General features: G+C 41.9%; 52 protein-coding genes and 3 riboswitches (2 of these 55 cut by a window edge). Of the genes, 36 read left to right on the top strand and 16 right to left on the bottom strand.

Annotation, left to right across the window (positions count from 1 at the left end):
- Both ACZ5AE_RS28415 and ACZ5AE_RS28410 read right to left on the bottom strand, forming a co-directional pair.
- Positions 1–140, bottom strand: the beginning of a protein-coding gene (locus tag ACZ5AE_RS28415; protein WP_464568313.1) for a hypothetical protein. The gene continues 2,986 nt to the left of window position 1, outside the view; the window shows 140 of its 3,126 coding nt (coding positions 1–140); it begins with the start codon at positions 138–140; its stop codon lies beyond the left edge, outside the window.
- A 534-nt stretch (positions 141–674) separates the two neighbouring features.
- A complete protein-coding gene (locus tag ACZ5AE_RS28410) occupies positions 675–848 on the bottom strand; it encodes an RNA polymerase sigma factor (RefSeq protein WP_464568311.1) in 174 nt (57 codons plus the stop codon).
- 280 nt (positions 849–1,128) lie between these two features.
- Between ACZ5AE_RS28410 and ACZ5AE_RS28405 the strand changes: the two genes are divergently transcribed.
- A complete protein-coding gene (locus ACZ5AE_RS28405) occupies positions 1,129–1,878 on the top strand; it encodes a class I SAM-dependent methyltransferase (protein WP_464568309.1) in 750 nt (249 codons plus the stop codon).
- Positions 1,879–2,195: 317 nt separating this feature from the next.
- Here the strand turns inward: ACZ5AE_RS28405 and ACZ5AE_RS28400 are convergent, their stop codons facing one another.
- Positions 2,196–2,672, bottom strand: coding sequence for a PAS domain-containing protein (locus ACZ5AE_RS28400; protein WP_464568307.1), 477 nt, complete (start codon positions 2,670–2,672; stop codon positions 2,196–2,198).
- A gap of 446 nt (positions 2,673–3,118) precedes the next feature.
- Between ACZ5AE_RS28400 and ACZ5AE_RS28395 the strand changes: the two genes are divergently transcribed.
- The 6 genes from ACZ5AE_RS28395 to ACZ5AE_RS28370 all read left to right on the top strand — a co-directional run bounded on the left by ACZ5AE_RS28395 (position 3,119) and on the right by ACZ5AE_RS28370 (position 8,285).
- Positions 3,119–4,150: an ATP-binding cassette domain-containing protein gene (locus ACZ5AE_RS28395; RefSeq protein ID WP_464568305.1), complete on the top strand. Its 1,032-nt coding sequence runs from the start codon at positions 3,119–3,121 to the stop codon at positions 4,148–4,150.
- On the top strand, positions 4,147–4,962 hold the full coding sequence (locus tag ACZ5AE_RS28390; protein WP_464568303.1) for an ABC transporter permease: 816 nt from the start codon (positions 4,147–4,149) through the stop codon (positions 4,960–4,962). The genes ACZ5AE_RS28395 and ACZ5AE_RS28390 overlap by 4 nt, the downstream gene beginning before the upstream one ends.
- A 99-nt stretch (positions 4,963–5,061) precedes the next feature.
- Positions 5,062–5,742 (top strand): response regulator transcription factor, encoded by a 681-nt coding sequence (locus ACZ5AE_RS28385; RefSeq protein ID WP_464568301.1) that lies wholly within the window; start codon positions 5,062–5,064, stop codon positions 5,740–5,742.
- Positions 5,739–6,818: a sensor histidine kinase gene (locus tag ACZ5AE_RS28380; RefSeq protein ID WP_464568299.1), complete on the top strand. Its 1,080-nt coding sequence runs from the start codon at positions 5,739–5,741 to the stop codon at positions 6,816–6,818. Before ACZ5AE_RS28385 ends, ACZ5AE_RS28380 begins: the two co-directional genes overlap by 4 nt.
- Positions 6,819–6,841: 23 nt before the next feature.
- Positions 6,842–7,612 (top strand): class I SAM-dependent methyltransferase, encoded by a 771-nt coding sequence (locus ACZ5AE_RS28375; protein ID WP_464568297.1) that lies wholly within the window; start codon positions 6,842–6,844, stop codon positions 7,610–7,612.
- Between the two features lie 193 nt (positions 7,613–7,805).
- On the top strand, positions 7,806–8,285 hold the full coding sequence (locus tag ACZ5AE_RS28370) for a DinB family protein (protein ID WP_464568295.1): 480 nt from the start codon (positions 7,806–7,808) through the stop codon (positions 8,283–8,285).
- Between the two features lie 195 nt (positions 8,286–8,480).
- Here the strand turns inward: ACZ5AE_RS28370 and ACZ5AE_RS28365 are convergent, their stop codons facing one another.
- Positions 8,481–9,014, bottom strand: coding sequence for a GbsR/MarR family transcriptional regulator (locus ACZ5AE_RS28365; protein WP_464568293.1), 534 nt, complete (start codon positions 9,012–9,014; stop codon positions 8,481–8,483).
- A 249-nt stretch (positions 9,015–9,263) separates the two neighbouring features.
- On the opposite strand from ACZ5AE_RS28365, the gene ACZ5AE_RS28360 reads away from it, so the two are divergent.
- The 3 genes from ACZ5AE_RS28360 to ACZ5AE_RS28350 are packed head-to-tail and all read left to right on the top strand — an operon-like array spanning position 9,264 to position 12,261.
- Positions 9,264–10,553 carry a quaternary amine ABC transporter ATP-binding protein gene (locus tag ACZ5AE_RS28360; RefSeq protein ID WP_464568291.1) on the top strand — a complete coding sequence of 430 codons (1,290 nt, stop codon included), beginning with the start codon at positions 9,264–9,266 and terminating at the stop codon, positions 10,551–10,553.
- On the top strand, positions 10,523–11,374 hold the full coding sequence (locus ACZ5AE_RS28355; protein WP_464568289.1) for an ABC transporter permease: 852 nt from the start codon (positions 10,523–10,525) through the stop codon (positions 11,372–11,374). The genes ACZ5AE_RS28360 and ACZ5AE_RS28355 overlap by 31 nt, the downstream gene beginning before the upstream one ends.
- Entirely contained in the window at positions 11,374–12,261 is an 888-nt protein-coding gene (locus tag ACZ5AE_RS28350; RefSeq protein ID WP_464568287.1) for a glycine betaine ABC transporter substrate-binding protein, read from the top strand. The genes ACZ5AE_RS28355 and ACZ5AE_RS28350 overlap by 1 nt, the downstream gene beginning before the upstream one ends.
- Before the next feature lie 229 nt (positions 12,262–12,490).
- Here ACZ5AE_RS28350 and ACZ5AE_RS28345 read toward each other — a convergent pair whose 3' ends face one another.
- Positions 12,491–13,708, bottom strand: coding sequence for a helix-turn-helix transcriptional regulator (locus tag ACZ5AE_RS28345; protein WP_464568285.1), 1,218 nt, complete (start codon positions 13,706–13,708; stop codon positions 12,491–12,493).
- Positions 13,709–13,936: 228 nt separating this feature from the next.
- Here ACZ5AE_RS28345 and uidA point away from each other — a divergent pair, with 228 nt between their 5' ends.
- The gene (uidA, locus tag ACZ5AE_RS28340) at positions 13,937–15,748 is read left to right on the top strand and encodes a beta-glucuronidase (protein WP_464568283.1); all 1,812 of its coding nucleotides are present in this window, start codon (positions 13,937–13,939) and stop codon (positions 15,746–15,748) included.
- 69 nt (positions 15,749–15,817) lie between these two features.
- On the opposite strand, the gene ACZ5AE_RS28335 is transcribed toward uidA, so the two are convergent.
- The 3 genes from ACZ5AE_RS28335 to pruA all read right to left on the bottom strand — a co-directional run bounded on the left by ACZ5AE_RS28335 (position 15,818) and on the right by pruA (position 20,067).
- Positions 15,818–17,341, bottom strand: a complete 1,524-nt coding sequence (locus tag ACZ5AE_RS28335; protein WP_464568281.1) for a glycine betaine uptake BCCT transporter — start codon at positions 17,339–17,341, stop codon at positions 15,818–15,820.
- Positions 17,342–17,393: 52 nt separating this feature from the next.
- Positions 17,394–18,059 carry a hypothetical protein gene (locus ACZ5AE_RS28330; RefSeq protein WP_464568279.1) on the bottom strand — a complete coding sequence of 222 codons (666 nt, stop codon included), beginning with the start codon at positions 18,057–18,059 and terminating at the stop codon, positions 17,394–17,396.
- A 376-nt stretch (positions 18,060–18,435) separates the two neighbouring features.
- Entirely contained in the window at positions 18,436–20,067 is a 1,632-nt protein-coding gene (gene pruA / locus ACZ5AE_RS28325) for an L-glutamate gamma-semialdehyde dehydrogenase (RefSeq protein ID WP_464568277.1), read from the bottom strand.
- A 217-nt stretch (positions 20,068–20,284) separates the two neighbouring features.
- Positions 20,285–20,365, top strand: a riboswitch (glycine riboswitch).
- Positions 20,366–20,492: 127 nt separating this feature from the next.
- Between pruA and ACZ5AE_RS28320 the strand changes: the two genes are divergently transcribed.
- A complete protein-coding gene (locus ACZ5AE_RS28320; RefSeq protein ID WP_464568275.1) occupies positions 20,493–21,842 on the top strand; it encodes an amino acid permease in 1,350 nt (449 codons plus the stop codon).
- A gap of 591 nt (positions 21,843–22,433) precedes the next feature.
- On the opposite strand, the gene ACZ5AE_RS28315 is transcribed toward ACZ5AE_RS28320, so the two are convergent.
- Positions 22,434–23,633 carry a phosphoglycerate dehydrogenase gene (locus ACZ5AE_RS28315; protein WP_464568273.1) on the bottom strand — a complete coding sequence of 400 codons (1,200 nt, stop codon included), beginning with the start codon at positions 23,631–23,633 and terminating at the stop codon, positions 22,434–22,436.
- A gap of 49 nt (positions 23,634–23,682) precedes the next feature.
- A riboswitch (ZMP/ZTP riboswitch) is annotated at positions 23,683–23,761 on the bottom strand.
- 262 nt (positions 23,762–24,023) lie between these two features.
- Here ACZ5AE_RS28315 and ACZ5AE_RS28310 point away from each other — a divergent pair.
- The 5 genes from ACZ5AE_RS28310 (at position 24,024) to ACZ5AE_RS28290 (ending at position 28,648) form a co-directional block, all read left to right on the top strand.
- Positions 24,024–25,184 carry an ABC transporter substrate-binding protein gene (locus tag ACZ5AE_RS28310; RefSeq protein WP_464568271.1) on the top strand — a complete coding sequence of 387 codons (1,161 nt, stop codon included), beginning with the start codon at positions 24,024–24,026 and terminating at the stop codon, positions 25,182–25,184.
- Positions 25,185–25,345: 161 nt separating this feature from the next.
- Positions 25,346–26,230 (top strand): branched-chain amino acid ABC transporter permease, encoded by an 885-nt coding sequence (locus tag ACZ5AE_RS28305; protein WP_464568269.1) that lies wholly within the window; start codon positions 25,346–25,348, stop codon positions 26,228–26,230.
- A gap of 4 nt (positions 26,231–26,234) precedes the next feature.
- The gene (locus ACZ5AE_RS28300; protein WP_464568267.1) at positions 26,235–27,194 is read left to right on the top strand and encodes a branched-chain amino acid ABC transporter permease; all 960 of its coding nucleotides are present in this window, start codon (positions 26,235–26,237) and stop codon (positions 27,192–27,194) included.
- Complete coding sequence (locus ACZ5AE_RS28295; RefSeq protein WP_464568265.1) at positions 27,178–27,948, top strand: ABC transporter ATP-binding protein; 771 nt, start codon at positions 27,178–27,180, stop codon at positions 27,946–27,948. The genes ACZ5AE_RS28300 and ACZ5AE_RS28295 overlap by 17 nt, the downstream gene beginning before the upstream one ends.
- Positions 27,941–28,648, top strand: a complete 708-nt coding sequence (locus ACZ5AE_RS28290) for an ABC transporter ATP-binding protein (protein WP_464568263.1) — start codon at positions 27,941–27,943, stop codon at positions 28,646–28,648. Before ACZ5AE_RS28295 ends, ACZ5AE_RS28290 begins: the two co-directional genes overlap by 8 nt.
- Positions 28,649–28,696: 48 nt before the next feature.
- On the opposite strand, the gene ACZ5AE_RS28285 is transcribed toward ACZ5AE_RS28290, so the two are convergent.
- Entirely contained in the window at positions 28,697–29,293 is a 597-nt protein-coding gene (locus ACZ5AE_RS28285; protein ID WP_464568261.1) for an NADPH-dependent FMN reductase, read from the bottom strand.
- A gap of 468 nt (positions 29,294–29,761) precedes the next feature.
- On the opposite strand from ACZ5AE_RS28285, the gene ACZ5AE_RS28280 reads away from it, so the two are divergent.
- From ACZ5AE_RS28280 to ACZ5AE_RS28260, 5 genes are all read left to right on the top strand, one after another.
- A complete protein-coding gene (locus ACZ5AE_RS28280) occupies positions 29,762–30,853 on the top strand; it encodes an LLM class flavin-dependent oxidoreductase (protein ID WP_464568259.1) in 1,092 nt (363 codons plus the stop codon).
- A 283-nt stretch (positions 30,854–31,136) separates the two neighbouring features.
- Positions 31,137–32,696, top strand: a complete 1,560-nt coding sequence (locus ACZ5AE_RS28275) for a flavin monoamine oxidase family protein (protein WP_464568257.1) — start codon at positions 31,137–31,139, stop codon at positions 32,694–32,696.
- A 150-nt stretch (positions 32,697–32,846) separates the two neighbouring features.
- A riboswitch (PreQ1 riboswitch) is annotated at positions 32,847–32,893 on the top strand.
- Between the two features lie 121 nt (positions 32,894–33,014).
- Complete coding sequence (gene queF / locus ACZ5AE_RS28270; RefSeq protein WP_464568255.1) at positions 33,015–33,515, top strand: preQ(1) synthase; 501 nt, start codon at positions 33,015–33,017, stop codon at positions 33,513–33,515.
- 205 nt (positions 33,516–33,720) lie between these two features.
- On the top strand, positions 33,721–35,148 hold the full coding sequence (locus ACZ5AE_RS28265) for a L,D-transpeptidase family protein (RefSeq protein WP_464568253.1): 1,428 nt from the start codon (positions 33,721–33,723) through the stop codon (positions 35,146–35,148).
- 115 nt (positions 35,149–35,263) lie between these two features.
- The gene (locus ACZ5AE_RS28260; protein WP_464568251.1) at positions 35,264–35,710 is read left to right on the top strand and encodes a DUF3052 domain-containing protein; all 447 of its coding nucleotides are present in this window, start codon (positions 35,264–35,266) and stop codon (positions 35,708–35,710) included.
- Between the two features lie 544 nt (positions 35,711–36,254).
- Here the strand turns inward: ACZ5AE_RS28260 and ACZ5AE_RS28255 are convergent.
- A complete protein-coding gene (locus tag ACZ5AE_RS28255) occupies positions 36,255–36,449 on the bottom strand; it encodes a hypothetical protein (protein WP_464568250.1) in 195 nt (64 codons plus the stop codon).
- 1,237 nt (positions 36,450–37,686) lie between these two features.
- Here ACZ5AE_RS28255 and ACZ5AE_RS28250 point away from each other — a divergent pair.
- Both ACZ5AE_RS28250 and ACZ5AE_RS28245 read left to right on the top strand, forming a co-directional pair.
- Positions 37,687–38,856 carry an Alp7A family actin-like protein gene (locus tag ACZ5AE_RS28250; protein ID WP_464568248.1) on the top strand — a complete coding sequence of 390 codons (1,170 nt, stop codon included), beginning with the start codon at positions 37,687–37,689 and terminating at the stop codon, positions 38,854–38,856.
- A gap of 14 nt (positions 38,857–38,870) precedes the next feature.
- Complete coding sequence (locus ACZ5AE_RS28245; protein ID WP_464568246.1) at positions 38,871–39,464, top strand: hypothetical protein; 594 nt, start codon at positions 38,871–38,873, stop codon at positions 39,462–39,464.
- Positions 39,465–39,839: 375 nt separating this feature from the next.
- On the opposite strand, the gene ACZ5AE_RS28240 is transcribed toward ACZ5AE_RS28245, so the two are convergent.
- Positions 39,840–39,977 (bottom strand): DUF4023 domain-containing protein, encoded by a 138-nt coding sequence (locus ACZ5AE_RS28240; protein ID WP_464568244.1) that lies wholly within the window; start codon positions 39,975–39,977, stop codon positions 39,840–39,842.
- A 107-nt stretch (positions 39,978–40,084) separates the two neighbouring features.
- Positions 40,085–41,467, bottom strand: a complete 1,383-nt coding sequence (gene gdhA, locus ACZ5AE_RS28235; RefSeq protein WP_464568242.1) for an NADP-specific glutamate dehydrogenase — start codon at positions 41,465–41,467, stop codon at positions 40,085–40,087.
- Between the two features lie 159 nt (positions 41,468–41,626).
- Between gdhA and ACZ5AE_RS28230 the strand changes: the two genes are divergently transcribed.
- The 3 genes from ACZ5AE_RS28230 to ACZ5AE_RS28220 all read left to right on the top strand — a co-directional run bounded on the left by ACZ5AE_RS28230 (position 41,627) and on the right by ACZ5AE_RS28220 (position 45,256).
- Positions 41,627–42,532 carry a LysR family transcriptional regulator gene (locus ACZ5AE_RS28230; protein ID WP_464573755.1) on the top strand — a complete coding sequence of 302 codons (906 nt, stop codon included), beginning with the start codon at positions 41,627–41,629 and terminating at the stop codon, positions 42,530–42,532.
- 125 nt (positions 42,533–42,657) lie between these two features.
- Complete coding sequence (locus ACZ5AE_RS28225; RefSeq protein WP_464568240.1) at positions 42,658–44,247, top strand: glutamate synthase-related protein; 1,590 nt, start codon at positions 42,658–42,660, stop codon at positions 44,245–44,247.
- Positions 44,248–44,311: 64 nt separating this feature from the next.
- A complete protein-coding gene (locus ACZ5AE_RS28220; RefSeq protein ID WP_464568238.1) occupies positions 44,312–45,256 on the top strand; it encodes a phosphotransferase family protein in 945 nt (314 codons plus the stop codon).
- A 37-nt stretch (positions 45,257–45,293) separates the two neighbouring features.
- Here the strand turns inward: ACZ5AE_RS28220 and pepT are convergent, their stop codons facing one another.
- The gene (gene pepT / locus ACZ5AE_RS28215) at positions 45,294–46,526 is read right to left on the bottom strand and encodes a peptidase T (RefSeq protein WP_464568236.1); all 1,233 of its coding nucleotides are present in this window, start codon (positions 46,524–46,526) and stop codon (positions 45,294–45,296) included.
- A gap of 465 nt (positions 46,527–46,991) precedes the next feature.
- Positions 46,992–47,981 carry a nuclease-related domain-containing protein gene (locus tag ACZ5AE_RS28210; RefSeq protein WP_464568234.1) on the bottom strand — a complete coding sequence of 330 codons (990 nt, stop codon included), beginning with the start codon at positions 47,979–47,981 and terminating at the stop codon, positions 46,992–46,994.
- Positions 47,982–48,185: 204 nt separating this feature from the next.
- Here ACZ5AE_RS28210 and ACZ5AE_RS28205 point away from each other — a divergent pair, with 204 nt between their 5' ends.
- From ACZ5AE_RS28205 to ACZ5AE_RS28190, 4 genes are all read left to right on the top strand, one after another.
- Positions 48,186–48,809, top strand: a complete 624-nt coding sequence (locus ACZ5AE_RS28205; protein WP_464568232.1) for a TetR/AcrR family transcriptional regulator — start codon at positions 48,186–48,188, stop codon at positions 48,807–48,809.
- Positions 48,810–48,893: 84 nt separating this feature from the next.
- Positions 48,894–49,778, top strand: coding sequence for an ABC transporter ATP-binding protein (locus ACZ5AE_RS28200; protein WP_464568230.1), 885 nt, complete (start codon positions 48,894–48,896; stop codon positions 49,776–49,778).
- Between the two features lie 6 nt (positions 49,779–49,784).
- On the top strand, positions 49,785–50,582 hold the full coding sequence (locus ACZ5AE_RS28195) for an ABC transporter permease subunit (protein WP_464568228.1): 798 nt from the start codon (positions 49,785–49,787) through the stop codon (positions 50,580–50,582).
- A 16-nt stretch (positions 50,583–50,598) separates the two neighbouring features.
- Complete coding sequence (locus tag ACZ5AE_RS28190) at positions 50,599–51,396, top strand: ABC transporter permease subunit (RefSeq protein WP_464568226.1); 798 nt, start codon at positions 50,599–50,601, stop codon at positions 51,394–51,396.
- Positions 51,397–51,434: 38 nt separating this feature from the next.
- Here ACZ5AE_RS28190 and ACZ5AE_RS28185 read toward each other — a convergent pair whose 3' ends face one another.
- Entirely contained in the window at positions 51,435–52,121 is a 687-nt protein-coding gene (locus tag ACZ5AE_RS28185) for a hypothetical protein (protein ID WP_464568224.1), read from the bottom strand.
- A gap of 353 nt (positions 52,122–52,474) precedes the next feature.
- Here ACZ5AE_RS28185 and ACZ5AE_RS28180 point away from each other — a divergent pair, with 353 nt between their 5' ends.
- The 5 genes from ACZ5AE_RS28180 to ACZ5AE_RS28160 all read left to right on the top strand — a co-directional run.
- A complete protein-coding gene (locus ACZ5AE_RS28180; RefSeq protein ID WP_464568222.1) occupies positions 52,475–53,218 on the top strand; it encodes a gluconate 2-dehydrogenase subunit 3 family protein in 744 nt (247 codons plus the stop codon).
- A 68-nt stretch (positions 53,219–53,286) separates the two neighbouring features.
- Positions 53,287–55,008, top strand: a complete 1,722-nt coding sequence (locus tag ACZ5AE_RS28175) for a GMC family oxidoreductase (protein ID WP_464568220.1) — start codon at positions 53,287–53,289, stop codon at positions 55,006–55,008.
- Positions 55,009–55,171: 163 nt separating this feature from the next.
- Positions 55,172–55,462 carry an ASCH domain-containing protein gene (locus ACZ5AE_RS28170; protein WP_464573754.1) on the top strand — a complete coding sequence of 97 codons (291 nt, stop codon included), beginning with the start codon at positions 55,172–55,174 and terminating at the stop codon, positions 55,460–55,462.
- A 148-nt stretch (positions 55,463–55,610) separates the two neighbouring features.
- Positions 55,611–57,353 carry an ABC transporter ATP-binding protein gene (locus ACZ5AE_RS28165; RefSeq protein WP_464568218.1) on the top strand — a complete coding sequence of 581 codons (1,743 nt, stop codon included), beginning with the start codon at positions 55,611–55,613 and terminating at the stop codon, positions 57,351–57,353.
- A protein-coding gene (locus tag ACZ5AE_RS28160) for an ABC transporter ATP-binding protein (protein ID WP_464568216.1) crosses the window boundary here: on the top strand, positions 57,343–57,671 show its start. 1,537 nt of this gene lie beyond the right edge of the window; the window shows 329 of its 1,866 coding nt (coding positions 1–329); it begins with the start codon at positions 57,343–57,345; the stop codon falls past the right edge of the window. The genes ACZ5AE_RS28165 and ACZ5AE_RS28160 overlap by 11 nt, the downstream gene beginning before the upstream one ends.

Below are 57,671 nucleotides of genomic sequence, written 5' to 3'. Positions count from 1 at the left end.
TGCCAATATCTTTTTGCCACTTCGTTGCCATCCGTTATTTCGTGAATTAGGGCAAACTCATGTGCTTTGGTTGCCAGTTGTTCGTTGTTTAAAATTTCAAGCTCCCCCTTGCAAGATGTTTTAAGTGAAAATATTACCATTATCTACATTTTTATTCATAAAGATAAAACCAACCAAATAGGGATGCTCCCTATATAACTTGAAGTGCGTAATGATTCATTACTCCTTTTCCCGAGTGGAATCTTTAGGAAAACCAATGGTTAGTATTTACCATAGGAGTAAGCATTATTTAATAAAGTAAATATAGATTTTATATTTTCATATGCAGTATTTGAAGGGGAAAGAAACGTAGGTGTATGCTTATTGCCTTATCACTGTTTGTAAAAGAGGCGAACAGTGACAAAACTGTTCACCTCTGTGAATCTTTTAACAAAACTGCCGGTCAATTAGGTGAGAGGAACCGTACCATAAATAGAGGCAATAACTCTAGAAGGTGATTGCGCTGCCTGCTCAATGTAAATTCTTTCAGTCACAAATATAATAAGCTGGCAAAGACATCAATTGTTAGAAGATATCTTGCCAGCTTATCTTTTTGTCAGGAAGGCTAAATGTATTCTATATAATATATTTGATGATTACCAGCATTAATAGCAATGAGGAAGTCTAACATTTCCCTATAACAATCGTTTTAAGGAACTTCCTCCACGTAAATTTGCCATTGCCTTCACATAGGTATCCTGTGTGATATCCTCCGCTTCCTCGCGGTTTTGAACTTTAAAATATATGAATTTGTAGACCGACTCCCATGTTTCATCACATATTTCTTCTATGGATTTCGGTGCACCCATATTTTGTTTAGTCTCTTTCTCGTGCTTTGCACCTTCCTTCCCCGGCCGGTTGTTTTTTACAATAATAAAAACGTCTTAATGTGCCAGATTGTTGCAAGCAGGCATCCTATTTGTGAATTAATTTGTCCAATCTTCATGAAGTTTGTTATCTAGCAAGCAAGCGCGATTGTATTTAACTTCTTTTCTAAGTTGCACATATGCAAACTATTAATTAAGATTTATTATGGAAAAATAAAAGCATTAAGGTACAACTTTAATGACAATAAGGAGACTAAAAAGTTTGGATAGAAACAGATTTTCATTAATTGCACATCGCAACCACGCATTTAGTAATCCAATCAATGAATCAAAGATTATGAAAATGATACAAATGATTCCATTGAAGCCAAATGATAAGGTAATTGACATTGGTGCAGGAAAATGTGAGCTGCTAATACGCCTTGTGGAAAACTATAGGATATTAGGAACTGCCATTGAACTATATGACGGAGCTATTGATGAGGCGAAAAAAAAGGCTAAAGACAGAATCCATGATGGCAGCATTACATTTATTGCTGAAGATGCCAAGACAGCTTTAGAAAAAAATGAACAAGGGAAATATGATTTAGGAGTTTGTATTGGTTCAACTCATGCCTTAGGTGGATTGGAATCTGCATTACAATCCATGAAACGGATTGTAAACAAAAATGGTTATATTCTTATTGGGGAGGGGTACTGGAAAAAGTCCCCTAGTATCGAATATTTGCAGGCGCTTGGTGGAGCGGCAGAGTCCGATTTGGAAAGTCATGCCGGAAACATTAAAATGGCTGAGGAATTAGGTTTAGTTCCGCTTTGGTCCTATGTGGCGAACGAAGATGATTGGGATGAATATGAATGGATGTACTCCTCATCAATTGAAAATTATTGCCATGAAAATCCTGATGATCCTGATTGCCAGGCCATGCTCGAACGAATCAGGACTTGGAGGGGAACTTACTTGCAATGGGGAAGAGATACATTGGGATTTGGATTGTACTTATTTAGAAATTAGTCCTCCAAATTTCTAAATTGTATGACAAAACTTCCTATTATCCTAGTGGGGTGAGCCAAACCATAAATAAAGGAAAAAGTAGGAGATTCTCCTCAAATGTCTTCCTGCATGGCGTTGGCTTAGCTTTGTTCTAATATTCTCTAACGATCCATCAATTGGATTTATTAGTTCTGTAGGACCACAATGTCTTTAGGAACTAGTAATATTTCATTTATTGTTTTACCTAAGTAACCACCAGAACTTCTATCATAAAGAAAAACACATTGAATAGGAAGGATTCAGTGTGTTTTTCAGCAGATCTCATATGGAAATTTTTTTTACACAGGCTTAGCACCTATAAATTCATCAATAGTTTCAGGGGTATGTTTGCCTTCTTTTCCTTGGAAAAGGTCAATATTAACGGTCACATCCATGCATCCAAGATATTTTCCTTCTTTATCACGGACTGCCATGAATTTTTGATAAATTTGACCCGTTTCACCAGTGCGTTTTGGGAACCAAAATTCCCATTCGTCGCGCGTTCCTGAATGAAAGTCGTTCAGCAGTTTTTCAACGTGGTGAGCCACTTTTGGGTGAAGCTCAAGTACATGGCGGCCAATCGCTTCTTTACGGCGGCCATGCACGCGGTTAGGATTATTTGAATACCAGCGGAAAATATCGTTGGCATCGCAAAAACCCATTTCAAATGGTAAAAGGTTGATAATTGAATCCAAAGTGCTGGCTTTAATTGCACCAGTTTCAAAATTAATGACAGCTTCAGGACTAATTAATTCAGACAATTTTCCTTCAGACATTTAAAAACCTCCTATATTTAATCTTCGTTTATGGGAAGAATAAAATAGTATAAATATTGGTGAGAAAAAAATCAGCCGCTTCTGGATGATTATTATCTAACCTCACCTCATTAATAATGATATCATTATTAATGATAGCCAAATGTGATTTATCTCACAAAAGTTCGGTGAGCCGTATATAAATAGCGACAGTTTTTAATTAAGAGTAATCTAGCTTTGTTTTCCTTTTGAAGACAGAGCTTTTTTAATGTCCTTTTATTCTTCTTTGGTTTGATTTTACCCCATATACAATCCTGCGGATTTTTACAAAAATTAATTTTCCCAAGGCCATATGTAGTTCATATTCAGTTCATAGTGTTGATTTATAATCCATATGTAATCTGATGAATAAACAAATGAACGCTTTATTGTCGTACGTAGTTTTTTTATGAGGAGGAAAAACGACTATGAACATTCAACATACAAAGATAATCGCACCAAATAATAGTGATTGGGCTGTTGAAGCAAGCGGACTTGTCAAAACGTTTGGCGATAATCGGGCGGTAGACGGTGTAAATCTGAACGTGAAAGCCGGTACAATTTACGGTGTACTTGGCCCCAACGGAGCCGGAAAAACGACAACGATCAGAATGCTTGCTACATTATTACGCCCAGACGTTGGTACAGCACGTGTTTTCGGTTTCGACGTGGTGAAGGAGCCGCAGATAGTCCGTCAATTAATTGGGGTGACTGGTCAGTATGCTTCGGTCGATGAGTCACTTAGTGCTACGGAGAATCTGATTATTTTTTCACGACTCCTAGGCCTTGGGCGAACAGAGGCAAAGAATAAGGCGGCGGAACTGCTGGAGGAATTTGGATTAACAGAAGCTGCGAAGCGTCCATTGAAAAATTTCTCAGGTGGGATGCGCCGCCGGTTAGATTTGGCTGCTAGCCTTATTTCCCAGCCGCCGCTTATCTTCTTGGATGAACCTACCACCGGTCTCGACCCGCGAACCCGAAATCAAATGTGGGATACAATCCGACGCTTGGTAAAGTCCGGGTCAACAGTACTATTAACTACCCAGTACCTTCAAGAGGCAGATGAACTAGCCGACCGTATCGCGGTGATCGATCATGGCCGAGTGGTCGCAGAGGGGACATCCGATGAACTGAAAGAATCAGTTGGTACCTCATCATTACATTTGAGCATCAAACATCCACAAAACATGGGAGACGCCCGGAGGATCGTTGAACGAATCCTTCAGGTTCAGTCAGCTGTTTCAGCGGAAGGGGGGAAGATTTTAGCGCCGATGAAAGACCCCGATCGGGTAGCTGACCTCTTGATTGCTTTGAGAGAGACAGGAATCCAACTGACTGAGCTTAGTGTTCAGAAGCCGACTCTAGATGAGGTATTTCTAACGATTACCGGCCACGGTGTGAAGGATGACGTATCAACAGAATCCGATAAATTGGATCAGGGAGTGAATTTACGAGTATGAAAAATAATGCTATGATGCCAACTGCCAAAAGCCAGATACGGAATAAATCGAGTTTTAGCCAAGTGGTCCAAAACTCATTAACGATGGCCTATCGAGGGTTGCTAAAGATACGTCGAACACCGGAGCAATTGTTCGACGTCACGCTCCAGCCAATTATCTTTACATTGATGTTCACCTATATCTTTGGCGGGGCCATCGCTGGAAATGTGCAAAACTATTTGCCCATAATCATACCTGGCATCCTCGTTCAGACGGTTATTTCGACTTCGATCGTCACAGGAGTCCAGCTGCGGGAGGACATGGATAAGGGAGTATTCGACCGATTTAAGTCCCTGCCGATTGCACGGATTGCTCCCCTGGCAGGTGCGTTGCTCGCTGATACGATCCGTTATACTATTGCGACAGTGCTTACCTTTGCTATGGGGTATGTCATGGGATATCGGCCCGAAGGAGGTCTAGGTTATGTTTTCATTGCAGCGCTTCTGGTCATTGTGTGTTCCTGGTGTGTAAGCTGGATCTTTGCTTTCTTTGGTGTGATTGCACGTACAGCGTCAAGTGTACAGGGAATTTCAATGCTTGTGCTATTCCCGCTTACGTTTCTCTCTAATGCGTTTGTACCAGCCAATACCATGCCAAACTGGCTTCAATGGTTTGTGGAAATAAATCCCATTTCACATCTTGTCACGGCTGTCAGGGAACTGACCAACTCCGGAATCATGGGTTGGGACCTTACCATCTCTCTTATCGGCGCCGCTGTTATTGTCGTTATCTTCGCACCAATTACAGTACGTGCTTATATGAGGCGGACATAGTTATGAAAAGCTTTGAATGGTGTAAAATAAAGTGTAATGTTTATAGGAATCGCATGAAGAGTGGCGGTTCCCTTTATTCTTTTAAAAGGAATGAATACTATGGCAAAAGTGTTAATTGTAGATGATGATCCTCACATCCGGGAATTAATTCATGTCATTCTTTCGAAAGAAGGCGTATTGATTGTGGAAGCACAAGACGGGAAGGCTGCCCTATCGATACTTGAAAATCAAAAAATTGATTTAATTATTCTTGATATTATGATGCCGAATATGGACGGCTGGACATTTTGTCAGGAAGTCCGAACCTATTATTCTGATACACTTCCAATCTTAATGCTGACGGCTAAAGGGGAGACAGCTCAAAAAGTAAAAGGTTTTGATCTTGGAGCAGATGATTATATGGTTAAACCATTTGCAGCAGCGGAGCTTGCCGCGCGGGTTAAAGCATTGCTCAAACGATATCAAATATCTGTCTCTAATCGAATTGAAATCGGAAATGTGATGATTGATCGCGCTTCTTATAAAGTATTTGTCGGTGATCAGGACATTACCTTGCCGCTTAAAGAATTCGAACTGTTGTTTAAGCTTGCTACACATCAGCAAAAAACCTTTTCAAGAGAACAATTAATTGAAGATATTTGGGGATTTAATTATGAAGGTGATGAACGAACCGTTGATGTCCACATTAAACGGCTGCGGCAGCGATTCTCTCAGGCAGATTGTCCATTTGTCATTACCACAATCCGAGGACTTGGCTATCGTTTGGAGGTGCTAAATTGAACTTGCCTGAAATCATGAAACGCATTTTAGGTTTTACTGCTGTCATTATCTCACTTCTATTTTGCTGGTCAGGCGCCTATTGGGCCACAGCAAGGTTCTATGAGTCCATTCATTATTTCCCTCATGAATTTACCAGACAGTTAATCAACTCACTCCTTGGTTTTTTTCTTTTTGGTTGCTGCATGTTTTTTATTTCAAGAATTAAATGGGTAAAGTTAAAGCAAGATAAATTCTTGCACCCGATGCTTCACGCAATGAAGATGATGGCTGAAGGAAACTTTAATATAGATCTTTCTTATTACAAAAATCAATTTCGCGGTCAAAATGATCATCCATACCAGAGGCTAATTGAAAGCATTAGGCATATGGCCGATAAACTGGGGAAAATGGAGGAAATGCGGCAGGAATTCATCTCGAATGTCTCCCATGAAATCCAGTCTCCACTGACATCAATCGGCGGATTTGCGTATGCGTTGAAAAACGACGAGCTGAGTCCTGGGGAACGCAAACATTACCTGGAAATTATCGAAATGGAAAGTACCAGGCTATCAAAATTGAGTGAAAATCTATTAAAACTTACCTCACTAGAGTCTGATCATCATCCGTTTGAACTAAAAAACTATCGGCTGGATCATCAGCTGCGCCGAATCGTCCTCGCCTGTGAACCGCAGTGGGCAGAGAAACAAATAATCTTGGATATATCCCTCGAACAATTAACGATCATGGCTGATGAGGAATTGATGGATCAAGTATGGATAAATTTAATTCATAATAGTATTAAATTTACGCCAAAAGAAGGTACTATATCTATTGAGGCATATAAAACCACTGACAATCAATTGGTGGTAATAATAAAAGACACGGGAATAGGGATAAACAAGGATGTGCAGATGCGTATCTTTGAGCGATTTTATAAAGCGGACAAATCTAGAAATCGTAAATATGGAGGCAATGGGCTTGGTTTATCCATTGTAAAAAAAATCATTGATTTGCATAAAGGGGAGATTTATGTCCAAAGTGAACCGGGAAAAGGAACGGAAATAATGGTGAGGCTTTCGGTAATGAACAAAAAATAATTATTCCAGGATGGAGTGATAACTTGAAAGCAAAAGCTAAATATCAAACTTGGATTCGAATTTACAAACTGCTTACTTTTATAGTTATTTCACTCGTTCTTCTTTTTATAACATTATTACCTGTTAATTTATATCTGAAAGTTCTATCAGGAACTTTGGCGTTGCCTTTTATTTATATTGCATTTATTCTTTGTTATTCTGTTTATCAATTTGCAGCAACTGGCGGGAATTATCAATCAAAAATACATGATTTAATCGTTGCCATGGTGAATTGGGATGGTAAAGGGAGAATATTGGATATAGGGACTGGCTGTGGTTCGCTGATTATTAAATTGGCAAAGACTTTTCCTGAGGCTTTTTTAACTGGAATTGATTATTGGGGCGGTAATTGGGAATATTCAAAAGCGCAATGCCAGCAGAACGCAGAAATCGAAGGAGTTTCTGATAGGATTGATTTTCTGAAAGCAAGTGCTGCCGAACTCCCTTTTAATGATGGCGAGTTCGAAATCATCGTAAGTTGTCTAACATTTCATGAAGTGAAGGATAGCAAAGATAAAACGGAAGTGATGAAAGAGGCATTAAGAGTGTTAAAACCTGGTGGTGTATTTGTCTTTTTAGATTTGTTTAAGGATGAAAAAATATTTGGGGATGAAAAAGAGCTCTTAATAGCCTTAAAGAAGCATGGTGTATCAGAATTGACTAGCTGTAAACTTGCTGATGTAATCAAGCTGCCAAAGTTTTTATTGAACAAAAAAATATTAGGAAATGCAATCATCTTGAGCGGAAGAATATAACCGAATACTGGTTTGCCTGTAAACAATGTAAAAAATAGAACAAAATAAATTTATGAAACGTATATTATTAATGCACTCAAATTAAAATACAACGAAGACAATGTCTTTTTTTTTATTAACAGTTAGCATTTAGGCAACCATTATAGGTAACAATCACCATGTTGCAGACAACTTTCATAGGAGGTGAGGTAGTATGAATAACGATATGGTGCTGAGACAAGTGGAAGTGGTTCGAGCCATTACTCTCCAAAAGTTGGAATCTATTACAGAAGATGTGGCTGATATTATGCCTAAGGGGTTTAACAATACGATTCGTTGGAACGTTGGTCATATTTTAATTGTTCAGGATCAGCTTGCTTCGAATTTTGCGGGATTACCGTCACAGCTATCTCCAGAATTTATCACCTTATTTGGCAATCGGACGAGACCAAGTGAATGGCAAGTGGAACCTCCAACATTGCAAGTCTTATCACATGAATTAAAAAGGCAAACTGCTTACATCAGGGAATCCCTAGGCAGCCGCCTGCAGGAAAAGGCAATAAAGCCCTTTGTACGGCTTGGCTTTAAGATGGAAACAATTGGGGAAATCCTAACATTTAGTATACACCATGAAGGAATGCATACAGGAGTTATTTATGCGATTCAACGAGCAATTGAAGGTTCCAACAATTGAAGAAGCGGAGCTGGGGATGGCTTGTGTGTTTTAAGCTCTAGTACATAGAGAAAGTTATGAAATGTATATTATTAACGCGCTCAAATTGGAGTACAACGTAGACAAGGCTTTTTTTTGATTCATGGTAATATACCAGTTAGCATTTAGGCACCCTTTATGGGTGCCTATTCCTATTTCCTCGCTAATGCCCGCAGCTCACATCTTCTTAGGAACATAGTTGAAAATTTCTTTAGATTCAAAGCTGTCCAAGAGACGGTTCAACCAGTCATAGTATTCAAGGGCATGAGTTAGTTTTTCGATATCCATTTTCGCTTCTGCTTTTATCTCGTTATCCACTTCTGGATCAGTCAAGAGTATTTGTAACTCTTTGAGCGATTTCTCCATCGCGGAAACATTGATTGAGATTCCTGCCCGCCATTTAATCGAAAAAAAGTCGATGAAGGTTTGATACCAATCTGACTCGGCTTGGTATAAATCTTTCCTTACTCCTCGTTTCCACACTTTTTCTACCATTTTCAACTCTAACAAACTTCGAATCGATGTACTCATACTTGTCTTGCTCATTCCGAGTTCATCCTTCATTTCATCTAATGTCAATGGACCATCCTTAAAATACAAAGCCCCATATAATCTTCCTATAGATTCAGCAACACCGTATAAATTCATATTTTGGGAAATCGCCTCAATCACCCGTTCTCGTGCCCGGTCCAGCTTTTCTACGTCATTCATCTTGAATCACATCCATTTGTAACATGTATCTAATAAGATACCATGTTTATATTAAATGTAAAGAATTGGATAATAAAGGAATCGGGAGCGATTTTAAGCAATTTTGAGAATATTGTGCATTAAGTACGTACAGTTTTTTCTGTACGTAAATTATGACCAAATATAACCAACTACCAACTTTGAAAAAATATAAAGTTGTAACTATAATAGAAAAGTCTGGTACTTCGCACCAAAAAATGAGGTGAATACATGAATTCTAATTATAAAAAGATCAGCGTTCGGAATGCAACGAAGGTCTTTGGAAAATCCAAAAGAGCTCTTCAATTATTAAAGGATGGCGAATCGAAACAAAGTATTTTAAAGAAAACAGGGGCTGCAATTGGTGTAAATCAAGCTTCTTTTGATGTTGAAGCAGGTGAAATCTTTGTCATCATGGGCTTATCAGGAAGCGGAAAGTCTACTTTAGTCCGGATGCTTAACCGGCTGATTGAACCTACGGCTGGGGAAGTATTCATTGACGGCTTAGATATCGTAAAGATGAACCAAGAGCAGCTAAGAAAAGTCCGCCGCCAAAAAATTAGTATGGTATTCCAGAAATTTGCCCTTCTCCCCCATCGAAGTGTTCTCGAGAATACAGAGTATGGCCTGGAGGTCCAAGGAGTAACCAAGGAAATCCGAACAGAAAAGGCCATGGCTGCATTAAAGCTTGTAGGGCTGGAGGGATATGAAGAACAGTATCCTAAACAATTAAGCGGCGGGATGCAGCAAAGAGTCGGATTGGCGAGAGCATTAGCCAACGATTCGGATATTTTGCTTATGGATGAGGCCTTTAGTGCCCTAGATCCTCTTATTCGTAAAGACATGCAAGACGAGCTTTTAGAGCTTCAAGCAACAATGAAAAAAACAATTGTGTTTATTACCCATGATCTAGATGAAGCTCTCAGAATAGGTGATCGGATTGCTCTTATGAAAGATGGCTCAATCGTGCAAATCGGCACTCCGGAAGAAATCCTTATGAACCCATCAAACGAATATGTTGAGAGATTCGTAGAGGATGTGGATTTATCCAAAGTATTAACCGCAGGGCATGTCATGAAACGGGCAGAAGCGGTGTTTGTCGAAAAGGGTCCGCGGGTTGCCTTACAAATGATGAAGGATTTAGGGATTTCAAGTATCTATGTTGTTGATCGAAAGAAGCAATTACTTGGCGCTATAACAGCTTCAGATGCAAAAAAGGCGATTGACCAGAACGAAGGAATCCAGAGTATTTTACAGCCAAATGTTTCGGCTGTTTCACCGGATACATTGCTCACTGATTTATTCGAGTTAGTTTCCGCAGCAACAACCATTCCAGTAGCAGTTGTCGACCACAAGAGGCGGCTAAATGGCATTCTTGTACGAGGTGCAGTCATTGGTGCCCTTGCTGGCAATAATCTTTCAATTAACAATGTTGAACAGGCATTAGCTGAAACAGCAGCTTATCATGAAGACAGGGAGGTGAAAACTACATGGAACAATGGCTCCCAAAAGTCCCTATAGCGGATTGGATAGACACAATCGTTAACTGGCTGACGGATCATATGGCGGTGGCCTTCGAAGCTATAACCAATGTTCTCCAATCCATAGTGGATGGAATGGTAATCGGCTTTGGTTATATTCCTTCCTACATTTTTATGATTCTATTAACCATAATCGCCTGGAAAGTTTCAAATAAGGGAATGGCTCTCTTTACTTTTGTCGGTTTATTTTTAATCGCCAATCTTGGTTACTGGGAACCAATGCTTGAGACATTGGCACTGGTACTGACAGCTGTCATCATTTCAATTGTCATAGGAATACCAACTGGAATCTGGGCGTCGCAAAAGCAAACCGTTAAGCAAGTGGTGACACCAGTTCTCGACTTTATGCAAACCATGCCTGCATTCGTTTACCTTATTCCTGCAATTTTCTTTTTTAATATTGGAGTAGTCCCAGGTGTGGTTGCATCTGTAATTTTTGCGGTCCCGCCGACGATTCGACTGACGATTCTCGGTATTCAACAAGTGCCGGCCGATATTATTGAAGCCACAGAAGCCTTTGGGTCCACAACAAGTCAACGCTTGCTCAAAGTCCAGCTTCCGCTGGCGATGCCCACCATTATGGCCGGAATTAACCAAAGCATTATGCTTGCCCTTTCTATGGTGGTAATATCATCAATGGTTGGAGCTCCCGGACTTGGTGCCGATGTATATCGTGCTGTAACACAAATTCAAATTGGCAAAGGTTTTGAAGCAGGTCTATCCATCGTGGTCATTGCAATTATCCTAGACCGGGTGACCCAAAATATAGGAAAAAGAAAAAAACAAGGGGGAACAGCTTAATGTTTAAAAAACTAGTAGGAATTACATCAGCACTTGCCCTAACTATTGGTTTAACAGCCTGCGGAGGAGAGAAAACGGGAAGTTCCTCAGGTTCAATAGGTGAACAGGTTGATCACAAAATTATCGGAATTGATCCGGGTGCAGGAGAAATGAAATTAACAATTAATGACGTTTTACCGAAATACGGGCTAGATGACTGGGAGGTAGTAGAGGGTTCGGGTGCCGCCATGACAGCAGCTCTGAAAAAAGCATATGACAAAAAAGAGCCAATCATTGTAACAGGTTGGAGCCCACACTGGATGTTTTCAAAATTTGATTTAAAATACTTAAAAGATCCAAAAGGTATCTATGGTGGAGCTGAAGATGTTAACACGATTGTTCGCCTTGGATTAAAAGAAGAGCAGCCTGATGCTTATAAGCTTCTCAATCAATTTAACTGGGAGCCAAAAGATTTGGAAGCGGTTATGAATGTAATTGAAGATGGAAAGGATCCGGCTGATGCAGCAGCAGATTGGGTAAAGGAAAATAAACAGTTAGTTAGTAAATGGACGGAAGGGGTCAACAAGGCTAACGGTGAAAAGCTTAAGATTCTTTATGTAGCATGGGATGATGTAATTGCCAGTTCAAATGTTGTAGCAAATGTACTTGAGAGTATGGGATATGAGGTAGATTTAGTTCAAGTTGATGCAGGTCCAATGTGGGCAGGTATAGCAAAGGGAAGCGGTGACGCGATGGTAGGTGCGTGGCTGCCAACTACTCACGCTAGCTATTACGAAGAATATAAAGGAAAGTTTGAAGACCTTGGTCCGAACCTTACCGGAACTAAGCTGGGTTTAGTTGTACCAGCATACATGGATATTGACTCAATTGAAGATCTAAAAGAATAAAAATTTAACTACCGAAAAGATAGCTATAACCATAACAGCTATCTTTTCTTCTAAGTTTTTAACCTCAGGTTATTGTTCTTCTTTAGTACAATCTTTAATCAGAGAACTTAAAGAATCATCGGTATATCTCCTCTATTTTTCTAATCACTAAAATTGTAATTATCTTTATGAATACTTCACTTATTTTTTACTATAATTTTTATCCCTCAAGTCAGGAGTTGTTTTTACTTTACATTGATTTTCTTTTTGCGTATTGGGAGGGAGTCAACGAAGTGAACTTTTTAAATACTTTACTAAAGTAATTTAAATCATTAAATCCAACCATAAAGGCAATATCAGTAATGGAACTAATGCCCCGTTGTAAATATAACTTGGCTTCATCAACACGTTTACGATTAATAAATTCGGTCATGTTCATTCCAGTCTCACTTTTAAATTTCCGTGACAAGTGGGAAGGATTGACATGGAGTTGGTCCGCAATATGTTGAAGGGTCAACGGACTGCCTAGATTCAGCAAAATATAATCCACTGCGTTTTTCACCATCGGGCTGTAATGGCCGGTAGCAAACGCGGAGACAAGCTCGCAATATTCATTCGGCATTGCCGCAAATAACTTTGTCAACTGGGAAAGCGTCGTCGTCCTTTCAATCAAAAGGGCAAATCGTTCTGAAATGTTATCCAGATATACGGGATGGACGCCGCTTCTTTCAGCTGCCACTCTACACAGTGTATTGAAAACAAATCCGATATTTTTGGAGGACCGAATCGGACTTCCGGGTACTCTGTTAGAAAACGCCACTAAATCTGTCATCGGATTGATTAAGTGGGTAACTTCGTCTTTATTTCCTTTTGCAATGGCATTCATCAGCTTATTCTGATGCTGATATCTATGTTCGATTATTTGCCTGCTTTCCTCGATGTTTGTTTTTTGGATATCTGGTTTCAGGGCAGGCATAAGTGTATCTGAAGGAATCTGCTGCGAATGGGTAAAGTCAAGGACATTAAGATGAACCAACAGTTCCCCGACATCTTTATATTCTGTATCATTTAAAATCGGCAAGGATTGATGGAATTGTTCCAATTGCCTGCGTTCGCTAATCGGGAGATTGTTTTTTGAAATAATATCTTTGATCAGATCGATAACCGTTATGCTCGAAATAAACGGACCGATTAGAATACTCCCATAAAAAGCTTGGTTTCTCCATATTCCGGCAGCAATATACTCAAGACCAAACGGGCTAATATAGTGATAGTAGCGATTGGATTCGTTCCTATGCAGGGTATCATGGATATGATCAATCTCATGGTCTGGATGAACCAAAACGGATGGAATAGAATGGTTGATTAGCTGGAAAATTGACTTTTCATCTGGGTCATATAAACGGAGATCTATTTTGGTAATCGAATGAAGTATGTGGCTAATTTTTATGAAATTTTGATAGTTCATAGTTCCCACAAAAAATCCCCTCCAAATTTAATGTACATTGAAATATGAAAAATAGCAAAATAATTACTAATCTAGTAAAAATATTACGGTTTTTAATTGAAATGATTTATTATAATCAAATTAAAGCCCTTACACATAGGGGTTTATATAAAGTGAATTTTTAAATTTATATAAGTAAATAATTTGGTTTGAGAAAAGTTTTCTGTACATGAATGGAGGAGAACGAATATGTTATATCCAATTTCAACGGATAGCCGTGTGGTCATGGATTTAAGTGGTGTTTGGAAGTTTATGATTGATGATGAAGTAAAAGAAGTAGATGTAAACCAGCCGCTCCCAACAGGTGAGTCCATGGCAGTTCCGGCTTCTTTTAACGATCAAGCAGTATCGCCTGAAATTCGCCAGCATAGCGGGTTTGTTTGGTATGAAAGAGAATTTACCGTTGCCAAAGCATTGCGTGATGAACGATTAGTATTGCGATTTGGCTCTGCTACCCATGAAGCATGGGTATATGTGAATGGCAAACTTGTTGCCCAGCATAAAGGCGGCTTTACTCCATTTGAGGCTGAGATTAATGAAGTCTTAGTTCCTGGGGCGAACCGATTAACTGTTCGTGTTAGCAATCTGTTGGATTATACGGCTTTGCCAGTAGGAAATTATAGTGAGAAGACAGATGAAAATGGAAGGCTTATCCGTAAAGTTGATGAAAATTTTGACTTCTTTAACTATGCAGGGCTGCATCGTCCTGTCAAAATTTATTCAACCCCGGTGAATTATATTGATGATATTGTGATTGTACCGAATGTGGATTTAGCTGCAAAGAATGCAGATATACAAATTTCAGTTAAAACTGGCGGAAATTTCGATGAAGTGCGGGTTACCATTCTTGATGAACAAGGCATTACTGTCGCCCAAGCTTCTGGAACTGATATAAATGCAGTAATTGAGAACGTTCATTTATGGCAGCCGCTCAATGCTTATCTTTATACAGCTAAAGTTGAAGGGCTAAACAATGGAGAAGTGGAAGATGTCTATGAAGAACAGTTTGGTGTCCGTAAGATAGAAGTAAAGAGCGGCAAGTTCTTAATCAACGGCGAACCATTCTACTTCAAAGGCTTTGGCAAGCATGAAGATACGCATGTTCGCGGCCGTGGACTTGATGAAGTCTATAATGTGCACGATATTAATTTGATGAAAGCCATGGGTGCAAACTCATTCCGGACATCGCATTATCCATATTCCGAAGAAATGATGCGTCTTTGCGACCGTGAAGGAATTGTCGTGATTGACGAAACACCGGCAGTTGGATTAATGTTATCATTCACTTTTGATGTATCGATTTTAGAAAAAGGCGAGTTTGAAGACGATACTTGGGAAAAGTTGAGGACTGCTGAGGCTCATCAACAAGTCATCCGCGAGCTTATCGACCGCGATAAAAATCATGCTTGTGTCGTCATGTGGTCGATTGCCAACGAGGCAGCCACTTATTCAAAAGGTTCTTTCGAGTATTTTGAACCGTTATTTAATCTGGCTCGTGAATTAGATCCACAAAAGCGTCCGTGTACGTATGTCGGCATCATGATGGCAACGCCAAAATCTGACAAATGTACAGACTTGGTTGATGTGATTGCCTTAAACCGCTACTATGGCTGGTATGTACAACATGGCGACTTGAAGACAGCTGAAGAAAAAACTCGTAAAGAGCTGCTGGAATGGCAAGAAAAATACCCAGATAAGCCAATTATGTACACCGAGTATGGTGCGGATACGGTAGCCGGGTTCCATAGCGCACTTGGCGAGCCATTTAGTGAGGAATACCAAGAAGATTATTACCGCATGAACAGCAAGGTATTTGATGAAATCCCTAACTTTGTCGGGGAACAATTATGGAACTTCGCGGATTTCCAAACAAAGTTTGGAATCATGCGTGTCCAAGGTAATAAAAAGGGTATCTTTACCCGTGCCAGAGAACCAAAAATGGTCGTACGCTATTTAAGCCAGCGTTGGAATGGCATCCCGAACCTAGGATACAAAAAATAGAGGTTAGATCTCTGTTTTATGAATAAAACCCTGTCCAAATATGATTTGGATAGGGTTTTTTATTTAATATCAGTAGTGTTGTGCGTTTCTTTTATTGCCTTTTTGAATTTCAGCTTCGTTTTTTAAGCCAGTCAGCAATGAGTAGCACATGGCGAGCATGATAATGGCAAATGGGAGTGCGGCTGCGATAGAAGCAGTTTGCAGAACCTCCAAACCGCCTGCGAGCAGCAGAACAGCAGCTAAAGCAGATTGGATGACGCCCCATGTCATTTTTATTTTGTTAGAAGGATTAAACGTGCCGCCTTCGCTTAGCATTCCCAATACAAAGGTCGCAGTATCAGCAACAGTAATATAATAAATAGCTACCACGGCGAAGCCTAAAATGCTTAATAGGGTGCTTAATGGAAGGTGGTCGAAGAATATAAATATAGACAAGTCTATATTTTCAGCGATATGTTTTGCCAAACCGTGATTTTGGGGATTTTGAACAAGGTCAAGCGCTGCTCCGCCAAACACGGACATCCAAAGACAGGTTCCAAGTGTTGGAAAAATTAATACCCCAACCACAAACTCCTTTATCGTCCTCCCTCTCGAAACCCGAGCAATGAACATGCCGACAAATGGCGCCCAGGCAATCCACCATGCCCAGTAAAATAAGGTCCATGAAGCAATCCATTTTTCCCCTTTGCCAAAGGGGCTTAACCGTAAACTCATATGGACAAAGTCACTTAAATAAAGTCCCATTGTGTTAAAAAACACTTTAATAACGGTCATGGCTGGACCTACAAGCATAATTAGTATAAGGATTGCCACTGAGAAGATGATGGCTGCGTTTGATAAATATTTGATTCCTCTTTCCAAGCCTGTATTAATGGAAATAATAAAAAGTACTGTTGCGACTACAATGACAACGAGCTGAATAAATAATGTATTAGGAATGCCAAATATGTCATGCATACCCGCAGTAACCTGCATCGCACCAAGCCCCAAAGAGGTTGCAATCCCAAAAACTGTTGCAAAGATGGACAGGATATCAATCGTTTTGCCAATCGGACCGTAAATCCTGTCGCCCAAAATGGGATGGAACGCTGAACTGATCGCCGCGGGAAGCCTTTTATTATATTGAAAAAAGGCAAGGGCTAACCCAATAACGGTGTAAATTGCCCATGGGTGCAGGCCCCAATGGAAAAATGTATATTTCATTGCGGTGTTGGCTGCGTCAATCGTATAACCTTTCCCGTACGGAGGAGCTGTGTAGTGGGTTACTGGTTCAGCAACGCTCCAGTACACAATCCCGACACCCATACCTGCACCGAACAGCATTGCCAGCCAGGAAGCGGTAGAGAAATCAGGCTTATCCGTTCTCCTTCCGAGTTTGATATTTCCATACTTTGAGAGCAACAAGTAGATAGAAAAAAAGACAAAGAATAGAGTGGCGCCGAGATAAACCCATCCAAGGTAATCAATGGAGCCATTATAAACAGAGTTGGTGACTTTGGTAAGATTATCTGTAAAAAAAACTCCCCAAATAATAAAAATGATGGTCAGCAATAGAGAGATAATAAATACACTATTTTCTTTAATCTTTTCCATGAAATCCTCCTGGCATTTGATGAATGCTTATATATATATAGATTTAGCTCTGTCAATTATTAAAAGGATTGTATTGAAACTCCCACATATCCTTATTCATCAACTCTTCATGCGGCACCTCTAACCCGCCGCCAAGATAAATGGTTTGCCCTTTAATCGCAACCACCATCGCTTCAATTAACACATCACGGTCCTTCTTTTTATACACGTCTCCCAACTGTATTGATAGGTCGCCGTATGGATGAACAATTTGCGGGCTAGCATCATCAAGGTTATCCTCCACATTTATCATGTCTTTATAATCGATAGGATGACTGTCAGGAGCACGTCCAGGTACCATCAATAAATATTCGGTATGCTTGATACCATCCAAATCGCTAGTAATGACCCCTTTGTTATCAACAGTTTCGACCACTTCAAATTCATTTAAAGAATAATGATCCAGGGTATCGGGATCTGGATTGTTAATTAAAATATAATCTCCAGCTTGAGGCCTTTGATTTTTCCGAAGTGTGTATACTTTATGGTCAAAAATAAAACTGTCATTTTCTTTTGGTATATATCTCTCCACACTCACTGCATTGGTTATATGCTGTGATAAATCTCTTAGCTTTATAAGATGAACGGAGAATTTATACATTGGTTTAACACCATATACCTTGTGTAACTCATTGTTATAGTATACAAATTGCCCTTTTCTTACTTGATACAGTTTCACTCCTAAATCTCCTTTCAATCATAGGTAGAATAGAATTCATAAAACATGGAGTTTGGATTCATGGAATTCTTCTTTAGGATGGCTTTTTTTAGAAAAAACTATTATCTATGTAAAATAGAAAAGGCTGAAATATACAGATATAAAATGTATATTTCAGCCTTTACTCGAATTTTTATTTAATATGTTCTTTGGAAGTGAACGTGGTGCTCAGCTTTCAGATCTGTTCAACATTTTGACGATCTGTTTGTTTATTTGGCGGGGAAAAAGTATTCTATTATCAAATGGTTAATGATGGAGAGTACGAAGAAATTGGTGCTGTTTAGCAAAATAAAAAGAGGTTGAAACCAAAACATTTCAACCTCTTTTTCATTATTTATTATTCAGCATCCATAAATGGATAAGCAACCTCTGCAGTTGGTGCGAAGTTTTCTTTGATGACACGTGGACTTGTCCAGCGAATCATGTTAAATATAGATCCTGCTTTATCGTTTGTACCAGAACCACGTGAACCGCCAAATGGCTGCTGATTAATCATCGCGCCGGTTGGTTTATCATTGATATAGAAGTTTCCAGCTGCGCCGGATAAGCGATTTTCTAAGTGAAGAATGGCCCCGCGATCTTGTGCAAAGATCGAACCTGTTAATGCATACATAGAAGCAGTATCTACTGCATGCAATGTTTCTTCTAATTTATCATTTTCGTATACATAGATTGTTAAAACTGGTCCAAAAATTTCCTCTACCATTGTCTTAAAGTTTGGATTGGTAGTCACAATAATGGTCGGTTGAACGAAATATCCAACGGAATCATCATACGTACCGCCAGCAATTATTTCTGCTTCTTCAGAAGCTGCAGCATAGTCGATATAGCTAGTAATCGAATCAAAAGCCGCTTTATCAATAACGGCACCCATGAAGTTTCTAAAGTCACGGACATCCCCAACTTTAAGCTTTGCTGTTTTTTCCACTAAACCAGCTTTTACTTCTTCCCACATGCTAGCAGGAATATAAGCACGAGAAGCTGCGGAACATTTTTGACCTTGGTATTCAAATGCACCACGAACAAGGTTCGCTACTACTTTATCTGCTTGAGCCGTTTCGTGAGCAAATACGAAGTCTTTACCGCCTGTTTCCCCAATTAATCGAGGATATGATTTATAGTTTGCAATGTTTTCTCCTACTGTTTTCCAAATGGTCTGGAACGTACTTGTTGATCCAGTAAAATGGAATCCAGACATCCGAGGGTCTGTTAATACTACTTCTGATACTTGTGAACCACGAGAAGGTACGAAGTTGATGACGCCTTTTGGTAATCCTGCTTCTTCTAAAATTCGCATAAAGTAGTAGTTTGCCAGAATAGAAGTTGTGGCTGGTTTCCACACGACGACGTTCCCCATCATGGCAGGAGCTGCTGGCAAGTTTCCGCCAATAGCTGTGAAGTTAAATGGAGAGATCGCCAATACAAAACCATCTAGTGGGCGGTAATCTGTGCGATTCCAAACATTTTTCATACTACTTGGTTGAATTTGATAGACTTGATTCGCATAATCAACGCCAAAACGTAAGAAGTCTACTAATTCTTGTGCAGAATCAATTTCAGCTTGAATGACTGTCTTGGACTGACCTAACATCGTCGCAGCATTCATTACGTCACGGTATGGGCCAGAGATTAAATCAGCAGCTTTTAAGAAAATAGCAGCGCGGTGTTCCCAAGCCATATTTGCCCATGCTTCTTTGGCAGCCATCGCTGCTTCAACCGCATCACGCAGCTCCTTTTCCCCGGCTTGCGAATAGTTCGCTAACACATGTTGATGATCATGGGGCATAACCACTTGCTTCACTGTATCTGTCTTTATATTTTCGCCATTAATAATCACAGGAATATCGATTACGATACTGGATTGGCGTTGTAATTCAGCTTTTAATGTTTCCCGCTCTTTTGTACCAGGAGCATAAGTATTGCCAGGTTCATTTGCAGGTGTTGGGATTTTGAAAATTCCGTTACTCATTCTCTCACGTTCCTTCCCGTTTATATATTCTGTTTCATGTATAGACAAATCTACGTAATTCGACAATTATTATAACATACTTTTTCTATTCTTGGGCTCTTCGAGTCATTTATTGTTGACAAAGTAACTATGGACTACTAAAATTTAAAATTATTCGACAATATTTATAAAACTTAATAATTAGCAGGCTATGATTGCTATGGATCAAACTATAGCAGGAGCAGCTTCTGGAGAGACCGCGAGGATTTCGCGGCGCCGAAGGGTTCACAATCTCAGGCAAAAGGACAGAAGAGTACTAAATATTTATTTGTCATGCAGGTTGTTAGCGTAACAAGTTATATTTGCTATTCTTATGACCTAAGAGATTGGAGGACATCCAATCTCTTTTTTTATTGGGTTTTAATAATTTTTAGGGGGAGTCAAGGTTGGCACAGCAAGAATTAAAGCGGAATTTAGCAAATCGGCACGTTCAACTAATTGCAATTGGCGGTACCATTGGTACAGGATTATTCCTAGGATCGGGTAAAGCGATCCAATTGGCAGGCCCATCTATCATTCTAGCTTATTTGGCCGTAGGAATTGCCTGTTTCTTTGTGATGAGGGCACTCGGAGAACTCCTGCTGTCTAAAGCAGGTTATCAATCTTTTACTGACATTGCCGAGGATTATCTTGGACCACGGGTTGCGTTTGTTACGGGATGGACCTATTGGTTTTGCTGGATAATGACTGCAATGGCTGACGTGATTGCCGTTGGTGTATATGTACGATATTGGTTCGATATCCCGCAGTGGATACCTGCAATTGTCTGTTTGGTCATCTTATTGGGTCTTAATCTGCTAACGGTAAAGCTTTTTGGAGAATTGGAGTTCTGGTTTGCTTTAATAAAGGTAATTACCATTCTCGCCTTAATCGGCATTGGGGTTATTTTGCTAGTGATGGGATTCAAGACGGATGCAGGGACGGTCTCTATTAAAAATCTTTGGGAACATGGCGGCTTTTTTCCAAATGGAGTCACAGGCTTCTTGCTTTCATTCCAAATGGTCGTTTTTGCATTCGTTGGTGTGGAATTAGTGGGTGTATCGGCAGCAGAAACAGCCAATCCGGAAAAAAGCATTCCATCGGCCATTAATAAAATTCCTTTACGGATTTTATTTTTCTACGTGGGCGCATTGATCGTCCTTCTATGTATTAACCCATGGACGGATTTGAATGCCGCTGAAAGTCCGTTTGTCAAAACGTTTAGCTTAGTCGGGATCCCGATTGCCGCGGGAATTATTAATTTTGTTGTCTTAACTTCAGCCGCTTCTGCTTGTAACAGTGGGATGTTTTCAACAAGCAGGATTTTATTTAATTTAAGCAATAATAGCCAGGGACCAGCCAATTTTGCAAGACTGAATAAAAATCATGTGCCAAGTAACGCTTTATTGGTTTCGGGTCTTATTCTGACAGGGGGAGCGCTCCTTAGCAAACTTATTCCGGAGCAGGCTTTCGGAATCGTAACCACGATAAGTGCCATTTGTTTTATTTGGGTATGGGGCGTCATTCTGATTTGTCATGTAAGGTATAAGACAACTCGTCCGGATTTACAGGCAAAATCAAAATTTAAAGCGCCTTTTACACCATTTGTTAATTACGCGGTCCTAACCATGTTTGCGGCGATTCTCATCATCATGCTGTTCGCCGATGCTACCCGTCCGGCCCTATTGTTGACACCACTATGGTTTATTCTATTATTTGCTCTGTATTTCTATATAGGGAACAAAGAGAAAAAATGATAATGATCAGCATAGATTCAAATTGAGTAAAAGAAATGAGGCTGACTCAAAAGGTCGTTGAATGACGACCCTTTTGAGTCAGTTTTTTATTTATTTTTGGTCAGTGTTGCGGAATTTTTGTGTTCGAAACGAGGGTAACCCCCTGGATGAAAGGAGCTAAGGATAGTTGGATTCATCTTTTCAACAGCCAAATCTACAATTGGCCATAGATGATGTTCGGGGATTCGGACCTCAATATCCATTGGTAGAACCAATTGGCCTGTCGTGGTATAATTTATGTACATAAGAAAGTCATTCCTTTCCGGTATTGTGTTTGTGTGGTAACTTCATTATACCAAATGGAATGATTTTCTTATTTTTTCACACTGTTGATTGGAGCGGAAGGCGGCGAAGACTCCTGCGGGAGTAGTGGGACAGGTGAGACCCCGCAGGCGTTTACGCCGAGGAGGCTCACCGCCCACCCCGCGGAAAGCGAAGCCGCCTGGAGCGGAAATCAACAGACCATTTTCAAAGACATAATAGAAAAAGAGGGTGTCCCTAAAAGTTATACTTTTGGGACACCCTCTTTTTCATATTAACTTAATTTCCTAATTAAATAATCCGAGCTGTCACCATTCCAGAGATTTGTTTTACTTTTTCCTCTAAACCTGGAATAACATCGCCGTTTACTCTATTATCAATGTCAATAATTGTATACGCATAACCCCCGCGGCTTCTGTTGACCATATCAGCAATGTTTAAATCATAGCTGGATATTGCAGATGTAATCTGTCCAACCATATTTGGAACATTCTGATGGAATGCTGCCACGCGCAGTTTACCAGTATAAGGGAGGCAGGTATTTGGGAAATTCACTGAGTTTTTGATGTTTCCTGTTTCTAAAAATTCCTTCACTTGACGAGCTGCCATGATCGCGCAATTTTCCTCTGATTCTTTTGTGGAGGCGCCTAAGTGCGGAATCGGTACTGTATTTTTCATTTTGAGCACATTTTCATTTGGGAAATCAGTAATATACTTCCCAACTTTTCCGCCTTCAAGAGCGGCAGCCATGTCTGTTTCATTGACAAGCTCACCACGGGAGAAATTTAGAATATGAACACCAGGCTTCATGATGCTGAAGGTTGCTTGGTTAAACATTCCTCTTGTGTCATCGGTTAACGGTACGTGTACAGTTATATAATCAGATTCCGCAAATAACTGTTCAATCGTCATTGCCCTCTGCACATTGCGAGATAGCTTCCATGCAGTATCGACAGAGATAAATGGATCAAATCCGATAACATCCATATCTAAATCAAGCGCATCATTTGCCACTAGTGCACCTATCGCTCCTAATCCAATGACACCCAATGTTTTCCCTTTAATTTCTTTTCCAACAAATTGCTTTTTGCCTGCTTCCACAAGCTTTGGAATTTGTTCACCTTCACCATCTAGCGACTTAGTCCAAGCTACACCAGCAAAAAGGTTTCGGGATGAAGCTATTAATGAGGTTAGGACCATTTCTTTTACAGCGTTGGCATTTGCCCCAGGGGTATTGAATACAACAATACCTTGCTCTGTACATTTATCGACCGGAATATTGTTGACACCTGCTCCTGCCCTTGCGATAGCCTTTAAATTTTCTCCGAATTCTACCGCGTGCATATTAAAGCTGCGAACAAGGATGGCATCAGGATTTTCACTGCCGTTGTCAACCAGAAAGCCGTTCTTATTGAATACGTTTAGCCCTCTTTCCGCGATATTATTCAGGGTTTTGATGGTGTTCACTTTTTCTAAAGCGATCGTGCTCATTTTTCTTCCTCCTTTTATAAGCAGAAAGAGGCAAGGGAAATATTTCCCTTACCTCTGCCCAGGCGAACGGCTTCGACACCGTGTGCTCCCTCGCGGTTATCCGCGTCTCGCCAGTTACACACGGCCTTTTAAACTGATTTCATCATATCACAAATTTTCATAATTTTCTACCCTAAACAAACTCTATAAATATGAATAATTGTATTAATAATATTCAAATTATTTTAAAAAAAAGTAAATTACTAGAGTTAAAGGGATGTAAGCGTTTTATTATTTTTTAAATAAAAATAAGATTCTAAAAATTCACTATAAATTCTTTACATTGAAATAATATTAGTATTTAATAGATATATATAACTAATTTTGTCGAAAATAGGGGGAAAGAAGGACATGAGAAAAATCCTTAATAAGTCGTTTTTGCTATTTACTGTTCTTTTACTTGTTGTTTTAACAGCATGTGGTAAAAATTCAGAAACTTCTGGAAAAGAGGGCGACTCTAAAGAAAGCGGCAAGGCAGTGGAAGCAAAAATCGGTGTTGTTTCCTATCTAACTGGACCTGGAGCAGCATACGGCGAAGCTATTACAAATGGTTTTAATTTAGCGAAGAAAGAAATTAATGCAAAAGGTGATGTCAAAATCGACCTTGTTGTTGAAGACTCAGCAGGTAAGCAGGAACAGGCTTTATCTGCAGCTCAAAAGTTAATGAGTGACGATAATATTGTAGCACTATTGGGACCTACTTTAAGTACCGAAATGAATGTTGTCGGCCCTGAAGCAGATTTAAACGGTATTCCTATTATGGGTACATCTACAACTGCTGATGGAATCCCGCAAATTGGCGACTATGTATTCAGAAACTCGCTGCCTGAAGCACTAGCTATTCCTGCCTCTGTGAAAAAAGCAGTCGATAAATATAAAGTGAAGAAAGTTGCAATTCTTTACGGTAATGACGACGTATTCACAAAATCCGGTTATGACACGATGAAAAAGACTGCGGAGAAGATGAAGCTTGATGTCGTAACAACTGAGACTTTCCAAAAGGGCCAAGCTGACTATAATGCGCAATTAACAAAAATCAAAGGGCTTCAGCCAGACCTAATCCTATGTTCAGCCCTTTACAATGAAGGTGCTGTAATCATGGACCAGGCTCGTAAAATGGGCATTGATGTACCATTTGTCGGCGGAAACGGATTTAACTCTCCACAGGTTATTCAAATCGCTGGCCAAGCTGCCGATGGACTGATTGTGGCAACTCCTTGGTTTGCTGAAAAAGATGATCCAAAGGTTCAAGATTTCGTGAAAAAATATGAAACTGAATATGGAAAGACACCAGACCAGTTTGCTGCGCAGGCTTACGATGCACTATACATCATGGCTGAGGCTCTGAAAAATGCGGGTGAAGCAGACCGTGATGCATTGCGTGATGCTCTTGCAGAAATTAAGGACTTCCCAGGAATTCTTGGTAAATTCTCCTTTGATAAGGATGGAGACGTAGTGATGGATCCAACTGTTCTTATCATCAAAGATGGCAAATTCCAAATCTTTGAATAAGCGATTCCTTCTTTAATTTTGAAGGGGCCCAGGAAGAACAATCAGGGTTTTTAATTGAACACTTCGAACAACTGCTCTCCGCTCCGGGCTTTTTAGCCTTCCGGCGGGGAGCTTTCATTACTATTGGTTTTTAAAAATTTGGAGTTAGAGGGTGAGATGTTTTGCTATTAGAACAGCTAATTAACGGAATCACACTAGGAAGCATCTATGCCATCGTTGCCCTTGGATTTACACTTGTTTTTGGGGTTCTAGGCATCATTAATATGGCGCACGGTGAAATCTTTATGTTTGGCGCTTTTATTGGAGTAATTGTAACGGATACTCTGGGCTGGCCGATTTGGCTGGCGTTTATTGCAGCTATCATTGTTACAGCCATTTTAGGCTTCTTGATGGAAAACCTTGCACTGCGCCCGCTGCGCGGGAAACAAGGCGTTTCCCATCTTGCTCCATTAATAAGCACGATTGGCGTATCAATATTATTAGAAAATTTATCGCATCATTTATTTGGAGCAGGAAATCATCCTTTTAAAAATGCTTTTGCAGAAATTCATTTCCAAATTGGCTCCATTACGATTTATGTCGTACAAATTGTTATTTTTGTCATCTCCGTCGTTTTAATGCTAGGCCTTTCCTATTGGCTATCAAAAACAAAAGCGGGAAAAGCTCTTCGTTCAACGGCTGAGAATTTAGAAACAGCAAGCATTCTAGGGGTAAATACGAAGCGAATTATCACTTTGACGGTTGTAATTGCTTCTGCAATGGGAGGGATCGCCGGAATTCTGGTCGGAATGGCGTTCAACTCAGTCAACCCGCAAATGGGATTATCAATGGGGTTAAAGGGACTTGCTATTATCATCCTTGGCGGGATGGGTAATGTGAAGGGCGCTATGGCCGGGGGGTTGATTCTTGGTTTAGCCGAAACGCTCATTGTCGCTTATGGAGATTCAGGATATCGGGATGCTATTGCCTTCATCGCAATCATCGTGATTCTTTTAATCAGGCCGCAGGGACTTTTCGGCCAAAAGACATCAGAGGGAAGGCCGTGATGATATGCTTGGAGACTTTTTAAATCCGTATTACCTTCAAGTTGCTTCGTTTATTATGATTAATATTATTCTGGGCTTGAGCATTTATGTGACCCTTTCCTCCGGACAACTCTCTCTAGGGAACGCCGGGTTTATGGGGATTGGAGCCTATACGTCTGCGTTATTGACAATTAATTACGATGTGCCGATTGTCGTTGGTGTCATTGCCGGTGCCGTCGTTGCAGGAATCATCGGCATTCTAATTGGTATTCCATCACTCCGGTTAACGGGGGTTTATCTGGCCATTGCTACGCTTGGCTTCGGTGAAGTTATTCGCGTGTTCCTTATCAATTGGGAATCCCTTACTAAAGGTGCTGTCGGTCTATCTGGTATTCCGCAAATCGGCAGGGAACTGCTTAAATTTTCAAGAGATGCCGGTTTTAATCCGATGGACATTGGTTTGAAAAATAATCAATACGTTTATTTATTGGTGCTAATCATTTTAGTCATCATTAATATTTTTGTTATCTGGTTTATTATTAGACAAAATAAGTCTCGTGTCGGCCGGGCTTTTGCAGCCATTAAAATGGATGAAAAAGCGGCAGAGGCAATGGGGATTAATATCACCTATTACAAAGTTTTATCTTTTGTTCAAGGGGCACTTTTTTCAGGCTTTGCAGGCGCTTTATTTGCACATGTCATGGGCTATATCAGCCCGGCAGACTTCTCTTACCACCGTGCCGTTGAAATCTTGATTTTCGCGGTATTCGGGGGAAGCGAAGTGATTTGGGGCTCAATTTTCGGTGCCACCTTCATGACCCTGATGCCAGAGGTATTACGATTTATCAGCGAATACCGCTATATGATTTACGGTGCCATTTTGATTTTAATGATGGCGTTCCGTCCACAGGGAATTATTGATGTTCCCCTTTTACAGAAGCTTCAGCTGTCAAAGAGGAGGGGTAAACATGGTTCTAAAAATTAACAACATCACGAAAAATTTTGGCGGTATTGCCGCGTTAACCGATGTTTCTTTTTCCATTAAAGGGGGAGAAATCTATGGACTCATTGGCCCTAACGGAGCAGGAAAAACAACCATGTTTAATATGATTACGAATATGTTCCCACCAACTTCGGGTGAGATTACATTTCTGGATGAAACAATTACCGGCATTAAACCGCATAAGATCACCAATAAGGGAATTTGCCGGACCTTCCAAAACATTCGTCTTTTCTCGCAAATGACGGTTTTGGAAAATGTCTTGGTGGGCGGACATTCCCGCAGCAGGTCCGGCGTCTTTAGCGGTGTGCTAAGGACAAAGTCTCAGCGGACAGAAGAAAACAGGCTGCGTGAAACCGCGCTTAGGCTGCTGGAATTAGTTGGCCTATCTGAATATGCTGACGCGGTCGCGGAGAACCTGGCATACGGGCAGCAAAGAAGACTTGAAATCGCCAGGGCATTGGCCAGCGATCCGAAGCTTTTATTATTGGATGAGCCTGCAGCAGGCATGAACGAAACGGAAACCGAAGAGCTGTATGATTTAATTAAAAAAGTTCAAGCACAAGGCATAACCGTCCTATTGATTGAACATGATATGCCGCTTGTGATGAAGCTCTGTGACAGAATCGTCGTTTTAAATTTCGGGAAAAAGCTTGCTGAAGGCACACCAGAGGAAATTCAAAACAATCAAGCTGTTATTGAAGCCTACCTCGGTAAGGAGGAAGATGAAAGTGCTTAAAGTAACAGGAATTGAAACATTTTACGGGAAAATTCAGGCCCTCAAGGGAGTCAGCCTTGAAGTTGAGCAGGGGAAAATTGTAACCATCCTTGGGGCGAACGGAGCCGGCAAAACAACGACAATGAAAACAATTGCCGGGTTAATTAAGCCAAAGACCGGGAGCATTGAGTTTTTGGGAGAAAATGTAACAGGACTAAGACCTGATCAGCTTGTTAAAAAGGGAATTTCATTAGTTCCAGAAGGCAGGGCCATTCTATCGGGCATGACCGTCATGGAAAACCTTGAAATGGGAGCTTATCAGCGAAACGATAAAGAGATTGGCAAAGATATTGAAAACGTAATGAACCGTTTCCCTATCTTAGGTGAAAGAAGGACCCAGCTTGGCGGTACGCTTTCGGGGGGCCAGCAGCAAATGCTTGCCATCGCCCGAGCCTTGCTGGCACGACCTAAATTATTATTGCTGGATGAGCCTTCAATGGGACTTGCCCCGCTGATTGTGGCGGAAATCTTTAAAATTATCAAGGAAATCAAAGATGCCGGCACAACGGTGCTAGTGGTTGAACAAAACGCCAAGCAGGCCTTGAAAATTGCTGATTACGGATATGTCTTGGAAACCGGGAAAGTCATTATTCACGGAAAGGCAAAGGAATTGTTAGAGGATCCGCGAATTGTTGAGGCGTATCTGGGGAAAAGAACCTGATGATGTATAAAAAAGGGAGATCGCCGTTATTAGGCAATCTCCTTTTTCTTATCGGATAGTTTTTAAAGCACCGCTCCAAGAGTTTACTTGATCAAGCATAGCATTTACGTTATCAAGGTGTAATGCTTGTGGTTTGAAAACAGATCCATTTTCAAAATCAGTGAACAAGGATAATGTTGGATGAACGCGAACGTCAGCGATCATTAACTCGCCCATAATGCCGCGTAAATGCTCGGCCGCACGAGCGCCGCCTGTAGAACCATAGCTTACGATACCTGCTGCTTTGTTGTTCCATGCTTCACGAGCAAAATCGAGTGCATTTTTTAAAGCGCCAGTAATGCTGTGGTTGTATTCTTGAACGATGAATACGAAGCCATCCAAGTTAGCAAGCTTTTCATTCCATTTTGCGATTCCTGGTTCTGTTCCATCAGTTGTTCCTAAGAATGGTAAGTTGAAATCAGCGATATCGACGATTTCATAATTGGCATCGCCGCGTTTGTCTGCAATACCTTTTACCCATTCGCCAACTTGCGGGCTTACACGTCCTTCACGAGTGCTTCCTAAGATAATACCGATATTTAGTTTTTCAGTAGTCATTGTGTTTTCCTCCTTAGAATTGCCAAATAATTTGTCTATAAAACCCATTTGCTGTGCACCTTCTTGTTGTAATTTCTTGATGTTTGGTTTGTGACCTTATTTTTTTTTATTGCAAGGCTCTTTTCTCAGAGATTGTTGCTTTTAACTATATTGAAAAGACCGAGTGGATTGGAGCGAAAGGCGCTTGACTCCTGCGGGAAATAGAGGAAAGGTCGAGACCCCGCAGACGGAACGTCGAGGAGGCTCGACTTCCTCCCCGCGGAAAGCAAGCGCCTGTAGCGGAAAGGAACGGACAGTGTTATTCCCAAAAACAACGAACTTTACGAAAAGAGCCTATTGCAAAAAATAAGACCTATATAAACAATGAAAAATGAAATGATAGCAGGCGCCTTTACAGATCACTTGCCTTGAATTAAAATATCTTTAACTCGAGATTTATGATAAAATAATGAATGGATATTGTCAAGCAATGAATACTATTAATAAGTTTGTTGCTTCTTTGGGAGGATACCGCAAATGAAGACAGATAAAATTAATGAAAATAACGGCATGGAAATTGGTATATATACATTAGGAGACTTGGTACCAGATCCGCATACGGGTAAAACCATCAGTGCCAGACAAAGGATGGCAGAAATTGTGGAAGCTGCAAAATTTGCCGATGAGGCAGGTCTCGATGTCTTTGGCGTCGGCGAACATCATCGTCTGGACTATGCAGCGTCTTCACCGGCTGTGATTCTTTCTGCTATTTCTCAAGTGACAAATCGTGTGAAACTTGCAAGCACAACGACTGTTCTAGGAACTGTCGATCCGGTACGGTTATTTGAGGATTTCTCGACGCTGGACATTCTGTCGAATGGACGTGCTGAAGTGATTGCAGGACGCGGGGCCTTTGTGGAATCCTTCTCGCTGTTTGGGTATGATTTGGACGATTATGATGGGCTGTTTGAGGAAAACATCGATTTATTTTTAAAGTTAAATGCAAGTGAAAGAGTGAATTGGACTGGGCAATTCCGGCCCCCCTTAAGAGATGCGCAAATAGCCCCGAGACCAGTGCAAAACGGGATTCCGTTTTGGGTAGGAGTAGGCGGTTCGCCGGAAAGTGCGATCCGTGCCGGTAAATATGGGGCAGGACTAACAATGGCGATTCTTGGCGGTGATCCGATGAGATTTAAGCCGATTGTGGATGTATATCGCAAGACAGCAACAGAAGCCGGGTTTGCGCTTGATGATTTAAAAGTGGCTGTTACGGGACATGCGTTTATTTCAGAGACGAGCCAACAGGCGAAAGACAATTATTTCCCTTACTATGCAAATTATCGTGGGTTTTTCAATCAGGAACACGGGGTAAATGCCATGGCGCGTGAGGAGTTTGATACGCTTACTGGACCGGAAACCGCCCTATTTGTCGGCAGTCCGCAGGAGATTACTGAAAAAATACTTCGCCAATATGAGGTTTTCGGGCATCAACGATTCATGGCGCAAATGGATATCGGCGGCATGCCATTTAAAAAGGTAGCAGAATCCATTGAACTATTGGCATCCAAGGTGGCGCCAGTTGTTAGACGCGAAACAAACAAAGCAGTTAAACAGCCTGTTTCATTGTAAGTATTAATAGTCGGAGTCCAAAAAAATGGACTCTTTATTTGTGTTTATAAACCCAAAAACAGTCATTTTTACTCCATGCTAAAGCCGAATAAATGGGAGTGTTGACCTTGCTGCCAGCCATTGTTGTCCTCAGTATCTAAACACCAGTCCGTTGATAAAAAATAAATCAGATGACCTGCTGCTCGCCTAATGCCAAAAGAAGAAGCCATGCATAATCTAAGGTATAAATTCACTTTTGTAGGATAGTGAATCGATCATTTTTTGTGTATAAGGGGGCAGATTTTTGGCACGTACACCATTAGCAGGTATTTTGCAGAAGTCTTTTGCAGTGGCCAGCGCTGCAGTGGAAAAGGAAAAAAGTAATGGACAAGCTAATTTAAAGGAAGGTAGCACATTAAAAAATGTTGATGACATTCCAGATAATCAAGAGAAGCAGTTCATTACAAGGAGTGACGGTTTTCATAAAGCACCGAGGGTAGTCATTGTAGGTGCAGGATTAGCGGGACTTACGAGCGCTTTTCGACTTAAACAAAATGGGATTATCTCAACGATTTATGAAGCGGCCAATCGGGTTGGGGGGCGTTGTTGGACAAGTAGAGGGCATTTTAAAGACGGCCAAGTTGTTGAACGCGGCGGGGAATTAATAGATACAGGTCATAAAGAGATTCAGTACTTAGGGAAAGAGCTTGGCTTGGAATTTGATAATGTAGTAATGGCAGAACCCAAAGGGACAAGGCCATTTTATTCTTTTGATTGCTGCTCTTATACCTTTGAGGAGGTCACAGATGATTTTAGGCGTATTTTGCCTAAACTCAAAAAGGATTTAATAGAGGTTGGTGAGACTACACTTTACTATCAATATACTGAACGCGGGTATGAACTGGATCATATGTCAGTGGTGGATTATATTAATGAAATTGTACCGGGAGGAATTCAATCAAAATTCGGCAAATTATTGGAAGTTGCCTATACCGTCGAAAATGGGGCAGATGCCGGTCTTCAAAGTGCATTAAATCTCCTCTATATGTTGGGCTTTGCCAGTAAGGATCATTTTCACATATATGGAGACTCAGATGAGTGCTTTCATATTAGAGGTGGAAATGATCAGCTCCCCACTTTATTAGCTGACAAGCTTACAGGACAAATCGAGTTAAATTCCCCCCTCGTAAAAATTGAACAAACCAGCCAAAATGAAATAAGACTTACCTTTCGAAATCGTATAAAGGAATGGGAGGTTTTGGCGGATAAAGTTATTCTAGCTATACCTTTTAAGATTTTAGTAACGATAGATTTTGAGAATGCCAGTTTTCGAGAATTAAAGAAAATAGCAATTGAAGAATTGGGAATGGGGGTAAATACAAAGCTCCATGCACAGTTTGCCCAGCGATTCTGGAATGACCTTGGGAATAATGGCGAAACCTTTACGGATACTGGCTATCAGCAGACCTTCGAGTCATCACGTACCCAACAAGGCACTTCAGGAATTTTGGTCAATTATACAGGAGGCGAAACAGCGGCCAAACTGTCTGCGTTAACAGTAAAAGAAAAGAAGGAGGCTGCTACAAATTTTTTGGACAAGTTAGAACTCGTGCTGCCGGGAAGTACAAGCAATTGGAATGGGTTAGCCACGGTTGATCACTGGCTTAGCAATCACTGGTCAAAAGGAGCATATTCATACTGGAAAGTAGGCCAATACACGAAATTTGCCGGAATAGTTGGGGCGAGGGAAGGCAATATCTTCTTCGCAGGTGAGCACACCTCCATTAAGTATCCAGGTTATTTAAATGGAGCAGTGGAATCCGGGGAAAGGGCGGCCAAAGAAATAATCAATGATTTGCTATAAAAAGGCATGATATATTCTATGCCGTTAGCGTTCTATAAATTATTTGACAGATACAAACAAAATGCTTGTCCCCTTGCTAAAGATTTTTCCATTTGACGAATAGTGCACTGTCCAATATAGTATAAATATAAAATAGAATACCCGTATCGAACGGGAGAGGTTCATAGCTGATACCCTCTATAAAAAACTATGGATTCATGACAATAAAGCCATGTCCATAAGGATGTGGCTTTTTCAATTAATCCCCTTAGTTTGAATTAGAATGGTAAAGGACCTCTCTTGTGAAAGTGCTGGGGCACATTTACAGGAGGTTTTTTTATGTCTGGACGTACACATGAACAAGGTTTAAAAGATTTAACACTGCTCGGAAACCAGGGAACCAAATACTTATTTGAATATGCACCGGAGGTCTTGGAGGCTGTCGACAACCTGCATCCAAACCGCGACTTTTTTGTAAAATTTAACTGCCCTGAGTTTACGAGTCTTTGCCCGCTGACGGGACAGCCTGATTTTGCAACAATGTATATTTCCTACATCCCAGATCAGAAAATTGTCGAAAGCAAGTCACTGAAATTATATCTTTTCAGCTTCCGTAACCACGGTGACTTCCATGAGGATTGTGTCAACATTATCATGAATGACTTAATTAAGCTCCTTGATCCGCGCTATATTGAGGTATGGGGGAAGTTTACGCCGCGCGGCGGAATTTCCATTGACCCATGGTGTAACTATGGTAAACCGGGCACAAAATATGAGGAAATGGCCCAGTTCCGGTTGATGAATCACGACCTTTATCCTGAAAAAGTGGATAATCGATAGGATCCTAGCTAACAAGAATATATACTCAGAAATTTTTCCCTCCCTTGGTCCTAAGGCCATGGGAGGTTTTTTTATTAAAAAATCTTTACAATATTTCAATAATGTTAAAAAATTAGAAATTCTACAATTTTCTCACTCTAATTTGACAAAATATTCCTCCGATTCATGGTACTTTATTATCATCAACAGAATTGGGGAGAGAAATATGAAGAAATTATCGTCTGCTGTTTTAATTTTTTTATTAACTTTCATTTTCTTTTCGAGCCAATCAGAGGCTGCCACATCTCAGTTAATTATTATCAATAAGAAGACAAATACCCTTGCATATTACGATGGAGGCACATTAGTAAAAACTTTTAGTGTGGCGACAGGAAGGTCAAGGGACTTAACTCCAGAAGGGAAATTTAGGATCGTTAATAAAATTGTAAATCGTCCTTATTATACAGGGCATATTGCCGGTGGCGACCCCCGCAACCCATTAGGCGACCGCTGGATGGGCCTTGAGGCACGCGGAACATATGGAACCACCTATGGCATTCATGGCAATAACAATGAGAGTTCCATCGGCAAGTACGTCAGCTCAGGCTGTGTGCGTATGCATAATGCGGAAATTCGCTGGCTCTTTGACCGAATTCAAAATTATACTACAGTAGTTATTACCCATTCCGGTGAAAGTTTTGATACCATCGCCATGGCTAATGGTTACGGGGTGACCGTTCCAGTTAATGGGGATAATCAAGGAACGACAGCACCACAAATTCAAAATGGCTGGGTGCAAACAGGCGGCAATAAGTATTATTATGAAAATGGAGCAGTAAAAACAGGCTGGCAGACGATAAACGGAAAAAAATACTTCTTTGATAAAAAGGGAATAATGAAGACTGGCTGGCTGACGGATGCCGGCATGAAATATTATTTGGATAGCAGCGGAGTGATGAAAACAGGCTGGCAAGAAATTAAAGGAAAGAAATATTATTTTGCAAATGATGGTGTGATGAAGACTGGCTGGCTGGAAGATGGCGGTCAAAAATTCTATCTTGATAAAGACGGTGCAGCGAAAACGGGATGGCTGGAAGACGGCGGTAATAAGTATTATTTTGATGCTGCCGGGGCTATGAAAACCGGCTGGATCGAGGATGGCGGAAAGAAATATTTCCTTGACTCAACAGGCGTGATGAAAACGGGATGGCTGGAGGACAGCGGGAATAGATATTATTTAGATAATACCGGAGCCATGAAGATTGGCTGGCTTGAAACGGGCGACAAGAAATATTATTTTGCCGGCGATGGTGCAATGCAAACCGGCTGGGTGAAAGATGGAGAAAAGTGGTACTATCTTGACCAAATGGAAGGTATGAAGACAGGCTGGATTAACTATAAAGGCAAATGGTATTACATCAACTCCAACGGCGTGATGGAAAACTCCGTCATCAGCAAGCTTGAGGACTTTGACCCTGCTGTCACGGAAAATACCGGCTGGACGGATATAGCCGGGAATAAATACTTTTTAATGAAGAACCCTACTCTTGTCACTGCCTGGTTGAACTTTGAAAATAACTGGTACTACCTCTATGTTAATGCCGATATGGCGAAAAACTTCCTCAATGATAGTAATAAGCTTTTACAAAATTAAGAATCGCAAGGAGAAGGCACTTCATGAAGTGTCTTCTTTTTTATATGAAAAGGTATGGTAAGTTAAAGGAAAAGTTTAAAATGTTTGTAGGTGTATAGGAAAGGAAGGAACTCCAATGTCAGTGCTAAAGAAGTTGCAGTTTAAGGATCAGGGACAGCCAGTGTTGATTGTCAATGAACCACAGTCCTATGACGAGGTTATTCGAACGTTTGAAGGTGAGGTCCACCGCGAGGCAGTAATTCAAAGCTATGATTTTGTGCAGGTATTTGGAACCAGTATTAAAGAATTGGGAGCATTGGCAAAGAGTGCTGAGAAGTTCGTAAAAGAAGACGGGCTTTTCTGGCTATGCTATCCCAAAAGGTCCTCCAAGACCTATAAAGGTTCTGATTGCAGTCGCGACACGGTGATGTGTTTGCTGGCTGATGAAGGCTATGAACCTGTCCGGCAGATTGCCATCGACGAAGATTGGTCTGCTTTAAGGTTTCGAAAGGCAGAGAATATTAAATCTATGAAGCGAAGCTTTGCTTTAACGGAAAAAGGAAAAGAGCGAACACAAAATTAGGTTAACATCCCCTTTCATCCCTATATTAAATGAAAAGGCAATAAACGAATTTTAGAGGTGCTCATGTGGGTACCTTCTATTTAATTTCACTGAAATATTTGAAATAATATACCGATGTATACATTACGTAAACATGTTTACTTTTCGTATACGTTTTGTGTACGAATCTGTATACATGTATACAAAGTTGTACACAGCCCAGTAAATAGGCATGTATACAACTTTGTTACTTTTGTAAACAATAGCGTTTACAAATTCATCTATATATACATTTTGTTTGAATATTTACAGATATATTTCTTTTCAAACCTGACATATTGAAATGAATTAAGTTCAGGTTAGTTCAAAAGAAATTGCGGCATAAGGACCAAGCCACCAGGTGTAAATTATCAACACATCGCTGTCCTTGGGGTTATACAAACATTTGGAAGTGTGGCATACAATAAAGCTGGAAATGGATCGTTATTTTTTGTGAAACATTTAGACAAGTAATGAAGAATTAGGACTTCTCCAAGATTTCCGACCTGCTTTTCTAGCTTTGTTATTAGAATAATATATCCATAACCTCAAAACTCTGGATTGCTGCATGGAACCAGTCACGCATTTTACTGGCTGATGAAGGCTGCCAGGCTTTCTGGCGGATTGCCTTCGAAAACGTTTGATTTGCATTAAAGCTTCTTAACGCTATGGTACCTTTCCGTACTGTCACAGCAGCATGAAGAAAGAGAATAATAACCATGTAGAGAAGCTTTGCCTATAAGGAAAAAGGAAAGGCGCGAATGGGGAATTAGGCAAGAAGGCGAAGTCCCTTTAATCCCCCTGATTTATAAAAAAGCTAAGAAGTGGATTTGAAGGTGCTTATGTTGAGTGCCTCCCTTTAAGTTTCACTAAAATATATTGATAATCTACTGATGTTTACAATACGTAAATTTGTTTACTTTTTCGTACACATCTTGCACGCAAAACCGTCTACATGTATACAAAACAGATTATATGTAGACATTTTTGCATACATGTAGACAACTTTGTAATTTTTGCAAACATCTATGTATACATTTTACTTCTACTTCCCTCTAGCACATGTCATTTTGAAAGGAAGGAAGTTCAAAATAGTTCTTAAAAGATTTTCAGTTTAAGGGCCAGGGGTATGCCATTGTCAATTATAAACGCACAGATATGTTATCATGGTTATTATTCGAACATTTGAAGACGGGGTCTCACAAGGGATGGAAATGGACCGCTATGAATTTGTGAAGGTATTTAAAGAGGCAAAGAAGAATTAGGGCCTTGCCAAGAGTGCCGACGAGCATGTTAATGATGAAGGGCTATTCTAGTTTTGTTATTCGGAAAAATCCACCAGAATCTATAAGCTGGACTGCAGCCTGGAAACAGTCGTGTGTTTAACGGTACGAATTCTACGATGCCTCTGGCGGATTTGCATTGGCCATAATCAATCTACTTTAATGTTCCGCAACTGCATGTAGCCCTACTCGTCCTATCGCGTGTTACCATGAAATTATGGAGCGAAGCTTTGTTGTTACGGTAAAAGGAAAAGGGCGGATGGAAGATTATGCAAAGGAGGCGAGCGTCCCTTCATCCCCTGATTTAAATTTTGAAGGTAAGAAGTGAATTTGATGGTGCTTATGCTGGGTGCCTTCTTTTTAGTCTTGTTGAAATATTTGTAATAATTTACTTATGTATACAATTTGCATACAAGTTTACTTTCTGTATACTTTTTGTTTACGTATCTGTATACGTGTAAACAAATTAGTAAACAAGTTGATATTTAGCCATGTATACAACTTTGTAATTTTTGTAAACATTAATGTTTACATTTTTATCCTTGATTACATCTAGTTTACATTTTTACACTTATGTTTCTTTTCTGCCTCTGTCATTGAAGAAACTACTAATCTTTTATACGCTTAATAGAAGTACTAGATTGCAAATCTATTAAATGAAAAGGAATGATCGATATGACTAAATCCAGAATTGCAGCTGTGGACGTTGGCAATGACTCCATTAAGGCTATTTTTGGTGAACTAGATTATGAATTAAATATTCCTAACATAGTAGCTAGAGACACCGAGGATCGTCCGGTGATTGGTATTGAAGAACTGGATAGTAAAGACCCGTTAGATGGCATTCATGTGAAAGTCCACTCCCCTGCCCTTAAGGAGAATAATATTATCTATCGCGTCGGGAATTTGGCCACCAAAAGCGCGAATGCAACTGAACTTGACCCAGGCAGCAGCAAATCTGAGGAAGACCAAACATTAATTATGCTGTTTACGACATTGGCATTGGATGCAGTGAAGACAGATTTCCCGCGTACAAAGAATGTCATTGATGCTAACTATACATTGGGAACAGGCCTGCCGTTGCGCGAAGTGAAGGAAGGCAAGGATGCCGGCTACCGTTCAAAGCTGCTTGGAAATGTCCATCAGGTTGAATTTCTTGTAACCCCAAAATACCAAGGCATTAAAGTGAATATTAAGTTCAATGAGGTAAAGGTTTACCCTGAAGGCTTTGCGGCTTACATCAATCTTGTGATGGATCATAATTTAAAAATCATCAATAAGGATTTAATCGATAAACGCATTTTAATTCAAGATATTGGCGGACTTTCCACCGACATCGCCGTCATAAAAAATCGCAATGTCGATGATGATAAGGCACAAGGGTTTAATCTAGGTGTTTCCGAATCGTTGGAGATGATTCGTGAGGAAATTCGCAAAAAACACGGTGTCGAGCTCGACAGCCGCCGCGATGTGGTTGAAATCATTACGAAGAAAAACGACCGCAATCATATCATGGTAAAAGGGAGCCGGACAAGCGTCCATGACATCACCGACCGGATTCTCCTTGACCTTGCGAAAAAGCAATACCGCTTGCTGCGTAATGTATGGTCTAAGAATTCACAGACAGAAATCTGCTATTTTGTTGGCGGGGGTTCCATCATTTTAAAGGAATATTTAAAAGCCTTAAATAACGGATTAGATGGTTTTAACATAGATTTCTTTGAGGACGAGAAGGAAAGCATTTGGATGATGTCGAATGCTTATTATAAGTTAATTACGGATTTTGTTCGTAAAACTGAGAGGCAAAAGGCCCCCCAAGATAATAAAGCACCAGTAAAAAGCTGATGTAAGGTGATTCTATGAAAAAGGCATCCGATAACGAAATCAAGAGGGGCCAGGCCATATCCTTCCGCATCCCTTCTGATACTCCGGATCACATATTAAAACAGCTTCAAAAAATTAAGGAAACAGAACGCCGGAATTTTTCCAGCAAGATTGCTTCGTTTGTGATGGAAGGTGTCAGCCAATCCTTTTCCCGGGAAAAGGAAACGGTCACCATCCCCCTCCCCAAGGGGCTGACAAAAGCACAGCGTGATTGGCTGAAGCACGAGCATTCTGAAGCGCTGCTGGGAAGCATTCTTTATCAGTTGATTTCCGACCCGGTAAGGTCGACCGCACTGCTGGCCTCGCTGAATAGTAAGGCTGTAGATATTGATGAGGCGTTGTATCTGCAGGAGAATACGGCTTTTACGGCCCCTCAGCCGCTTTCTTTTTCGGAGAGTCCTTTTGAAGAAGAAATAGCTGCGGGAATCGAGTTGGCAGATGACGATTTGGACGAGTTTGCTCTCGAGACCATTGACCGGGAGATGTCCCCTATTGAGGAGAAAGACGGCGAGAAGGATCTTGATGCCGATGACTTGCTGGGCGGATTTTTGGCAAGTATGAATAAATAGAGATTAGGACGAAGGCACCTTGTGATAAGGTGCCTTTTTGTCATGGATTACTATTCATTATTTCCCACATTTTGCGATTTTAGTAGAAATGCAGCTTAATAGAGTAGAAATAAAGTAGATTAAGAGAGGGAAAGATTCATATGAAGGTGTTGATTCAGGTGATTTTGGGGGCAGCTGCTGCGGTTACGATGAAGGGCTGTTTGGGATTGTTTAAGTGCGCTGAATACAGGAAATATTGGACTTGAAGTTGTGTGAAAGAATGATCCTTGTTGAAGGAATGGAACATGAGGTAGAAATAGGTTTGAATTGTTTTAATTAATAAAGGAATCGATATATATGATCGATTCCTCGCACAATTGTGTTTATTCTTTTAAATCAATGCGTCTTATTCGGCAATTTCTTACTAGGCGTATCACTGCCCTGATTCTGTCTGTTTTTTAAATCCTTTGCCTGATTTTCATGTAGCTTTTCAACAAACTCATGAGTGCTGCCTTCAAGGTTTTTATCCATCATTCGAACCTCCTAAATAAACTGAACAATGGTTAATGTAACCAACCACACCCAAAATCATACAGACACAAAAAAATCCCCTCACAATTAAGGGGATTTTTTGAAGTATCTTAGATAACGCCCTGCGCAATCATCGCGTCAGCGACTTTAGTGAATCCGGCAATATTGGCGCCAACCACCAAGTTGCCAGGGAAGCCGTACTCTTCAGATGCCTTCACAGCGTTTTGGTAAATGCTAATCATGATTTGATGCAGCTTTGCATCGACTTCTTCAAATGTCCAAGACAAGCGTTGGCTGTTTTGTGCCATTTCAAGAGCCGAAACTGCGACACCGCCGGCATTGGCTGCTTTACCAGGGCCAAACAGCACATCGTTGTTTAAAAATACATCGACTGCTTCAAGCGTGGATGGCATGTTAGCACCCTCAGCGACAGCTTTTACGCCATTTGCCACCAATAGTCTTGCGGACTGTTCGTCAATTTCGTTTTGCGTTGCACAAGGTAACGCGATGTCACATGGAATTGACCAAATGCCAGAACATCCTTCAACATATTGTGCTTCTGGATGATACTTCACATACTCGCTGATGCGTTTGCGGTCGACTTCCTTAATTTGTTTCACAGTCTCTACATTAATGCCGTTTTCATCATAAATGTAGCCGCAGGAGTCGCTGCATGCCACGACCTTCGCGCCAAGCTGGGTTGCTTTTTCAATCGCATAGATGGAAACATTGCCGGAGCCGGAAACAACAACAGTGCTGCCAGCAATACTTCGGCCTTGGTCCTTCAGCATTTCTTGAACGAAATAGACGGTACCGTAACCAGTCGCTTCGGTTCTTGTTAAGCTTCCGCCGTAGCCGATGCCTTTTCCGGTTAAAACACCAGCCTCATTGCCGCCGCGCAGCTTTTTGTACATCCCGAACAGATAACCGATTTCTCTGCCGCCGACGCCAATATCACCAGCAGGTACATCGACATCCGGGCCGATATGGCGATAAAGTTCTGCCATGAAGCTTTGGCAGAAGCGCATGATTTCACGGTCTGATTTTCCTTTAGGGTCGAAATCAGATCCCCCTTTACCGCCGCCGATTGGCTGGCCAGTTAAAGAGTTTTTCAGAATTTGCTCGAAGCCCAAGAATTTAATAATGCTGGCATTAACTGAAGGATGGAAGCGTAAGCCTCCCTTATATGGTCCGATCGCGCTGTTAAACTGGACTCGGAAACCGCGGTTTACCTGGACCTTTCCGGCATCATCCACCCATGGAACACGGAAGGTGATTACCCTCTCAGGTTCAACGATTCTCTCGAGAATGCCCTCCTGCATATATTTTGGGTGTTTCGCAAATACAGGCACAAGCGAATCGAAAATCTCCTTAACGGCCTGATGAAATTCACTCTCGAATGGATTGCGGCTCTTCACCGTTTCATAAACTTCACTTACATACTCCCTTGCTGCCTGTGATCCTGACTGTTTTACATGCTCTATAGTTTGCATGAAATCACCCCTTTTTTAAAAATAATAAATTCATCCTAAATACTGAATATTTATTTTTTTCGCATCAATTAATTTTATTATGAAAAATCAATCTAATCAATATTAATAATAGATATAATTAATATCAGAATGAGATTGATTGGAAGAGTGGTGGAAGGAATGGAGCTAAGGCAGATTAAATATTTTATTGAAGTAGCCAAAAGAGAACATGTGACAGAGGCGGCGTATCGGCTCCACGTCGCGCAATCTGCAGTCAGCAGGCAAATTTCTAACCTAGAGGAGGAGCTCGGGGTCAATTTATTTATCCGCGAAGGGCGAAATGTCAAACTGACCCCGATAGGTGAAATCTTTTTAAAGCATATGGAGCAGGCTGTTAAGCTAATTGATGACGCAACGAGTGAGGTTGAGGAATTCCTGGACCCTGAGAAAGGGACCATCCGTATCGGGTTTCCCAGCAGTCTCGCGGGGTATACCCTGCCTACCACGATTTCTGCTTTCAGGGAGCGTTATCCGAATGTAAAGTTTCATTTAAATCAAGGGTCCTATGCCTATTTAATTGAAGGGGTAATAAAAGGAGAGTTTAATATGGCGTTGATTGGCCCGGTCCCCAAAAAGGAAAAGAAAATTACCGGGAAAACACTTTTTACCGAAAATATAGTGGCTTTACTGCCCGAGTCCCATCCTATGGCAGGTAAACGGGTATTGAGCCTTAGCGATTTACGGGATGAACCCTTTATCGTATTTCCTCAGGGGTTTATTTTGCGTGAGATTGTTGTGAATGCCTGTGCACAGCTTGGCTTCGAGCCAACGGTGGCCTTCGAAGGTGAGGATATTGATGCCATTAAAGGCTTGGTTTCTGCCGGTCTTGGAATTACGCTGATTCCGGAGATTACTCTCATCGACAGCCTCCCCCGCTCGACAGTTAAGATTGCGGTTACCGAGCCCAACGTTAGCCGCACGGTCGGCGTCATCATACCGGCAGAGCGCAGCCTGCTGCCAACCGAAAAATTGTTTTATGAGTTTTTGAGCGAGTTCTTTGTCATGCTGGATCGGTTTCAAATTTAATAAAAAATTGATGCCAATAGACTGTCTATGGATATTACCGTAACCATCATACATATGTATTAGGTATGGGTTTGTTACCTTTGGACTGTACATCTGCAAATGCCAAATGAATAAGGAGGCTTTTGATGGTGTTATGGACAATTTTGGCTGTTCTATTGATAGTCTTTATTGGCGGGCCGCTTTGCTTCTTCCTATGGCTGCATAATTTGGCAAAAAAGCCGCAGCATTCGATTATCCGGGCCTATCCCTATTTTGGCTGGATCCGCTATGTGCTGGAAATGCTAGGCCCGAAGCTGAGGCAGTATTGGTTTGATGATGATAATGGTGCCAGACCGTTTTCCCGTGCCGATTATTTAGGGGTTGTTTTTTCAGCAAAATATCGGACCGACTTAATCAGCTTTGGCTCGAAGGGTGATTTCGAACAGCCTGGCTACTATATTGCCAACGGCTTGTTCCCCCTTTTAAAGGAGGAATTAAGGGTCGACAATCAAGAAAAGGTCGAGGGGATGAAATACAAAATTGACCACGAAGGTTTATTTTTTCGCAAGGAGCATTTGGCGAAGGATCAGATTCCACGCTGGCTTTTTCATGAGGAGGAGGCTATTTTGGTCGGCGGGGAGCGGAGGCAGCCGTGGAAACTGTTAGGTCCCTTTGGTGCATCGGCGACCTCCTATGGTTCTGTTGGAGAGAACTATATTCTTTCAACGGGGTATGGCTGCCAAATGGCTGGCGGTTCGTGGTTAAATACAGGTGAAGGCGGGATTGCCCCGGAACATTTAGCAAGCGGGGCCGACGTCGTGGCACAGATTGGACCCGGCTTGTTTGGCTTTCGCGATCATGAGGGGAATTTTTCAATCGAAGAATTTAGAAAGATTTCCTCAGAGTCATCGATTAAAGCCTTTGAACTGAAGTTTGGTCAAGGAGCAAAAATTCAGGGGGGCCATCTTGAGGGCGAGAAGGTGACGGCTAAGGTGGCGAGCATTCGCAAGGTAAAAAAGGGCGAGACAATTATTTCACCTAACCGTTTCTCGTTTTTACGAAATCCGGAGGAAGCGCTGCAATTTATTAAACGGCTGCAGGAGGAGGGCGGCAAACCGGTTGGCATAAAAATTGTTGTGGGGTATAGATTGCATTTGGATGAGCTTTTTAGGGCAATGAAGAAGCTTGTAATTTTTCCTGATTTCATTACGGTTGATGGCAGTGAAGGGGGCTCGGGGGCAACATACAAAGCGATGGCCGATACAATGGGGCTGCCGCTTTACCCCGCGCTGCTTGCTGTGCTTGACAAGGCCCATGAATACGGCATTCGCGACCGGTTTAGGATATTTGCTTCTGGAAAGCTGATTGCGGCTGATAAAATTGCGATTGCCTTGGCAATCGGCGCCGATGCGGTGAACTCGGCACGCGGCTTTATGATGGCAAATGGCTGCATAATGGCGCTGCAATGCCATACCGGCAAATGCCCCGCCGGCGTCACCACGACCGACCCGAAGCAGCAGGAAGCGCTTGTGCCTGAGGAGAAGAAATGGCGGGTCATGAACTATATTATCAGTGTCCGGCAGGGGCTGTTTGCCCTCGCGGCGGCGTGCGGCCTGGATTCTCCTAGAAAGTTTACCCGTGAGCATATAGTCTTTATGGGTGCGGATGGCCACGTTAGGCGATTATCGGAGCTATTCCCTTTTCCAGATGAAGGTCCTGCTGTCATGGATAAATAACTTGCCAGATTATGGAACAGGTATTATATTCATAGTGAAAACCTACTAAAAAGGTTGTGGGGCTATGGCGCTGCCAAACGATATCGTCCATGAGGATGGGAGTTTAAATGCCAGTTTGATTATAAAAAAGGAACGCCTTTACCAGGGCATGAACGGAAGGTTCGTTGAGCGGTTTTATTTGTCTCCTGAGGAAAGCTATATTTTTAAACCGCTGACAAATAATGCTCAGCTGGGTAAAGAAGCCTGGGTTCATAAACATGTTCTCAGCCAGTTCCCAGCCATTTTCCCCAAAATTTTAGCTTACACGAAGCACGATAATCCTGATTTAAGCTGGATGATTCTCGAGGACCTCGGCCCGCTTTCGCATGAGTTTACGGAGGAAACGGTCCTTGGTGTAGCTAAGTGGATAGCCTGGTGGCACTCCCTTCCATTGAAGACGTTCCCAAATGTTCCATTGACCGGGTTGAAGCCACGGATTGAGGTGGTGGCGGAGGAGGTCCACGAGAAGAGGGATGCCCTTCTTGAGGTGCTTCCGCGATTGGGGCTTACTGGAGAACAGGCTCTGCATGTTTTTAAACAGCTTGATAGTTTCCTATTTTCAAAGATTCAGGTATTATCACACGGGGATTTGCACTTGGGGAATTACGCTGTTGTGAAGGGGAATATAATCATCCTGGATTGGGAGCACACCCATTTGAATACGCCCTTTTGGGATTTATATCATCTGCTGGATATGTCACATCCGATTCTTCCAAAAAGGGTAACTTCGGGGTTCCGGGAGCAGGTTCTTGGATTGTATCTTGATGCGGTCAAGCTGGAGCTGGAAGGTACCGCATTTATTCGGGAATACTATTTATTTTCAGCCGTGTTTTCAATGTGGATGATTCTATTGATTCAAAAAGATTTGTTGGCTGACGATGGAAAGTGGTCGAAGGAGCAGCTGGAGAGGCAATTGCAGGAGACGGTTTCGAGTTTAAGGCAGTGCGCAGAGGCGCTTGCTGATGTATAGACAAAAAAGCTAACCTAGGGCGGTTAGCTTTCTTTTATTAAGCCTTTTTTTCAAACAGCTTAATGACTTCAATGATGGTTTCGGTTGCTTTCACCATGTTTTGCACGGAAATGAATTCGTATTTGCCGTGAAAGTTTTCGCCGCCGGTAAAGATGTTTGGCGTCGGCAGGCCCATGAATGATAGCTGGGAACCGTCTGTACCGCCGCGAATTGGCTTAATAAGCGGCTTGATGTCTAAGCTCTCCATCGCCTCCTGAGCAATATCGACGATTTGCTTGACCGGCTCGATTTTTTCGCGCATGTTATAGTATTGGTCTTTCATCTCAAGCTGGACGGTGTCAGTGCCGTATTTTTCTTTAAGTTGGGTTACGATGTTTTCCATCGTCGCTTTTCTTTTATTAAAAATTTCTCTGTCATGGTCACGGATGATGTAGTTGAGCTTGGTTTGCTCGACATCGCCGTTAAAGGACAGCAAATGGTAGAAGCCCTCGTACCCTTCTGTGTGTTCCGGTGCCTCCTGCGGCGGAAGCTGGCTATGTAATTCCATCGCGATTTTCATTGAATTGACCATTTTGTCTTTAGCGGAACCAGGATGAATATTGTTACCCTTTATCGTGATTTTTGCACCCGCAGCATTGAAGCTTTCGTATTCAAGCTCGCCAAGCGGACCGCCGTCAACAGTGTAGGCATATTTCGCATTAAAGGCCGCAACGTCAAACTTATGTGGCCCCCTGCCAATTTCCTCATCCGGCGTGAACGCAACGCGGACCTTACCGTGCTTAATTTCCGGATGCTGGATTAGGTATGCCATCGCGGTCATGATCTCGGTAACACCGGCTTTGTTGTCGGCCCCAAGCAGTGTGGTGCCGTCGGTGGTGATGAGTGTATGGCCTTTATAGTCAGCGAGGTTCGGGAACTCCTTTGGCGACATGATGACATTCAGGGCCTCGTTAAGGACGATTTCACCGCCTTGATAGCTTTCAAGAATTTGCGGATTGACATTTTTGCCGGTAAAATCAGTTGCCGTGTCAACGTGGGCCAGAAATCCGATTGTTGGCACTTCTTTATCGGTATTGGCAGGCAGGGTCGCCATCACATAGCCGTTCTCGTCGATGGTCACTTCTTGCATACCGATTTGGTTGAGTTCTTCGACAAGCATGCGCAGCAGCGTCCATTGCCCTTCCGTTGATGGACAAGTCTCACTGCTCTCGTTGGACTGCGTATCCACTCTTACATAGGAAGTAAAACGTTGAATCAATTCCTCTTTCAATTTAGCACACTCCCTTTTTATATATTTTCATGATTATCATATCACTTTATAGGAGCGGATACACGTTTTTGAAGGGGTGGCGGTGGGTCGGTTTTGGTTTACTGCCGTATAGAGCTCTGTTACTGTCGGATAACCGGCCATAACTGTCGCGGCCGGATTTTACTGTCGGAAGAGACCTGTATACTGTCGGATAGGCCTCCTTAACTGTCGGATAATCGGCCATAACTGTCGCGGCCGGATTTTACTGTCGGAAGAGACCTGTATACTGTCGGATAGGCCTCCATAACTGTCGGATAATCGGCCATAACTGTCGCAGCTGGATTTTACTGTCGGAAGAGACCTATATACTGTCGGATAGGCCTCCATAACTGTCGGATAATCGGCCATAACTGTCGCGGCCGGATTTTTCTGTCGGATAAGTCCCAGTAACTGTCGTATAGCCGAACTCTACTATCGTCCCTATCTTTAACTCTTCGGAATACAGATTCCCTCTTTGTTTTGTTGAAAACAGCTACTACTCAGATCCATTAAATATGACCTATTTCGAAATGTACCCTCGCTTTGCAAATTCATACTTTGTAAAATGCGTTTCGCTACCTGTATATCCACCCCCAAAAACTCCCGGCACTCCCGATTCGTAATAGTCCTGCTCACTACTAAAAACCACTCCAATAATGTCCTTTGATGCGCCAAATGGTCTGTTGCACCGCAAAAGGGGCAAATCCATGTGCGAGGTGCCTTCACCATTCCGAACTTGCCACACACACCACACCGCACACCATTTTTAACATCCCCCCGTGGGATTTTGTAAGACTCTGAGATCGGCTTTGGAATAAAAGGCTGGTGGCTCTTGAGGAGTTCTAAAGAAAGCCAATGGAAGGTTTCGGGATCCAACTTAAAGTCTGGCTGCGGGATGTTTCGAATAAAAGAGGGAATCAAGTTGGGGAATAAAAGTCGCGTTTTCGCTGGAGGAACTGCAACAATCTGCTTCGGATAGGCCAGGACAACGGAACCGTAAATAGGAATACGGATATTGTGTTTCCGAAACCAATCACTCAATAATTCGTAGTTTCGTTCCAATTGGACGACAGGACTTTCAAATCCGTCCTTGTGTCCATCATCGCGCGTTCGAATCAATTGAGGTGGATTGTCCTTAAATTCGAGGACCCCGGCGATGTTCTTGACCTCAAGAATATTACCAAACCAAGGAGTCAGTCCAAAGGTGTCAATTTGAAATTTTTCATCTGAGGAAGGTCGTAAATCGTGATAAACGTTTTGTGGAAAGGCAAATGGAGTTTTTCGGAAAATTTCTGCCACCCGATCCTCCCCGGCAATCCCAGCCTCCACGGAAGCCTGTTTGCCAGATAAAATAGGAAGCATTGGATGATTCAGTGCCAGCCTGCTTTGTGCGGCTATCAAACCTTCTAATGTTAACGATCGATCTCTGTTTTTCATGCAAATGGTCATTCACCTCCAAAAGTTTGGCCTTGCATCCGCATCGTAACACACCCCAAATCCCAATACTATCAACATCAAAACAAGTTCATTTTTTTGTAAAAATTATAAGATTGACCACTATTGACCACAATGGTCAAAAGGAATAAAATGTAATTGACCAATACGGTCAACGTCTTAAACCAAAGGAGTGGGAACACACAAATGTTTTCGAAATTCCTCAATCTAGATCAGGAAAAACAAGACCGAATAATCAATGCAGCCATTAAAGAATTCGCCCAGAAAGGCTATGATAAGGCATCCACTAATGAAATTGTAAAGGAAGCGGGAATCTCGAAAGGACTGCTGTTTCATTATTTTCGGAACAAAAAGCAACTGTATCTATTTCTGTTCGAATATTGCTACGAACTCATTGCGGATGAATTTTATAAAAAAATCAATCTTGCCGAATCGGATTTTTTCAAGAGAATTAGGCAATCCATCAAAATTAAAATGGACCTGCTTATGCAATATCCTGACCTGTTAAATTTTATGCAAATTGCAATGATGGAGGATTCTACAGAAATCAAAGTGGAAATGGAAAAAAAGAAAAAAGAACTACTTGATTTGAATTTCGGAAAAATTTACGAGGGTATTGATTTTTCCAAGTTTCGGGATGATGTTGACATTCAAAAAATCTTAAAAATCATCACCTGGACTTTTGAAAAAATGAGTGATGAGGAGCTTTACAAAGCAAAGATGCTGCCGGACCACAAATTTGACTATCAGAAGGTCAGCCGGGAAGCAGAAGAATACTTCGAGGTTTTAATTAAATGTTTTTATAAATAAAGACATGCCTACTAACAAGCCGATAGACGCAGGCAAAGGCTTAGTTGAATTTATGGGAGTTAGCCAAATAGGAGGCCTCAAAACATGAATGTAATAGAAATTAGAAACCTGACCAAAACTTACGGGAAGTCAAGAGGAATCAGCGACATCAGCTTTAATGTTGAAGAAGGTGAGATTTTCGGCTTCATCGGACCGAATGGAGCTGGAAAATCGACAACCATCCGTACACTCCTGTCACTCATTTATCCGACCAGCGGCAGTGCAACGATTTTTGGAAAGGATTGCGTCAAATCTGCTCCGGAGATAAAAAAGGAAATCGGCTATCTGCCGTCGGAAGTGTTTTATTACGACAATATGAAGGTAAAGGACCTCTTGAAGTATTCAGCCAGCTTTTACAAAAAGGACTGCAGCAAGCGGATCAAGGAATTGGCGGAGATCATGGACCTCGACCTTAATAAAAAAATCGACGACCTTTCCTTGGGAAATAAAAAGAAAGTCGGCATTGTCCAGGGGCTGCTTCATGAACCAAAGTTAATCATTCTCGATGAGCCGACGAGCGGACTCGACCCCTTGATGCAGCAGAAATTCTTTGAACTTCTTGAGGAAGAAAATAAAAAAGGCGCCACGATTCTCTTTTCCTCGCACATTCTAAGTGAGGTGCAGAGACTATGTAACCGGGTGGCTATTATTAAAGAAGGTAAGATTGTTACAGTTGAAAAGATTAGTACATTAAAAGAAAACAACTATAAAAAGTTTAAAGTCGAAACAAAGGTGCCGCTGGACCGGAATTATTTTCAAAAAGAGGGAGTCAGCAATCTGACTGTGAAAGGAAATGTAACGAGCTTCTTATTTAGAGGGGATATCAATGCGGTACTAAGGAAAATCGCTGAAATTGAAATAATTAACCTCTGGATTGAAGAGCCCGACCTTGAGGAAATTTTCCTTCACTATTATGAAAAGGAGGCCTAATAAATTATGAATATCTTTTTTCATGAATTAAAGGCCTACAGGAAGTCGACGATTGTTTGGACGATTTCGTTAATTGCCGTATTTGCCCTGTTCATGTCGATGTTTCCGGCCTTTGCGAAGGATGCAGATGAATTCAAAAAGCTGCTCGAGGGCTATCCGGAAGCTTTAAGGAAAGCCATCGGCCTCAATCTGGGCAATTTATTTACGATTCTAGGATTCTATTGTTATGCATTAACGTTTATCGTCCTTTGCGGCGCGATTCAGGCAATGAATCTAGGGACTTCCATTGTCAGCAAGGAGATCCGGGAAAAAACGGCTGACTTTCTGCTGACCAAGCCGGTAACCAGGATTCAGGTGTTAACTGCCAAGTTGCTGGCAGCCTTCACTTCACTAGTCGTTACAAATGTTGTATATATAGCAGCCGCAACTGTAATTGCCAATCAAGTGAAAACGGCCGATTTTAACATGAAACAATTCATTCTACTTTCGCTGACGATGTTTTTCATCCAGTTGATGTTTCTTGCTATAGGTATTATGGTTTCCGTTCTCGCTCGGAAGCTCAAATCTGTGCTGCCCGTGTCGCTCGGAACGGTGTTCGTGTTTTATTTTATCGGAGCGATCAGCGCCACAACGGATGATGAAGCGAAGCGCTATTTTTCACCGTTCAAATATTTTAATAACGATTATATTTTAAAACATTCAAGCTATGAAGCATCCTTTATGATTGTGGGTGTGGTTATTATTCTGCTGGCCGTTGCGGCGAGTTATTTCGTTTATACAAAAAAAGATATCCATGCTGTGTAGGAGGGGGCTCGGACAAATGAATATCTATTTAAGAGAACTGAAGTCCCATCGGAAATCGCTTATCATTTGGTGCATTGGCGTCTTCCTGATGGTGGTCTCTGGGATGCAAAAATACGCAGGGTTATCATCATCAGGCCAATCGCTGAATGACCTGTTTCAGGATATGCCAAAGTCGCTGCAAGTTGTAATGGGGGTTGGAGCGCTTGATATGAATAAGGTGAGCGGCTATTATGGGATGCTGTTTATCTATTTATTATTGATGGCTGCCATCCATGCGGCGATGCTCGGGGCGACCATTATTGCCAAGGAAGAACGGGATAAGACATCTGAGTTCCTGTTTGTAAAACCCGTTTCGAGAGCGAAAATTATAACCGCCAAACTTTTGGCTGTCCTAACGAATATCTTAATCTTTAACCTTGTTACCTGGGGGTCGTCCGTTGTCATTGTTGGGAAATACGCTGATGGAGAAGCGGTAAATGGGGATATTGCCATCACAATGATAGGGATGTTCATCCTGCAGCTTTTGTTTATGGTTATCGGCAGTGCGGTCTCTGCTTTAAAAAGGAAACCGAAAAAGGCCGCATCATTAGCGGCAGGAATCCTGCTGCTTACCTTTGTATTATCAGTAGTCATTGATTTAAATGAACGTATCCAGTTTCTGAAATACGTGACACCGTTTAAATACTTTGAGGCCAAAAAAATCATGTACGGCGGCGGGTTTGATACTGTGTATCTGATAATCTCTGTTGTTTTATTTATCATTTTTTTAACAGTCACATTTATATTTTACAAAAAGAAAGATTTAAACATATAAAAAAGGTCTGACTCCCGGTACTTAGGGAGTCGGACCTTTTATTTTTCATTTGCCATTTTAACTAATGTGACGATATCACTTGATAGCTTGCTATAGGATGGTGATGGTGCTTTGATATTGGCTTTGATGCCGTCGATGAGCGTTAGTGCACTTGGATTGGTAATGGAAAGAACCTGAACTTGGCCGTTAAAGGCCTTGTTCATTAAATCCTTGGCCTTGGCCAGGTTATCGTCGGTATTCAATTTATCGGCATCAACACCGTCAAGTGTCCCTTTTCCAGAAGAACCAGTTGTATTTTTTAAAACCTTATTTTGCATTTCATCATAAGTGGTGGAGGTTGTCGCTGGCTCTGCCCTCGCCAAAATCACCGTGTCATCAAGGACAAACACCTTGATACCAGTAATCCCCTGCCCCGCAAGCCTGGACTCTAAATGGGAAGAGATACCCCCATCATGGAGGCTGGAGCTTCCAATTAAGCTGTAAACATTTTCTCCAAGGCCAGCTGTTTGATTGTTTGTAGCTGTTGTTTGCTTCTTCGATCTGTCAACGCTTGGAATTACGTCGGGATTATTCTGGCCATGGACGTGGCCATTTCCTTTTTCATTTAAGGACTGCTGATGAAGATCCTCGGCATTGCCCTTCAATTCCTGCTGGGCTGAGCATGAGGTAAGAATAAAAAGCCCAGCAATCGTTGGTACATACCACCTATTTCTAATTTTTTTCATTTTATTTCCTCCTTTTTACCAAATAAATTCCCCAGATTTTTTGTGAGTATACCTGCTTTATTTTGGGAACATTATCAAGCAATAGCGGCAATGCCGTATTTTTCAAATAATGTAATCTATTGTCTAGCTGCAGCGCCTAGCCCCTCGATGGTCTACGGCCAATCCGTCATGAAGGTTAAAAAGCAACCTTCCTGCCGGCTCGTCTTATGCTTGGCTACAGAAAGCTATTGCTTTCTGTACGCATTAAGGGCGACTAAGCTACTGGCTTCGCTAACTTGCCAGCAGCAAATTCGCCCTATATCGGGGCTGAGCAAGGCGCTTCCGCTTTTCTAATTTCCTTGGAGGTGTTTGCCATGGCTGAAGAAAACAAGGCCCAGCAAGAAACATTATCGAGAAGAAGATTTCTCCGCAATACCGGTTTTACCGTAGGGGGACTCGCTGTCGGCGGGATCTTGGGAAGTTTGGTCCCAAGGGGAAAGGATGATAACAAAAACAATCCGCCAGCTCCTCAGGATCAAGATTTCAATCAGGCGCTGATGTACTTTACTCCGGAACAATTTAGGATTACCGAAGCTGCCACTGAACGAATATTTCCTGAAGATGATAACGGACCAGGGGCAAAAGCATTGGGCGTTGCCTATTTTATCGATCACCAATTAGCCGGCGATTGGGGCTTCAACGCCAGGGACTATATGCAGGCGCCCTTTTTTCCTGGTGAAAAAGTTCAAGGGTATCAGGGGCGCTTAAAACGAAGGGATATTTTTGATATTGGCTTACGTGAGCTGCAAAACCACAGTAACAATGTAAGTAAGAAAAACTTCGAAGAACTTTCGGGTGAAGAACAGGATAAAATTTTGAAAGATTTTGAGGAGGATAAGGTAAATTTAACGACTCTATCCCCAAGCGGCTTTTTCCAGCTACTGAGAAGTGCAACCTTAGAGGGAGTTTATAGCGATCCATTATATGGAGGAAATAAAAACATGAATGGCTGGAAAATGCGTAACTACCCTGGCAGCCAAATGGCCTATGCCGAAATTATTGAGAAAGACTTTCAGAAAATCGCGCCGCAGAGCCTGCAAAGCCATATGAAGCATTAATGCGGTAAGGCATTGGGGATGCGGTTCCCCAATGAACGTTTTTTATTTTTAAAAAAGAAGGTGGAAAAATGGCGAGAAAATTACCGAAAGCAGACGTCGTTCTGGTGGGAGTTGGCTGGACTGGCGGAATTATTGCCTCTGAACTGACGAAAAAGGGCCTGAAAGTGGTCGGCTTGGAACGAGGCAAAGAACGAAAAACAGAGGATTATTTCATGGTTCATGATGAACTCAGATATGCTCTGCGCTATGATTTGTTCCAAGACCTTTCCAAAGAAACAATCACCTTCCGAGGCAACGAACGAATCCGCGCTTTGCCAATGAGACAGTATGGTTCGTTTCTGCTCGGCGATGGTTTAGGAGGAGCTGGTGTTCACTGGAATGGGCAGACATACCGCTTTCTCCCTTATGATTTTGAAATTCGCAGCAAAACCGTTGAAAAATATGGGCAAAACAAAATCCCGGCGGAAATGTCGATACAGGACTGGGGCATTACCTACGACCAGCTTGAGCCTTACTACGACAAATTTGAAAAGACCTGTGGGATCTCCGGAGAGGAAAATCCGCACCCAGGCGCCGGAAAGCGGTCAGATAAATACCCAACTCCGCCGATGAAGAAATCACCGGCCATGAAAATGTTTGAGACAGCGGCAAAAAACTTAAAGTTGAATCCCTATACAATGCCGTCTGCTAATTTATCGGAATCATATAAAAACCCGGACGGCATCTCTAGGGCGGCCTGTCAATACTGCGGTTACTGCGAGCGGTTTGGCTGCGAGTACGGGGCAAAAGCCGATCCAGTTGTCACGGTTATTCCGGTTGCCAAGAAAACGGGAAACTTTGAGATCAGAACCCATTCTTATGTAAGAAGGATTTTACATACGGGAGGTAAAGCGACAGGGGTTTTATATATCGATACAACAACAGGTGAGGAAATTGAACAGCCGGCAGATATTGTTGTGTTGACTAGCTATTTGTTCAATAATGTTCGCTTGCTGTTGATGTCGGGGATTGGCAGACCGTATGATCCGGCAGCGGGTACGGGCGTGATTGGCAAGAATTATGCCTACCAAGTGATGAAGGGAAATGCCATTGGCTTTTTCAATGATAAGGAATTCAGTACGTTTGCAGGTGCCGGTTCGCTCGGAATGGTCCTTGACGATTATAATGGAGATAACTTTGACCATTCTAAATTAGACTTCATTCATGGAGGCAGCATATCACTTACCCAAACGGGGCTAAGGCCGATTCAGAATAATCCCGTGCCGAAGGGCACGCCATTATGGGGCAAAGAATTCAAACAAACTTCGCTCAAATATGCAAATCGTTATTTGTCAGTTGGCGGACAAGGTTCATCCATGCCATTTAAGCATCACTATCTCGATTTAGATCCTACCTATAAGGATGCATTCGGCGACCCGTTAATCCGGATTACCTTTGATTTTGAGGATCAGGACCGGAAGCTGGCTGTGTTCCTGGCTGAAAAATCTGCTCAAATCTTAAAGGAAATGGGCGCAGATCATATTGATTCGCTGAAGGAGCTGGGGCCGTACGATATTACAACCTATCAGTCCACTCACAATACCGGCGGTGTCATTATGGGGGCAGACCCGGCAACATCGGCTGTCAATAATTATTTACAGATGTGGGATGTAGACAATTTATTTGTTGTGGGTGCGACCAATTTTGCGCACAATTCCGGTTATAACCCAACTGGAACTGTCGGTGCCCTCGCCTACCGGTGCGCAGAAGGCATCGACAAATACCGGCAAACTGGCGGGCAAGTGGTTTAATTCACGATATCACCTCTTTTTTGCTTTTTTCAGTTTGTTTTTATTACAATAGGAGAAGTGTTAAAATATATAACTGAATTGGAAAAAGGAGGATATTGAAGTGACTCAACATGAAAACAATACATTACCGCCAAAAACCTGTTCCGTTGAACGGTTAGTTACTATGGAGGAAGACGTTAAGAAGGTGCTGGCTGGTGAAAAAACTGCAACCCGCCGCAATGGCCGCTATGCGGACCCCGGCGAAATCATGACATTGGAAGGCCGCCAGTTTGTGGTGGATAAAGTTTACTCACAAAGCCTTGGCGAGCTGACTGATGAGGATGCCCGCCGCGAGGGCTTCAGCAATGTGGAAGAATACAAACAATCGATTCTTTCGATACACCCGGGAATGCCGTGGCTCCCACAAATGCGCGTCTGGGTTCATGAATTCAGCCCAGTTAAAGAAAATCAATAGAATTTGCCAGGGGCCTATCTCCTATCTGCTTCATTTCGTTAATCTTAGCAGAGCGGGGGCAGGCCCCTTTGCTTGTCTAATTTCAGAGCCCGAATTTATAATTGGTTTATTAGATTTGTCTGGCAGTTTAGGAGCAAGGGGAGACCTCATGAAGCATTTTGCAAAGTACATAAAAAAGTATTGGAAGTCATTTTGTATTGCGGTTCTATTCCTCACCTTTGAAGCCATTTGTGATTTGCTGCAGCCGACCGTGATGGCGAAAATTATTGATGAGGGAGTTGCCAACAGAGATATTCATTATGTCTTAAAAATGGGCGGGCTGATGCTCCTGATTACCGCTATTGGGGCCGTTGCCGCTTCCACCAGAAGCGTCACGGCCAGCATTGTTTCGCAAAATTTTGGAACAGAGCTGCGATTTGATCTGTTTAGCAAAATTCAATCTCTTTCATTTAAAAATCTAAACAACTTTGACCGCGCGTCCCTCATCACAAGACTTACAAATGATGTGACCCAGGTACAAGTGTTTGTAAACGGAACGATGCGGATTTTCGTAAAAGCTCCACTGCTGGCGATTGGCGGTCTGGTCATGGCAACCCGCCTTAACCTTCACCTCGCGGTCGTCCTCGCGGTGGTGGTGCCGATTGTTGCATTGTTTATCATCATCAACTTAAAACTTGGTTTTCCTCTGTTTTCTAAGGTCCAGAATGCCATGGACCGGGTGAACGGTGTGCTTCGTGAATATTTATCCGGTGTCCGGGTTGTCAAAGCTTTTAACCGTTTTGAAGTAGAAACAGCTAAATTCTCGAAAGCTAACGAGCATTTCCAGAAGCAATCAATTGCCGCCAACCGCCTGATGGCTGTTTTCAGCCCGGCGATTATGCTGACAGTTAACATCGGGATTGTCGTTGTCCTCTGGATGGGCGGCATAGGGGTCGAGTCGGGAAAGATACAGGTAGGCCATATAATTGCTTTTATCAACTACATGACGCAGATTTTATTTTCCCTCATGATGATTTCCATGGTGTTTACCATGTTTGTCAGAGCGAAGGCCTCGGCAGGAAGAATTGGTGAAGTATTCTCTGAGGAAGTCAACATTACTTGGAAAAACGACCAAATGAAATCTCCAACTGGTGAAAAAGGAAGAATTGATTTTGAAAATGTCTTCTTTTCCTATGATGAGGCTGCAGGCGAGCAAGTCCTCAAAAACATTTCTCTTACTATTCTTCCCGGGGAAACAGTCGGCATCATCGGCTCTACCGGTTCCGGGAAAACAACGCTCGTCAGTCTGATTCCTCGCTTTTATGACGCATCAAGCGGGTCGATAAAGGTAAATGGCGCGAATATTAAGGACATAGACCCAAAAAATCTAAGGGAGAAAATTGCTTTTGTTCCGCAAAAAAATATTTTATTTACCGGAACAATCGCCGAGAATATTCGCTGGGGGAAGGAAAATGCCTCTCAGCAGGAAATCGAAACAGCGGCGGCCATAGCGAGTGCCACTGAATTTATCGAGTCCTCACCAGAAGGCTATGACACAAAAATCGGCCAGGGGGGTGTCAACTTTTCCGGCGGGCAGAAGCAGCGGCTTTCCATTGCCAGGGCACTGGTGAAGCAGCCGGAAATCCTCATTTTGGATGACAGCACAAGCGCGGTCGACGCCGCCACCGAAGCTAAAATGAAAACTGCCTTAAAAAAATACGCCAGCGGCCTGACTTGTTTATTGATTGCCCAACGGATATCATCCATTATCGATGCCGATAAAATCATCGTCCTTGACCAGGGGGAAGTGGCGGGTATTGGCACCCATCAAGAGCTCATTAAGGATTGTCAGGTCTATCAAGAAATCTATCGCTCACAAATGGGCAGGGAGGGTCTGCAAAATGGCAAATAATACGAATCAACCGCAAAGAACTCCCCCTCCTGGACCCCCGCCGTTTAGGCCTGGCGGAGGTGCCCACCACCGCGGTCCAGTGGTTAAGCCAAAAAACTTTAAAGGAACCTTAAAACGTCTTTGGGATTATTTTGGCCGCGAAAAGGGAATGCTTTCCCTCATTTTCTTGTTTATTACGGTTGATGCAGCCTTAATGCTGCTTAACCCTTATCTCATTGGTAAAGCCATCGATGCCATGACCCTAAAGTCAGGGAAGGTGGATTTCAGTTTTCTTGAGATCATGATTGTCATTCTTATCTGTGCCTATGTAGGTGATGC

The sequence above is a fragment of the Neobacillus sp. S1227 genome (assembly GCF_055385255.1).
Note: the sequence above shows the minus strand (reverse complement) of the source record. Positions and strands in the feature narration are given on the sequence as shown.

Bases quoted from the DNA above. Each gene is read 5' to 3' on its own strand.
- ACZ5AE_RS28410 (WP_464568311.1), bottom strand. From the start codon at position 848: ATGGGTGCACCGAAATCCATAGAAGAAATATGTGATGAAACATGGGAG.
- ACZ5AE_RS28400 (WP_464568307.1), bottom strand. From the start codon at position 2,672: ATGTCTGAAGGAAAATTGTCTGAATTAATTAGTCCTGAAGCTGTCATT.
- ACZ5AE_RS28395 (WP_464568305.1), top strand. From the start codon at position 3,119: ATGAACATTCAACATACAAAGATAATCGCACCAAATAATAGTGATTGG.
- ACZ5AE_RS28390 (WP_464568303.1), top strand. From the start codon at position 4,147: ATGAAAAATAATGCTATGATGCCAACTGCCAAAAGCCAGATACGGAAT.
- ACZ5AE_RS28385 (WP_464568301.1), top strand. From the start codon at position 5,062: ATGGCAAAAGTGTTAATTGTAGATGATGATCCTCACATCCGGGAATTA.
- ACZ5AE_RS28370 (WP_464568295.1), top strand. From the start codon at position 7,806: ATGAATAACGATATGGTGCTGAGACAAGTGGAAGTGGTTCGAGCCATT.
- ACZ5AE_RS28365 (WP_464568293.1), bottom strand. From the start codon at position 9,014: ATGAATGACGTAGAAAAGCTGGACCGGGCACGAGAACGGGTGATTGAG.
- ACZ5AE_RS28360 (WP_464568291.1), top strand. From the start codon at position 9,264: ATGAATTCTAATTATAAAAAGATCAGCGTTCGGAATGCAACGAAGGTC.
- ACZ5AE_RS28355 (WP_464568289.1), top strand. From the start codon at position 10,523: ATGGAACAATGGCTCCCAAAAGTCCCTATAGCGGATTGGATAGACACA.
- ACZ5AE_RS28350 (WP_464568287.1), top strand. From the start codon at position 11,374: ATGTTTAAAAAACTAGTAGGAATTACATCAGCACTTGCCCTAACTATT.
- ACZ5AE_RS28345 (WP_464568285.1), bottom strand. From the start codon at position 13,708: ATGAACTATCAAAATTTCATAAAAATTAGCCACATACTTCATTCGATT.
- uidA (WP_464568283.1), top strand. From the start codon at position 13,937: ATGTTATATCCAATTTCAACGGATAGCCGTGTGGTCATGGATTTAAGT.
- ACZ5AE_RS28335 (WP_464568281.1), bottom strand. From the start codon at position 17,341: ATGGAAAAGATTAAAGAAAATAGTGTATTTATTATCTCTCTATTGCTG.
- pruA (WP_464568277.1), bottom strand. From the start codon at position 20,067: ATGAGTAACGGAATTTTCAAAATCCCAACACCTGCAAATGAACCTGGC.
- ACZ5AE_RS28315 (WP_464568273.1), bottom strand. From the start codon at position 23,633: ATGAGCACGATCGCTTTAGAAAAAGTGAACACCATCAAAACCCTGAAT.
- ACZ5AE_RS28310 (WP_464568271.1), top strand. From the start codon at position 24,024: ATGAGAAAAATCCTTAATAAGTCGTTTTTGCTATTTACTGTTCTTTTA.
- ACZ5AE_RS28300 (WP_464568267.1), top strand. From the start codon at position 26,235: ATGCTTGGAGACTTTTTAAATCCGTATTACCTTCAAGTTGCTTCGTTT.
- ACZ5AE_RS28295 (WP_464568265.1), top strand. From the start codon at position 27,178: ATGGTTCTAAAAATTAACAACATCACGAAAAATTTTGGCGGTATTGCC.
- ACZ5AE_RS28285 (WP_464568261.1), bottom strand. From the start codon at position 29,293: ATGGGTTTTATAGACAAATTATTTGGCAATTCTAAGGAGGAAAACACA.
- ACZ5AE_RS28280 (WP_464568259.1), top strand. From the start codon at position 29,762: ATGAAGACAGATAAAATTAATGAAAATAACGGCATGGAAATTGGTATA.
- queF (WP_464568255.1), top strand. From the start codon at position 33,015: ATGTCTGGACGTACACATGAACAAGGTTTAAAAGATTTAACACTGCTC.
- ACZ5AE_RS28265 (WP_464568253.1), top strand. From the start codon at position 33,721: ATGAAGAAATTATCGTCTGCTGTTTTAATTTTTTTATTAACTTTCATT.
- ACZ5AE_RS28260 (WP_464568251.1), top strand. From the start codon at position 35,264: ATGTCAGTGCTAAAGAAGTTGCAGTTTAAGGATCAGGGACAGCCAGTG.
- ACZ5AE_RS28255 (WP_464568250.1), bottom strand. From the start codon at position 36,449: ATGGTTATTATTCTCTTTCTTCATGCTGCTGTGACAGTACGGAAAGGT.
- ACZ5AE_RS28250 (WP_464568248.1), top strand. From the start codon at position 37,687: ATGACTAAATCCAGAATTGCAGCTGTGGACGTTGGCAATGACTCCATT.
- ACZ5AE_RS28245 (WP_464568246.1), top strand. From the start codon at position 38,871: ATGAAAAAGGCATCCGATAACGAAATCAAGAGGGGCCAGGCCATATCC.
- ACZ5AE_RS28240 (WP_464568244.1), bottom strand. From the start codon at position 39,977: ATGATGGATAAAAACCTTGAAGGCAGCACTCATGAGTTTGTTGAAAAG.
- gdhA (WP_464568242.1), bottom strand. From the start codon at position 41,467: ATGCAAACTATAGAGCATGTAAAACAGTCAGGATCACAGGCAGCAAGG.
- ACZ5AE_RS28230 (WP_464573755.1), top strand. From the start codon at position 41,627: ATGGAGCTAAGGCAGATTAAATATTTTATTGAAGTAGCCAAAAGAGAA.
- ACZ5AE_RS28225 (WP_464568240.1), top strand. From the start codon at position 42,658: ATGGTGTTATGGACAATTTTGGCTGTTCTATTGATAGTCTTTATTGGC.
- ACZ5AE_RS28220 (WP_464568238.1), top strand. From the start codon at position 44,312: ATGGCGCTGCCAAACGATATCGTCCATGAGGATGGGAGTTTAAATGCC.
- ACZ5AE_RS28210 (WP_464568234.1), bottom strand. From the start codon at position 47,981: ATGAAAAACAGAGATCGATCGTTAACATTAGAAGGTTTGATAGCCGCA.
- ACZ5AE_RS28205 (WP_464568232.1), top strand. From the start codon at position 48,186: ATGTTTTCGAAATTCCTCAATCTAGATCAGGAAAAACAAGACCGAATA.
- ACZ5AE_RS28200 (WP_464568230.1), top strand. From the start codon at position 48,894: ATGAATGTAATAGAAATTAGAAACCTGACCAAAACTTACGGGAAGTCA.
- ACZ5AE_RS28195 (WP_464568228.1), top strand. From the start codon at position 49,785: ATGAATATCTTTTTTCATGAATTAAAGGCCTACAGGAAGTCGACGATT.
- ACZ5AE_RS28190 (WP_464568226.1), top strand. From the start codon at position 50,599: ATGAATATCTATTTAAGAGAACTGAAGTCCCATCGGAAATCGCTTATC.
- ACZ5AE_RS28185 (WP_464568224.1), bottom strand. From the start codon at position 52,121: ATGAAAAAAATTAGAAATAGGTGGTATGTACCAACGATTGCTGGGCTT.
- ACZ5AE_RS28180 (WP_464568222.1), top strand. From the start codon at position 52,475: ATGGCTGAAGAAAACAAGGCCCAGCAAGAAACATTATCGAGAAGAAGA.
- ACZ5AE_RS28175 (WP_464568220.1), top strand. From the start codon at position 53,287: ATGGCGAGAAAATTACCGAAAGCAGACGTCGTTCTGGTGGGAGTTGGC.
- ACZ5AE_RS28170 (WP_464573754.1), top strand. From the start codon at position 55,172: ATGGAGGAAGACGTTAAGAAGGTGCTGGCTGGTGAAAAAACTGCAACC.
- ACZ5AE_RS28165 (WP_464568218.1), top strand. From the start codon at position 55,611: ATGAAGCATTTTGCAAAGTACATAAAAAAGTATTGGAAGTCATTTTGT.